The organism is Rhodococcus sp. IEGM 1370, from assembly GCF_033142325.1.
Taxonomy (GTDB): Bacteria; Actinomycetota; Actinomycetes; order Mycobacteriales; family Mycobacteriaceae; genus Rhodococcoides.
In genome coordinates this window covers 56,809-112,838 of record NZ_JAWLRY010000016.1, presented here as the reverse complement: position 1 = coordinate 112,838, position 56,030 = coordinate 56,809, and the positions used below count along the sequence as shown (strand labels likewise).

The 56,030-nt window shown below is 64.2% G+C and carries 57 protein-coding genes and 1 pseudogene (2 of these 58 only partly in view); 25 read left to right on the top strand and 33 right to left on the bottom strand.

The genetic code is table 11. The annotated features are described in order from the left end of the window. Together R4P47_RS18725 and R4P47_RS18720 are read left to right on the top strand one after the other, a co-directional pair. Positions 1-369 carry the final stretch of a serine hydrolase gene (locus R4P47_RS18725; RefSeq protein ID WP_317785422.1) on the top strand. 738 nt of this gene lie to the left of the window's left edge, so 369 of the gene's 1,107 nt are visible here — the last part of the coding sequence; its start codon lies off the left edge, out of view; it ends in the stop codon at positions 367-369. Further along, positions 366-839, top strand: coding sequence for a metalloregulator ArsR/SmtB family transcription factor (locus R4P47_RS18720; RefSeq protein WP_317785421.1), 474 nt, complete (start codon positions 366-368; stop codon positions 837-839). The genes R4P47_RS18725 and R4P47_RS18720 overlap by 4 nt, the downstream gene beginning before the upstream one ends. A 19-nt stretch (positions 840-858) precedes the next feature. Here the strand turns inward: R4P47_RS18720 and R4P47_RS18715 are convergent, their stop codons facing one another. Together R4P47_RS18715 and R4P47_RS18710 are read right to left on the bottom strand one after the other, a co-directional pair. Further along, positions 859-1,374 carry a hypothetical protein gene (locus tag R4P47_RS18715; protein ID WP_317785420.1) on the bottom strand — a complete coding sequence of 172 codons (516 nt, stop codon included), beginning with the start codon at positions 1,372-1,374 and terminating at the stop codon, positions 859-861. Between the two features lie 23 nt (positions 1,375-1,397). Beyond that, complete coding sequence (locus R4P47_RS18710; protein ID WP_317785419.1) at positions 1,398-1,922, bottom strand: hypothetical protein; 525 nt, start codon at positions 1,920-1,922, stop codon at positions 1,398-1,400. Positions 1,923-2,184: 262 nt separating this feature from the next. On the opposite strand from R4P47_RS18710, the gene R4P47_RS18705 reads away from it, so the two are divergent. Further along, positions 2,185-2,853, top strand: coding sequence for a hypothetical protein (locus R4P47_RS18705; RefSeq protein ID WP_317785418.1), 669 nt, complete (start codon positions 2,185-2,187; stop codon positions 2,851-2,853). A gap of 14 nt (positions 2,854-2,867) precedes the next feature. Beyond that, entirely contained in the window at positions 2,868-3,509 is a 642-nt protein-coding gene (locus R4P47_RS18700) for a hypothetical protein (protein WP_317785417.1), read from the top strand. 14 nt (positions 3,510-3,523) lie between these two features. Here the strand turns inward: R4P47_RS18700 and R4P47_RS18695 are convergent, their stop codons facing one another. The 5 genes from R4P47_RS18695 to R4P47_RS18675 are packed head-to-tail and all read right to left on the bottom strand — an operon-like array spanning position 3,524 to position 8,497. Beyond that, on the bottom strand, positions 3,524-4,408 hold the full coding sequence (locus tag R4P47_RS18695; RefSeq protein ID WP_317785416.1) for an NAD(P)-dependent oxidoreductase: 885 nt from the start codon (positions 4,406-4,408) through the stop codon (positions 3,524-3,526). Between the two features lie 52 nt (positions 4,409-4,460). Next, positions 4,461-5,534 (bottom strand): 2,3-butanediol dehydrogenase, encoded by a 1,074-nt coding sequence (locus tag R4P47_RS18690; RefSeq protein ID WP_317785415.1) that lies wholly within the window; start codon positions 5,532-5,534, stop codon positions 4,461-4,463. A 46-nt stretch (positions 5,535-5,580) separates the two neighbouring features. Further along, positions 5,581-6,354, bottom strand: a complete 774-nt coding sequence (locus R4P47_RS18685; protein WP_317785414.1) for an SDR family oxidoreductase — start codon at positions 6,352-6,354, stop codon at positions 5,581-5,583. After that, the gene (locus R4P47_RS18680; RefSeq protein WP_300517331.1) at positions 6,351-7,436 is read right to left on the bottom strand and encodes an SDR family oxidoreductase; all 1,086 of its coding nucleotides are present in this window, start codon (positions 7,434-7,436) and stop codon (positions 6,351-6,353) included. The genes R4P47_RS18685 and R4P47_RS18680 overlap by 4 nt, the downstream gene beginning before the upstream one ends. Beyond that, complete coding sequence (locus R4P47_RS18675; RefSeq protein WP_317785413.1) at positions 7,433-8,497, bottom strand: zinc-dependent alcohol dehydrogenase; 1,065 nt, start codon at positions 8,495-8,497, stop codon at positions 7,433-7,435. The genes R4P47_RS18680 and R4P47_RS18675 overlap by 4 nt, the downstream gene beginning before the upstream one ends. Before the next feature lie 229 nt (positions 8,498-8,726). Here R4P47_RS18675 and R4P47_RS18670 point away from each other — a divergent pair, with 229 nt between their 5' ends. Further along, on the top strand, positions 8,727-9,443 hold the full coding sequence (locus tag R4P47_RS18670) for an XRE family transcriptional regulator (RefSeq protein ID WP_317785412.1): 717 nt from the start codon (positions 8,727-8,729) through the stop codon (positions 9,441-9,443). Positions 9,444-9,450: 7 nt separating this feature from the next. On the opposite strand, the pseudogene R4P47_RS18665 reads toward R4P47_RS18670, so the two are convergent. From R4P47_RS18665 to R4P47_RS18645, 5 genes and pseudogenes are all read right to left on the bottom strand, one after another. Then, positions 9,451-10,221, bottom strand: a pseudogene (locus R4P47_RS18665) (SDR family NAD(P)-dependent oxidoreductase). 31 nt (positions 10,222-10,252) lie between these two features. Beyond that, positions 10,253-11,227 (bottom strand): zinc-dependent alcohol dehydrogenase, encoded by a 975-nt coding sequence (locus R4P47_RS18660; protein ID WP_300514965.1) that lies wholly within the window; start codon positions 11,225-11,227, stop codon positions 10,253-10,255. Between the two features lie 42 nt (positions 11,228-11,269). Further along, the gene (locus R4P47_RS18655) at positions 11,270-13,780 is read right to left on the bottom strand and encodes an ATP-binding cassette domain-containing protein (protein ID WP_317785411.1); all 2,511 of its coding nucleotides are present in this window, start codon (positions 13,778-13,780) and stop codon (positions 11,270-11,272) included. Positions 13,781-13,821: 41 nt separating this feature from the next. Next, positions 13,822-14,907, bottom strand: coding sequence for an ABC transporter substrate-binding protein (locus tag R4P47_RS18650; RefSeq protein WP_300514971.1), 1,086 nt, complete (start codon positions 14,905-14,907; stop codon positions 13,822-13,824). Between the two features lie 67 nt (positions 14,908-14,974). Continuing rightward, complete coding sequence (locus R4P47_RS18645) at positions 14,975-16,078, bottom strand: ABC transporter permease (RefSeq protein ID WP_300514974.1); 1,104 nt, start codon at positions 16,076-16,078, stop codon at positions 14,975-14,977. A 377-nt stretch (positions 16,079-16,455) separates the two neighbouring features. On the opposite strand from R4P47_RS18645, the gene R4P47_RS18640 reads away from it, so the two are divergent. From R4P47_RS18640 to R4P47_RS18630, 3 genes are read left to right on the top strand one after another with little or no spacing between them, the layout of a single operon-like run. Next, positions 16,456-16,857 (top strand): nuclear transport factor 2 family protein, encoded by a 402-nt coding sequence (locus R4P47_RS18640; protein WP_300514977.1) that lies wholly within the window; start codon positions 16,456-16,458, stop codon positions 16,855-16,857. Positions 16,858-16,916: 59 nt separating this feature from the next. Next, entirely contained in the window at positions 16,917-17,987 is a 1,071-nt protein-coding gene (locus R4P47_RS18635; RefSeq protein ID WP_300514980.1) for a maleylacetate reductase, read from the top strand. Position 17,988: 1 nt separating this feature from the next. Further along, the gene (locus R4P47_RS18630) at positions 17,989-18,903 is read left to right on the top strand and encodes a dioxygenase (protein ID WP_317785410.1); all 915 of its coding nucleotides are present in this window, start codon (positions 17,989-17,991) and stop codon (positions 18,901-18,903) included. A gap of 12 nt (positions 18,904-18,915) precedes the next feature. Here the strand turns inward: R4P47_RS18630 and R4P47_RS18625 are convergent, their stop codons facing one another. Both R4P47_RS18625 and R4P47_RS18620 read right to left on the bottom strand, forming a co-directional pair. After that, the gene (locus tag R4P47_RS18625) at positions 18,916-19,311 is read right to left on the bottom strand and encodes a RidA family protein (protein ID WP_149407842.1); all 396 of its coding nucleotides are present in this window, start codon (positions 19,309-19,311) and stop codon (positions 18,916-18,918) included. 129 nt (positions 19,312-19,440) lie between these two features. Then, positions 19,441-21,366: an NAD(P)/FAD-dependent oxidoreductase gene (locus tag R4P47_RS18620; protein ID WP_317785409.1), complete on the bottom strand. Its 1,926-nt coding sequence runs from the start codon at positions 21,364-21,366 to the stop codon at positions 19,441-19,443. Between the two features lie 183 nt (positions 21,367-21,549). On the opposite strand from R4P47_RS18620, the gene R4P47_RS18615 reads away from it, so the two are divergent. From R4P47_RS18615 to R4P47_RS18600, 4 genes are read left to right on the top strand one after another with little or no spacing between them, the layout of a single operon-like run. Then, entirely contained in the window at positions 21,550-22,212 is a 663-nt protein-coding gene (locus R4P47_RS18615) for a nitroreductase family protein (protein ID WP_032383742.1), read from the top strand. 26 nt (positions 22,213-22,238) lie between these two features. Further along, positions 22,239-23,801, top strand: coding sequence for a class I adenylate-forming enzyme family protein (locus R4P47_RS18610; RefSeq protein ID WP_317785408.1), 1,563 nt, complete (start codon positions 22,239-22,241; stop codon positions 23,799-23,801). Next, entirely contained in the window at positions 23,798-24,424 is a 627-nt protein-coding gene (locus R4P47_RS18605; RefSeq protein WP_317785407.1) for a TetR/AcrR family transcriptional regulator, read from the top strand. Before R4P47_RS18610 ends, R4P47_RS18605 begins: the two co-directional genes overlap by 4 nt. Beyond that, the gene (locus R4P47_RS18600; protein ID WP_317785406.1) at positions 24,414-25,547 is read left to right on the top strand and encodes a serine hydrolase domain-containing protein; all 1,134 of its coding nucleotides are present in this window, start codon (positions 24,414-24,416) and stop codon (positions 25,545-25,547) included. The genes R4P47_RS18605 and R4P47_RS18600 overlap by 11 nt, the downstream gene beginning before the upstream one ends. A 67-nt stretch (positions 25,548-25,614) precedes the next feature. Here R4P47_RS18600 and R4P47_RS18595 read toward each other — a convergent pair whose 3' ends face one another. The 5 genes from R4P47_RS18595 to R4P47_RS18575 all read right to left on the bottom strand — a co-directional run bounded on the left by R4P47_RS18595 (position 25,615) and on the right by R4P47_RS18575 (position 30,585). Then, a complete protein-coding gene (locus R4P47_RS18595; RefSeq protein ID WP_300515012.1) occupies positions 25,615-26,646 on the bottom strand; it encodes a zinc-binding dehydrogenase in 1,032 nt (343 codons plus the stop codon). 138 nt (positions 26,647-26,784) lie between these two features. After that, complete coding sequence (locus R4P47_RS18590; RefSeq protein ID WP_300515014.1) at positions 26,785-27,888, bottom strand: LLM class flavin-dependent oxidoreductase; 1,104 nt, start codon at positions 27,886-27,888, stop codon at positions 26,785-26,787. Between the two features lie 29 nt (positions 27,889-27,917). After that, positions 27,918-28,964: an ABC transporter substrate-binding protein gene (locus tag R4P47_RS18585; RefSeq protein ID WP_317785405.1), complete on the bottom strand. Its 1,047-nt coding sequence runs from the start codon at positions 28,962-28,964 to the stop codon at positions 27,918-27,920. Positions 28,965-29,001: 37 nt separating this feature from the next. Beyond that, complete coding sequence (locus tag R4P47_RS18580; protein WP_411567352.1) at positions 29,002-29,721, bottom strand: ABC transporter ATP-binding protein; 720 nt, start codon at positions 29,719-29,721, stop codon at positions 29,002-29,004. A 3-nt stretch (positions 29,722-29,724) separates the two neighbouring features. Next, positions 29,725-30,585 (bottom strand): ABC transporter permease, encoded by an 861-nt coding sequence (locus tag R4P47_RS18575; RefSeq protein ID WP_317785404.1) that lies wholly within the window; start codon positions 30,583-30,585, stop codon positions 29,725-29,727. A 115-nt stretch (positions 30,586-30,700) separates the two neighbouring features. On the opposite strand from R4P47_RS18575, the gene R4P47_RS18570 reads away from it, so the two are divergent. Continuing rightward, entirely contained in the window at positions 30,701-31,231 is a 531-nt protein-coding gene (locus R4P47_RS18570) for a GNAT family N-acetyltransferase (RefSeq protein ID WP_317785403.1), read from the top strand. 107 nt (positions 31,232-31,338) lie between these two features. Continuing rightward, on the top strand, positions 31,339-32,406 hold the full coding sequence (locus R4P47_RS18565) for a ParB/Srx family N-terminal domain-containing protein (protein WP_317785402.1): 1,068 nt from the start codon (positions 31,339-31,341) through the stop codon (positions 32,404-32,406). A gap of 9 nt (positions 32,407-32,415) precedes the next feature. On the opposite strand, the gene R4P47_RS18560 is transcribed toward R4P47_RS18565, so the two are convergent. From R4P47_RS18560 to R4P47_RS18540, 5 genes are all read right to left on the bottom strand, one after another. Next, positions 32,416-33,420, bottom strand: a complete 1,005-nt coding sequence (locus tag R4P47_RS18560) for an HNH endonuclease (RefSeq protein WP_317785401.1) — start codon at positions 33,418-33,420, stop codon at positions 32,416-32,418. 109 nt (positions 33,421-33,529) lie between these two features. Beyond that, the gene (locus R4P47_RS18555) at positions 33,530-34,186 is read right to left on the bottom strand and encodes a nitroreductase family protein (protein ID WP_317785400.1); all 657 of its coding nucleotides are present in this window, start codon (positions 34,184-34,186) and stop codon (positions 33,530-33,532) included. A 7-nt stretch (positions 34,187-34,193) separates the two neighbouring features. After that, entirely contained in the window at positions 34,194-35,180 is a 987-nt protein-coding gene (locus R4P47_RS18550; protein WP_317785399.1) for an alpha/beta fold hydrolase, read from the bottom strand. Between the two features lie 12 nt (positions 35,181-35,192). Next, positions 35,193-35,612, bottom strand: coding sequence for a hypothetical protein (locus tag R4P47_RS18545; protein WP_317785398.1), 420 nt, complete (start codon positions 35,610-35,612; stop codon positions 35,193-35,195). Between the two features lie 20 nt (positions 35,613-35,632). Then, positions 35,633-36,265, bottom strand: a complete 633-nt coding sequence (locus R4P47_RS18540; protein ID WP_317785397.1) for an isochorismatase family protein — start codon at positions 36,263-36,265, stop codon at positions 35,633-35,635. Positions 36,266-36,389: 124 nt separating this feature from the next. Here R4P47_RS18540 and R4P47_RS18535 point away from each other — a divergent pair, with 124 nt between their 5' ends. Together R4P47_RS18535 and R4P47_RS18530 are read left to right on the top strand one after the other, a co-directional pair. Next, positions 36,390-37,370, top strand: a complete 981-nt coding sequence (locus R4P47_RS18535; protein WP_317785396.1) for a GlxA family transcriptional regulator — start codon at positions 36,390-36,392, stop codon at positions 37,368-37,370. Then, a complete protein-coding gene (locus R4P47_RS18530; protein ID WP_317785395.1) occupies positions 37,367-38,200 on the top strand; it encodes an adenylate/guanylate cyclase domain-containing protein in 834 nt (277 codons plus the stop codon). The genes R4P47_RS18535 and R4P47_RS18530 overlap by 4 nt, the downstream gene beginning before the upstream one ends. Here the strand turns inward: R4P47_RS18530 and R4P47_RS18525 are convergent. The 3 genes from R4P47_RS18525 to R4P47_RS18515 are packed head-to-tail and all read right to left on the bottom strand — an operon-like array spanning position 38,197 to position 41,290. Continuing rightward, positions 38,197-38,511 (bottom strand): hypothetical protein, encoded by a 315-nt coding sequence (locus R4P47_RS18525; protein WP_317785394.1) that lies wholly within the window; start codon positions 38,509-38,511, stop codon positions 38,197-38,199. The genes R4P47_RS18530 and R4P47_RS18525 overlap by 4 nt on opposite strands. Continuing rightward, complete coding sequence (locus R4P47_RS18520) at positions 38,508-39,860, bottom strand: acyclic terpene utilization AtuA family protein (RefSeq protein ID WP_317785393.1); 1,353 nt, start codon at positions 39,858-39,860, stop codon at positions 38,508-38,510. Before R4P47_RS18520 ends, R4P47_RS18525 begins: the two co-directional genes overlap by 4 nt. Next, positions 39,857-41,290: a CitMHS family transporter gene (locus R4P47_RS18515; RefSeq protein ID WP_317785392.1), complete on the bottom strand. Its 1,434-nt coding sequence runs from the start codon at positions 41,288-41,290 to the stop codon at positions 39,857-39,859. Before R4P47_RS18515 ends, R4P47_RS18520 begins: the two co-directional genes overlap by 4 nt. Before the next feature lie 82 nt (positions 41,291-41,372). Between R4P47_RS18515 and R4P47_RS18510 the strand changes: the two genes are divergently transcribed. Next, positions 41,373-42,266 (top strand): LysR family transcriptional regulator, encoded by an 894-nt coding sequence (locus R4P47_RS18510; RefSeq protein ID WP_317785391.1) that lies wholly within the window; start codon positions 41,373-41,375, stop codon positions 42,264-42,266. A 162-nt stretch (positions 42,267-42,428) separates the two neighbouring features. Here the strand turns inward: R4P47_RS18510 and R4P47_RS18505 are convergent, their stop codons facing one another. Then, complete coding sequence (locus R4P47_RS18505) at positions 42,429-44,666, bottom strand: NADP-dependent isocitrate dehydrogenase (protein WP_300515060.1); 2,238 nt, start codon at positions 44,664-44,666, stop codon at positions 42,429-42,431. Between the two features lie 240 nt (positions 44,667-44,906). Here R4P47_RS18505 and R4P47_RS18500 point away from each other — a divergent pair, with 240 nt between their 5' ends. The 3 genes from R4P47_RS18500 (at position 44,907) to R4P47_RS18490 (ending at position 47,559) form a co-directional block, all read left to right on the top strand. Then, positions 44,907-46,283 carry an NAD-dependent succinate-semialdehyde dehydrogenase gene (locus R4P47_RS18500; protein WP_300515063.1) on the top strand — a complete coding sequence of 459 codons (1,377 nt, stop codon included), beginning with the start codon at positions 44,907-44,909 and terminating at the stop codon, positions 46,281-46,283. Positions 46,284-46,351: 68 nt separating this feature from the next. Then, complete coding sequence (locus R4P47_RS18495; RefSeq protein WP_317785390.1) at positions 46,352-46,648, top strand: antibiotic biosynthesis monooxygenase; 297 nt, start codon at positions 46,352-46,354, stop codon at positions 46,646-46,648. A 47-nt stretch (positions 46,649-46,695) separates the two neighbouring features. After that, positions 46,696-47,559, top strand: a complete 864-nt coding sequence (locus R4P47_RS18490; protein ID WP_317785389.1) for an alpha/beta hydrolase — start codon at positions 46,696-46,698, stop codon at positions 47,557-47,559. Positions 47,560-47,561: 2 nt separating this feature from the next. On the opposite strand, the gene R4P47_RS18485 is transcribed toward R4P47_RS18490, so the two are convergent. Beyond that, a complete protein-coding gene (locus R4P47_RS18485) occupies positions 47,562-48,914 on the bottom strand; it encodes a cytochrome P450 (RefSeq protein ID WP_269594920.1) in 1,353 nt (450 codons plus the stop codon). A gap of 85 nt (positions 48,915-48,999) precedes the next feature. On the opposite strand from R4P47_RS18485, the gene R4P47_RS18480 reads away from it, so the two are divergent. Then, the gene (locus tag R4P47_RS18480) at positions 49,000-49,614 is read left to right on the top strand and encodes a TetR/AcrR family transcriptional regulator (protein ID WP_317785388.1); all 615 of its coding nucleotides are present in this window, start codon (positions 49,000-49,002) and stop codon (positions 49,612-49,614) included. 73 nt (positions 49,615-49,687) lie between these two features. On the opposite strand, the gene R4P47_RS18475 is transcribed toward R4P47_RS18480, so the two are convergent. Next, positions 49,688-51,049: an acetamidase/formamidase family protein gene (locus R4P47_RS18475; protein ID WP_317785387.1), complete on the bottom strand. Its 1,362-nt coding sequence runs from the start codon at positions 51,047-51,049 to the stop codon at positions 49,688-49,690. A 277-nt stretch (positions 51,050-51,326) separates the two neighbouring features. Between R4P47_RS18475 and R4P47_RS18470 the strand changes: the two genes are divergently transcribed. Continuing rightward, positions 51,327-52,283 carry a hypothetical protein gene (locus tag R4P47_RS18470; RefSeq protein WP_317785386.1) on the top strand — a complete coding sequence of 319 codons (957 nt, stop codon included), beginning with the start codon at positions 51,327-51,329 and terminating at the stop codon, positions 52,281-52,283. Then, on the top strand, positions 52,280-52,942 hold the full coding sequence (locus tag R4P47_RS18465) for a hypothetical protein (protein ID WP_317785385.1): 663 nt from the start codon (positions 52,280-52,282) through the stop codon (positions 52,940-52,942). Before R4P47_RS18470 ends, R4P47_RS18465 begins: the two co-directional genes overlap by 4 nt. Here the strand turns inward: R4P47_RS18465 and R4P47_RS18460 are convergent. Further along, positions 52,875-54,143 carry a DUF4185 domain-containing protein gene (locus R4P47_RS18460; RefSeq protein ID WP_317785384.1) on the bottom strand — a complete coding sequence of 423 codons (1,269 nt, stop codon included), beginning with the start codon at positions 54,141-54,143 and terminating at the stop codon, positions 52,875-52,877. The two genes, R4P47_RS18465 and R4P47_RS18460, sit on opposite strands and share 68 nt — an antisense overlap. Before the next feature lie 142 nt (positions 54,144-54,285). After that, complete coding sequence (locus R4P47_RS18455; protein WP_068047047.1) at positions 54,286-54,699, bottom strand: DUF6992 family protein; 414 nt, start codon at positions 54,697-54,699, stop codon at positions 54,286-54,288. A gap of 107 nt (positions 54,700-54,806) precedes the next feature. Between R4P47_RS18455 and R4P47_RS18450 the strand changes: the two genes are divergently transcribed. Then, positions 54,807-55,139 (top strand): hypothetical protein, encoded by a 333-nt coding sequence (locus R4P47_RS18450; protein WP_068047049.1) that lies wholly within the window; start codon positions 54,807-54,809, stop codon positions 55,137-55,139. Beyond that, positions 55,100-55,579, top strand: coding sequence for a hypothetical protein (locus tag R4P47_RS18445; RefSeq protein WP_317785383.1), 480 nt, complete (start codon positions 55,100-55,102; stop codon positions 55,577-55,579). The genes R4P47_RS18450 and R4P47_RS18445 overlap by 40 nt, the downstream gene beginning before the upstream one ends. A 13-nt stretch (positions 55,580-55,592) precedes the next feature. Here R4P47_RS18445 and R4P47_RS18440 read toward each other — a convergent pair whose 3' ends face one another. Further along, positions 55,593-56,030, bottom strand: the 3' portion of a protein-coding gene (locus R4P47_RS18440; RefSeq protein WP_317785382.1) for a peptide deformylase. The gene runs 129 nt beyond the window's last position; the window shows 438 of its 567 coding nt (coding positions 130-567); the start codon falls outside the window, past its right edge — the gene reads right to left on this strand; the stop codon is at positions 55,593-55,595.

Sequence of the window (56,030 nt, the reverse complement as noted above, 5' to 3'; positions counted from 1 at the left end):
CAGGTCGCCAGGGTCGAGAGCAGTTTCCGCGGCGGTTCGGCCGAAGAACTGAACGGAATGTATCGCGCCTTCACAGACGGAACCTACGGCGATGCATCCGACACCATTGTGCGCCAATTGGAATGGCAGCCCGCAGGTGACGGCGTTCTCGGTGTCGGGTTCAAAGGTGGCAGCCTCCCCGGTGTACTGACCCAGGGATTCGAGCTGCGCCGCAACGACGGAACGGTCGCGACGGCCGTGTGGCTGATCGATGGGCTCCCCGCGGACAGATTCGATCAGGCCATGGCCCAATTCGGAGTACAGCAGCAACTCATCCTCGAGGCGATGCAATCGCCGGACGCACTCGACCGGATAGCCTGCGTGGTGTGAGCACAGAGTTCGAATCGAGACTGGCAGAGCTCGAAGCCCGCGTCGCCGAGCTGGAACGACGCGACACTCCCCAGCAGCTCGATGCCACCCCGTCGACCGGCGGCATGATCGCCTACCAAGGCGACGTACATCTGCACGGCACCGTCCGCTGGGACATCAGCTACTCCCCCGACGCCATCGTGGAACTACCGGTTCCCTCCGCATCGGAAGTGCTTGCGGCTCTGGGACATCCGGTGCGACTGCAGATCGTGCGAACACTGCTGAGAGGCCCCGCGAACGCTGCAGATCTCCTTGCAGCCGTGGGACTCGGCTCGTCCGGCCAGATCTATCACCACCTCAAGACGCTGAGTTCGGCGAACATCGTGGAGCAGCACGGCCGCGGAGACTATCGAATCGCCGCCAAACGAGTTGTGCCGCTCCTGGTTTCGATGCTCGCCGCCGCCGATATCGCAGGCGATCTGGGTACCTGACCGCCTACAACACCGCGTGTCAGGGTACGAACAACACACCCAAGCCGGGGATGAGAGCGTTCGACGCATCGGGATTCTCGCGGTCGTGGGTCACCGTCACGAATACCGGACCCGCGCCCGTCCGAGCCGTCACCTCGGTCGGCAGGCGGTAGGCCTGCGAACCACCCTGATTGGCCGGCTGAGTCCGATCGATCTCGTCGTTCCAGTGCCGCAAGCCAGCGGAGCCCGCCTCACCGGTGGATAGGTTGCGCCAGTTGACCGTCAGGTGCCGGTAAGCGAACTGGTAGTAGTACGGCCGGATGTCGGCGGCCGAGAAGCGCACCTCACCCGGCTTCTCGCCGACCACCGCGCGAATCGGAATGGTCTGAACAAGTCCGCCGGGAACGCCCGCAGGGACGAATTCCGGCCCGGTCACGACAGGCACCTGCAGTACCGACTCTTGCGGCGCAGCGGTTGCAGTACCGGCACCTACGCCGAAGGCCAAGGGGACGGTCAGCGCCAGGGCGACGACTCCGCATCGGATCTTTTTCCTCATCGAGTTGCCTTTCGTAGGTGCGATCACGGCACGTAGATCAAGCCTTTGCCCGGGATCAGCGTGTCGGCGTAGGGCTCGCCGTCGTAGTAATCGCGGAAGTGGGTCACGGTGATCTCGACCCAGCCACTTCCGGTGGGCAGAGCTACTTCGCGCGGGTACTGCTCACTGTGTAGCGGCGGCAGGTCGGTGGGCGGGCCCGGGTTGGGGTTGTCCTGCCAGTGCCGCAGTCCCGCGCTTCCACGGAAGCCGATGTCCCAGTTTCGCCAGTTCACACCGAGACTTCGATACGGATACTGGTCTGCATACGGCGCGATATTCGCCGCGGACAACAGCAGAACACCCGGCTCGGTACCGACCGTGGCCTTCATTGGAATGGTCTGGAACAGCCCACCGGGCACGGCACCGGGTGCGATCTGGAAACCGGTGACGACCGGAATCTGGAGCAGCGTGGTCTGCGGCGCTGCCACGGCCGTTCCCGTGCCGATACCCAGAATCAGGGGGATCGTCAGTGCGATCGATACGACCGCTCGCCGCAATGTTTTTGGCATACAGCAAGTCTTTCGCTCATGTCGCACAACGAGATACCGGATCGCACGTGACACCGGACCAAGAACCCCAGGTTGAACCTGAAACATCAAGTGGTTCTTGAGTCTTTACCCGACCCACCCTCGCAGCCACAGCGACAAAAGGACCGCTCGGATACCGATTCGTGACTGGGTCGTGACACGAACGACGTTAACAGACCGCTTGGCCCGTTCGATTCAATGATCAGAGGTGATGCACTCGGCAGCCACCGGTGAGGACCATCGAATGAGGCAAGTCCGCACAATCGTGGCCACATGCGCGCTGATCGCCGCTACTGCTTTCGCAGCCACGGCCTGCGGCTCCCGCGAGCCGGTGAGCAACCCACCCGCACCGGCCACCAGCGCAGCGGCTGCTCCGTCGGCAAACGGATACTCCGACTCCGACGGTGGTAGTGGCTCGGGCGGAATCGCACAGGCTCCCGACGCAGTCACCCCAGTACAAGCAATTCCCACCGCCGCGGGCACTTCAGCCGTAGCGCCCGCGCCCAACCGCGACGATGTCAACGTCGATGCACGCGACTTCGAGCAAACCGGAGGACAGTACTTCTTCCAGTCCCCCAGCGGGAACGTGTTCTGCGGATTCAGCTCCTCCAATGCGCCCGGGACCATCGTGGGCTGCCAGGTCCGCTACTCGGTGCCGGGCAACACCGGCCGCGAGTGCCTCAACACCGAGAACAACACCTACGGAGTGAAGATCAACCAAGACGGCACCGTCGAACAGATCTGCACCAATCAGGGCATCTTCGTCGGCGGACCTGAACGACCTCGAGTCTTGGAATACGGCCAGGTCATCGGAGTCACCGGCACCTTCTGTCGCTCCACCGAAGCCGGCATCACCTGCTACGACGGCGACCGAGGCTTCATGATCTCCCGCGACGTCAACCTCGCATTCTGATGAAGGAGTTCACGATGATCCGCAAATTCGCGCTCGCAGCAGTACTGGCGACGGCTGTACTGACGGCCTGCGGAAATCAGGATGCACCCGCCGCCGATCCGGCCCCGACGACCAGCGTCGCCGCGCAGATACCTGCTCCTCCCCAGGTGACCATCGCCGCGCCGACCGACTCCAACGATGGCGACGCGGAAGGTGTGACAGAAGCACCACAGGCGACCGAATCGAACCCGACCGCTGCCGATCCCGCGAACAACACCGCACCCATCACCCCCGTCGACCCCGCCCGATACAGCGCGTACGGCAATCAGGTGGGCTGGAAGTCGCCGTCGGGAAACATCTATTGCAAGATCGGCGACAGTGAATTCTCGTCCGGGTGCCAGGCAGCAGATGCTCCGATACCCGACGGCGCGAACTGCGTCACCCCGTCGTTCACCATCGACCAACTCGGCAAAGGCTTCTACATGACCCCGGGGAAGGTGACTCCGACCTGCTTCAACCAAGGCGAATTCGGGGTCGAGAACGCACAACCGTTGGAATACAACACATCCATCACGTTCAATGGATTCACGTGTTTCTCTCGCGTCGAAGCGATGATCTGCGACGCAGGCGGCGGACACGGGTTCGTGCTGTCGATGCAGCAGGCGACGTCCAACTGATCAGCGAGCCTCGGTCAGCCCTTCGAGTCTGATGGCGTCAGGAATTCGAGCACAGCTGCCATGTCCTTCGCCCCGAGTCCGGATTCCAACGCCCGGTCGAGTACATCGCCGACGGTCGTGGCCTGCGGCAGCTCGAGTGCATGGTCGCGAGCCAAGGCGAGTCCGAGGCCCACGTCCTTGTGCAACAGCGACAACGGAAATGCCACCCCCGCTGCGGCCGGATCGAGAAAATGTTCCTTCTTGTAACCCACGTACGGCGCAGCCACGGCACTCGACCCCAACACCTCGTACAGGGCAGACGGGGCCAGACCTGCGGACTCGCCCAGGATCAGCGCTTCGGCAACGGCCTGATTCAGCGCTGCCAGAACCGAATTGACCGCGAGCTTGGCCACCGAGGCGGTACCGGCCGGGCCCGTGTGGAACTGAGCGCGCGTCACAGCCTCCAGAATCGGCGTCAGATAGGCGAATTGCCTGTCGTCGCACCCGACCATGGTGGTGATCTGGCCGGTCTCGGCCAGGCTCACACTGCCCGACACGGGCGCATCCACCACCGTGGTGCCCGAACCTGTTGCCCGCTCGGCAAATTCGCGTACCGCGGTCGGCCCGACGGTCCCCATCACCACATTCAGGTGCTCCGTGGCCCCGGCTGTGGCGATACCGTGCGCACCGAACAGCACCTCCTCGGTTGCAGCCGCGTCGGGCAACATGCTGAAGGAGATCTCGGCTCCGGCCAGATCGGCGGGTGTCGTGGTGATCGTCATTCCGAGATCGACCAGTCCGGCAGGCGCTGTGTCCGCCGTCAGATAGAGGTCGTACGCGGTGACCGTGTGGCCGGCCTCCAGGAAGCGTCGAACCATGTGGGTACCCATGCGGCCGACTCCGGCAAATCCGATGTGCATTTCTTCTCCTAGCGTGGGGCGAAACCGTGCAGTGCGTGTAGTGCCGTGGCGATCAGGGGGTTGTCGTGCCGCCGACTCGCACCAGCAGCTTCTGTGCGTCACCGTGGGGATCGAGAAGCCTGTCGAACCCGTCGACGACGATGTTCTCGACGTCGATGATTTCCGAGACCACCTTTTCCACCGGGTACCGTCCCGAGGCGACCAGGGCGATGATCCGCGGCCAGTCGTACACCGGATAGCACCAGGTACCCACCAACGTCAGGTCCTTGTTCGCCATCGCCATCGGATCGATGGTCGCCGGCTTGACGTGCAGACCGACCTGCGCGACGGTTCCGCCGGAACGAACGCTCTCGAGCGCTGCCGTCAGGCCGAGCTGATGACCGGAGCATTCCGCAGCAGCGTCGACACCGATGCCACCGGTCAGCGCGCGGACGGCGGCCGGGATGTCCTGCTGCGTCGGATCCAGAACCTCCGCGATTCCGAAGGCCTCGATCAGCTTGCGTCGCTTTTCGTTCGGTTCCGAGACGATGATCCGTGATGCTCCCGACGCGTGTGCGTACAGAGCAGACAGAGCCCCGATCGGTCCCGCACCGGTGATGAGAATGGTGTCGCCTGCCCGCAATCCGGTGCAGTCGACGCCGTACGCCGCCACCGCCGCCGGCTCGATGAGCGCACCCTGCACATCACTGACGCTGTCCGGCAGCACCGACACCTGTTGTTCCTGCACGGCAACCAGTTCCGAGATTCCACCGCCACCCCAGCTCAAGCCAGTGCAGGCCATGACTACGCAGAGATGGTTCAGCCCACGACGGCAGTAGTAGCACTTGCCGCAGGTGATGAGCGGCATCACCGACACCCGGTCGCCCACCGAGACCGACGCGACATCCGAGCCGATCTCGACCACGCGAGCAGAGAACTCGTGTCCGAACACCTGCGGAGCCTTGGCTCCGGTGAGTGCGTGGGGTTCGGTCGGGATGACGATCGGGCCGAAGGCGTACTCGTGTAGATCCGTTCCGCAGATGCCGCAGAAGAACGGTCGAAGCAGAACCTCGCCCGGGCCGATCTTCGGGGCCGGAACATCTTCCACCCGTACGTCGTGTCGGTCGTGAAATACCGCGGCGCGCATAGCTTTCTCCTGAAGTTGATGACCTGTGTGAAGGGGGTGATCCTGCTCAGACCGCGGTGATTCCGCCGTCGATGGTGACCGCGGAACCGGTCTGATAGCCGACGTCCTCGCGCAGAAGGAAGAGCACCAGCTCGGCGATCTCCTCGGGGGATCCATAGCGTCGCAGCGGAGTGCCCTCGATGAACCGGTCTCGCTCGAAGTTCGGGTCGTCCGGGTTGACCAGACTCTCGGACCTCGACATCAACGGTGTGTCGACCGGTCCCGGGCAGATGCAGTTGACGCGGATGCCGTGGGCGGCGGATTCTGCTGCGGCGCTTCGGGTCAGACCGAGAACTGCATGTTTGGTCACCACGTAGTCGGAGCGATCCGGTGCGCCCTTGAGGCTGAGAATCGAACCGGTGTTGACCACGGCTCCCCCACCGGACCGACGCAGCAGCGGCAGTACGTTCTTGAGTCCGAAGAACATGCCGTTGAGGTTCACGTCGATCACTGATCGCCATTCGCTCTCGGTGGTGTCGACGATGGACTTGTGCACTCCCTCGACACCGGCGTTGTTGAAGAACAGTCGAGGTTCACCGATCAGCGACGTCGCGGCGTCGGCATACGCTTTCACCTGTTCGTGCACGGAGACGTCGGCGGCGAAGGGGTGGATCTCGCCCTCCGACTCCGACGCGGTGCGCTCTGCGGCGGCCATGTTCATGTCGACGGCGAGCACCCGGGCACCCGCGGCGGCCAGGCGATGCGCCACCGCCCGTCCGATACCGCTGCCGGCACCGGTGACGATTGCACCCTTGCCGCTGAATGAGGACTGTTCGCTCATCGGTCTCTCCTCGGTAGCACTCCGGCCGCGCGGTAGCTCTCGATCTTGTCCAGGAAGCTGTCGAACGTGGACCGGAATCCGAGGAAGCCGGCCTTGCGGCTCTTGGTCATATCGGTCAGGCATTCGATGTCGCGGCCCAGGTCGCCGTCCGTATGCCACCAGGACGCAAGGCGATCGACATCTGCTTCGACCAGATCGTGCTTCGCAGCGATCTCGGACCAGACCTTCGCGGCGTCACCCATGCGCTCGTCGAGCGGCTTTGGGGCATCGGCGAATCCGACGGGTTCGACACCGAACGCCTCAGCGATCTGTGGCCACATCCAGCGCCATCGGAACACGTCACCGTTCGCGATGTTGAAAGCTTCGTTCTCGCCCTCGACATGTGTTGCAGCCCAAATCATCTGCTCGGCCAATAGATCTGCATCGGTGATGTCGGTCAACCCGTTCCACTGGGTGTCCGAGCCGGGGAACACGAACGGCGCGCCGGTCTCGCGGCAGATCTCGGCGTACACGCCGAGGGTCAGCGCCATGTTCATCGCGTTCCCCACCGCGTAGCCGAAGACGGTGTGTGCTCGGTGCACACTCCAGGTAAACCCCTGCTCTTCCGACGCTGCGAACAGTTCGTCCTCTTGGGTGTAGTAGAAGTTCGGGTTCGGCAGCCTGGGTTCGCTCTCGTGGAACGGAGTTTCGGCCATGACACCGGTCGCGTAATCGTCGAACGGTCCGAGGTAGTGCTTGAGGCCGGTCATCAGCGCGACATGACGCAGCGCGGACTTGCCCTTCATGGCACCGAGGACGTTGCGGACGATGGCTCCGTTGACCTCGATGTTCTCGGCCTCCGAGTCCTGCTTCATCCAGGCCGTGATGAACACGATCTGCGGGTCGACGCCCTCGAGTGCGGCAGCCAACGACTCCGGATCGAGCAGATTCGCCGAAACCGGCACCACGCCCTCGACCGGATTGGTCGTGCCGCGGGCCAGACCGTAGGTGGTCCATCCTGCGTCGACGAGCTGACGCGAGATGGTCTGGCCGGCAATGCCGGTGGCCCCGATGACGAGCGCCGCCTTGCTGGGCGCGCTCATCGGATGGCCGGATCGATGAGGACTTTGCCCTCGACCTTGCCGGTCGAGAGCCGGTCCAGCGCCGCGGGCAGATCCGCCAGCCCTACCGGCGCTTCGGCCAGCTCCGAGCCGAGCGGACCGGTGTTCAGAATGTCCAGTGCAGCAGGCAGATCGGTGTCGCACACGTGCGCGAGGGTGGTTTCGAGAGTGATCTCTCGAAAGACGAGCGAATGCACATCCAACTCCGGTTTCTCTTTGGGAATTCCTACTGCGAGTACGCGGCCGCCATCGGCGACCATGGTCAGCGCCGACACCAATTGGCCGGGTGCTCCACTCGCTTCGATGACGACGTCGGGCTTCTTTCCACCCAGGGCCTCGATGACCTCGGCTGCGAGGTTCTCGGACGGTGTGCGTGTTCGGTGCGCGCCGAGGCGAGTCGCGCGATCGAGCCTCTTGCCCGCGAAGTCGACGACGGTGACGTCGACGTCCACCAGATGCTTCAGGCCGGCGAGGACGAACGAGCCGATGGCTCCGGCTCCGATGACCACGACGTTGTCACCGTCGCGGGCACCCGAACGCCGCGCCGCGTGAATGCCGACGGCCAACGGCTGGGCGAGGCCGGCGTGGTCGACGGACAATCCCTCCGGCAACCGTCGTAGTGTCTTCGACGGAACCCGCGCGTACTCGGCCATGCCGCCGTCGACGTTGAGTCCCAGGGTCGTGTAAGTCGCGCACTGGTTGGTGCGGCCTTCCTTGCAGCGTCGGCATGTGCCACACCAGATTCCGGCTCCGGTGGCGACCAGATCTCCGGCCGCGAACTCCGAATCGGGGTCCGCTTCCACGACCTCTCCGACGAATTCGTGACCGAGGATCAACGGCCCCTGGTGCCCACTGTTGGGGTGGCGGTGCAGAACCGGGAAGGTCTTGGGTCCCGCGACCCACTCCGAGGCGTCGGTACCGCAGATACCCGAGCGCAGGACGCGTACGAGCGCCTCGCCAGGCGCGCGTCGGGGAACCGGAACCTCCTCGACGCGAATGTCGTGCGCGCCGTAGTACACGGCGGCATGCATGGTGTCGGGCACGATTCCTCCTGGACGAAAATAGACTGTGATGTGCGCTACTAACCTGAGTGTAGAGTAACACTGCACATGTTCAGTGCATAGCGTTTCCGACACGAAAAGCTATGGAAGAGCACCGAACAGCGGAATGGCCGACCAATGAGACAATCGATGCACTACGGTCCGTCCAGTGGGTGCGTACACCCAGTGTCAGGGGGAGACGTTCGTTGCAGAGTGGGAGGCGACAGAGAAGATGACCGAAGAGAGCGTCGAGGTCGACACGACCGAGACAGCCGTTCAGATGAACGCACAGATGGGCCTGCGCCTACGGGGTGCGCGCGAGAAGGCGAACATGTCTCTGCGTGAGATGGCGCGTCGAGTTCACCTGTCCCCCAGCTTCATTTCTCAGGTCGAGCTGGGTCGCACGGCCCCCTCGGTCGGCACGCTGTACGCCATGGTCACCGAACTCGGGCTGTCGCTCGATTCGCTGATGGCCGAGGATGTTGCACCCCGCGACCTCGAATCCCCACCACCGCCGGTCCGGCCGAAGCTCGCCGACCGCACGGAAGTAGCGCACGCAGCCGGCAGCGGGCGACCGTCCTCGGTGCTGCCACTCCCCGAGGTGGGATCGCTTCCAGGACTTCAGCGCGCCGACGAACGCCCCGAGTTGTACCTCGGCGGCGTCCGCTGGGAACGACTGACTCCGGACGACGATCCCGAGGTGGAGTTCCTCCGCGTCACCTACCCCGCCGGAACCGAGTCCTGCCCCGCGGACAATCTGATGAACCACGGCGGCAAGGAATACATCCATATCCTCTCCGGCCGGCTCGAGATCCAGGTCGCCTTCGCGCGGCAGGTGCTCGGCCCCGGAGACAGCCTGCATTTCGACTCCTCCATCCCGCACCGGTTGAGCAATCCTCACGACGAGACCTGCATCGCCGTGTGGTTCGTGGTCGGGCGTCAGAAGTAACTCGGTCTCACACTGCGGTGTAACCGCCGTCGACCACCAGCGCGGCACCGTGAACGAAGCGGGCCTCGTCGCTGGCCAGGAACAGCACCGCGTTGGCCACGTCCTCCGGCTCACCGACATGACCGATCGGGTGCTTCGGTTCCATGATGTCGAGGTAGCCGCGGAGCCCACCCTCGCTCCGCTCGGCCAGTTCACGTACGAATGGAGTCAGGATGGTCCCGGGATGGACCTAATTGACCCGAATCCTGTCTCGTCCGTAGGTCGCAGCGTCCTTCTTCGTCATGATCGTCACCGCGCCCTTGGCCGCGTGATACGGGGCCATCTCGTGCGACCCGACGAGCCCGTAGATCGACGAGATGTTGACGATGCTGCCGCCGCCGTTGGCGCGCAGGTGTCCGATGACGTGTTTGGTGCAGAAGAAGACACCCTTGACATCGACCGCGAACACCGCGTCCCATTCCGCTTCGCTGACTTCATCGGTCGGCTTGTCCACTCCGGCGATACCGGCGTTGTTGACGAGAATGTCGATCTTCCCGAACGTCGCGGACACCTGCCCGAACACCGAGGACACCTCGGCTTCGTCGCTGACGTCCACATGCCAGAACGACGCTCGGCCGCCGGCTTCTTCGATCAGTCGAACGGTCTCGGCTCCGTCCTGCTCCGAGACGTCGGTGACTGCAACCGCAGCCCCGTTCGCTGCGAACAGCGTCGCCATCGCGCGGCCCATCCCGTTTCCGGATCCGGTGACGATGGCAACTTTGTCGGCCAGACGAGTCATGAAAAATCCTCGGTGTCGTAGGTGTAGAAGGTCAGAGCGTGGCATCGAAAGTGATGTGCACCTTGATGTTCTCGGCCGGCTTCTGTGCTTCGTCGAGAGCCGTGACGGCGTCGTCGGCGGCGATTTCACGTGTCACCAGTCGGCCGAGATCGAGTCCGCTCTTGGCGATGAACCGCAGCGTCGCCGGCCACACACCCGGTGAACCGATCGCGCCGCGGATGTCGAGTTCCTTGGATTGGATCAGACCGAGCTTGGCCGGTGCCGACCGTCCGACGTCGATGCCGATGTACACCACACGTGCGCGGTGCCCGGCGAGTTCGAGTGCGCTGGCCATCACTTCGGGACGACCCGTCGCCTCGACGACGACATCGGCACCGCGGCCGTTGCTTTCACGATGGAGTAGATCCTCGATCTCGTCCGGGGTCACCGCGTGCGCAGCCCCCAACGACAGGGCGGCTTCTCTGCGGCTCTCGGACGGTTCGACGACGATGGTCGTCGCCCCCATCGCGGCACCACCGGCGACCACGCCGAGCCCGATGGGTCCCGCTCCGAGTACGACGAGTACGTCGCTCGCGTTGACGTTCCCCGCACGCATCAGCCCGTAGTAGCCGCAACTGAACGGCTCGACGAGCGCACCGCTGGTGAACGAGACCTCGTCGGGAAGCTTGTGCAGCCATGCGGGTTTGACGACGAAGAACTCCGCCGCTGCCCCGCTGATGGAGAACCCGAAGTGGTCCTCGCCGATGACGCATTCTCCGACGACCCGGTCTCCCACCTCGAAACCGTCGACGTCGGTGCCGACTTTCGCCACCTCACCGGACCACTCGTGGCCGGGGATGATGGGGTACTCGAACGGGATGATGTAGCGGCCCTCGAGCAGTTCGATGTCGGAGTGACAGACGCCGACCGATCGTGCTGCGATCAGAACCTCGTCCGCCGCTATGGCGGGTATGTCCAGGTCTGCGACCTCGGCTCGGTTCTCTGCGACGAATCTGAGTGCTTTCACTCGTGTCTCCTCTATAGAACGTTGATGTGACGAGCGGCCGGGTCAGCGCTTGTGACCCGAATTGCGCTGTTGCAGAGCGATGTACAACACGGCCGCCACGATGACGATGGCTCCCTGCAGCCAGTACTGCCAGGCAGTGTCCAGGCGGAGGAAGTTGGCCAGGGCCAGGATCACCTGGAGGAGCAGCGCTCCGAGCAGTACTGCGATCGGTGAACCGCTTCCACCGCGCAGCAGGGTTCCGGCCACGACGACCGCGGTGATCGCCGAGAGGGTGAAGCCGATGCCCTGATTCGGGTCGCCGACACCGACCTGCCCGACCAGCATGATGCCGCCGAGCATCGTCATCAACGAGCAGCCGATGTAGGCCGCTGTGACGGTGAGTCCGGTGCGTACGCCCATCTTCTCGGCGATCGCCGTGTCGGATCCCGAGGCGCGCAGAGCAATTCCGGGACGAGAGAAGCGCAGGACGACGCCGAGCACGACGGCGGCGAGAACTGCGACGACGAAGGCGACGGGGATGGGACCGACGCTGTAGTTGATGACATCGAGGATCGCGAAGTCGACGTAGCCGTCGATCTCCGGGCGCAACAGCAGTGAGATTCCCTGAATACCGATATAGGTCACCAATGTCGCTGCGACCGCGGTGAATCCGAGACCTCGAATCAAGCCGCCGTTGATCGCACCGACGACCACTGCGGCGACCACCGCAACCGCGACACCGGCGAGCAAACTCCCCACCGACGCCCCGTCGAACCAGAAGAACGAGATGATGACCAGCACCAGCCCGGTGAGCGGGCCGACCGACAGGTCGATACCGCCGGTCATCACCACCAGCATCTGGCCGAGCGCGATGAACGCCAGCGCGGTGGTCGTGAGCAGAACCGACACGAGGTTGGCCTCACCGAGGAACCGAGCGTTCTGGGTGGTCGCGATCAAGGACAACACGATGATGGCGCCGAGCAAGGTGTACGCGGGCAACGACCGGACGAGTCGATTCGGCGGTGCGCTCACGTCCTCGGTACGCGTGGGCGCGCTGCTGCTTCGGTGCCCGGTGGCCGAGACCATGGCCTGCATCATGTTGTGTTCGGTCACCGCGTCACCGCTGAGCGACTCGACGACGGCACCGCGGGAGATGACGAGAACCCTGTCGCACAGACCTTCGAGTTCGACTGCGTCGGAGGACAGTACGACGATCGCCATCCCCGCCGCTGCCGCCGAACGCAGCTGCGCATAGATCTCGGCGCGGGCTCCGGCGTCGACGCCCTGCGTCGGCTCCTCGGCCAGCACGAGAGCAGGCTCGGACATCAGTGCGCGAGCCAGCACCACTTTCTGCTGATTACCTCCGGACAGATTCCCCACCGCTGTCTCGACGCTCGGTGCCTTGACGGTCAGTGCCGTCGCCATGGCCGTCGTGAGTCGGCTCTCGCGGCTCTTGTCGATGATCCCGTGCGAGACGAATCTCCCGAACGCGCCGAGTGCGGAGTTCTCCCTGATCGAGAAGTCCGGCAGCACGCCCTCACCGGCGCGATCGGCCGGCATGAACGCAATTCCGGCGCGGTGTGCGTCGGCAGAGGACGTCAGCGTCAACTGCTCACCGCCCAAGCGCACGGTCCCGGTGGATTCGGTCAGACCCGACAGTGCCCTGAGCAGAGCTACCTGCCCGTTGCCCGCGACACCGGCAAGTCCGACGATCTCGCCCGCACCGACCGTGAACGAGATGTTCTCGAAGTCCGGGCTCGACAGGTTCTCGACGACAAGGCCTTCCGCGGTCGGCCCGGCACCCTTCGGAGGAAACACCGCGTCGACGTCACGGCCTGCGATGAGCGTGATGATCTCGTCGTCGGTCAGCGTCTGCGGGTCGTAGGAACCACGGACCCGGCCGTCACGAAGAATCGTCATCGTGTCCGCCAGTTCCCGAACCTCGGGGATGCGGTGGGTGATGTAGACGACGGCAACTCCGGCGGCAGCGAACCGGCGCACACGCTCGAAGAGCAGGTCGACCTTGTCCTGGACCAGCGGTGCGGTCGGCTCGTCGAGAATCAGCACCTTGGTGTCGGTGGCGAGCGCCTTGGCGATCTCGATGAGTTGACGCTCGGCAATGGGAAGGTCGCCGCACTTGGTGTCCGGGTGCACCGTGCACCCCACCACGGCCAGCTTCTCGGTCACCCACGGGCCCATCTCGAACACCGAGGGCCGCATGCTCTGGGGGATGGCGAGCACGAGGTTCTCGGTGACCGTCAGGTCCGGCAACAGAGCCGGGGTCTGGTGGACGATCGAGATGCCCAGCGCCAGTGCGTCGGCCGGCGTCAGGTCGGTTCGCTCGACTCCGTCGACGACGACCGATCCCGACGTCGGGGTCTGGGTTCCGGAGATGATCGACATCAGCGTCGACTTGCCTGCGCCGTTCTCGCCCAGCAGTGCATGCACCTGACCGGGCCGGATGTCGATGTCGACCCCGGCCAGCGCGGTGACCGGGCCGAAGGTCATGCCGATACCGCGGACCTGGAGGTACGGCTCGGTGAGAGTGGCTGTGGACGTTGAAGTCTCGTTCATCGAAGCTCCTGACAGCACTGGCTGCGGTGTGATCGGACGTGTCATCGGAGCACCTCTCCGATGCGTTGTGGATCGAGTTCGCTCGACAGGAGCGCATCCTCGGGAAGAGCCGGATCGCAGATCGGGGTGCTCGGCGTACCGCTCAGCGAGTCCTCGAAGGCCACCGGCACGTCGACCTTCGAATCGGGCGCGGTGCCTCCGGTGGCCTCGGCGACCACGTGCTGGACTGCCAGCCGCACCATGTACGTCTGCGAGGTGACCGTGAACAGCTCGAACCCCGGGTTGGTGGCCTTCAACTGCTCGTACTGGCAGGACAATCCGTTGGAGTCCGCCGATGCGATCAGCGGCAACGGGCGGCCCGCCTGCTGGAATGCCGTCATGATGCTGGTCGCCGCGAAGTCCGTCATGACCGCATCGATCTGTGGGTAACGCGAGAGCATGGTCGACGTGGCCTGCTGGGTCTCGGCGGGAGTCCAGTTGGTGACCGTGAACGGCTGGTCACCGATCAACTTGATGCCGGGGTGGTCGACCAGAACTTCCTGCATGCCTTGGTATTCGGCGAGATCCTGGGAGTTCGCGGGCGGACCGCCGAGGAACAGGACGTTGCCTTCACCGTTCGGCAGTGACTTCACCAGCCACTCGGCATAGAGCCGGCCGATCGCTGCGAAATCGGCCGCGACGAACGTGGTGTATTCCGATCCCTCGTCCCCACCGGGAGATATTCGGTACGGGACAACGGCAACGCCTGCCTTGTACTCGTAGCGCAACGCGGGAAGAACGGCCTTTCCGGCCTCGGGGAACACGATCATCCCGTCGACGCCTTGTGCGCCGAGGCTCTTGATGTCGGCGATTGCCTTCTGAGTGTCTCCCTGGGCATCGGTGGTGATGAGGTCCGTCACCGACGAGCACTTGGCCAGCTCGTCGCTGAGCTCGGCGAAATTGGTTCTCTTCCAACTGTTTCCGCCGTTTCCGTCGGCGAATCCGATGACCGCCGGGGTGGGTCCGCACCAATCCGGACGCGGCTCGCTGCTGGACACGGTCTCGAAACCGCCCACCGAGCAGCCCGCCACCAGGGCGGCAACGGGCAGCAGGGTCAGCATCCGCAGGGTGTAGGTCGTGAGCTTCATCGATCGAGTCCTCGAGTCGCAGGGGAATGACGAATGTCGTGCCGGGGCAGGCGTCGGATGCGCGGGGTCATGGGACCTCGACCGACGCCCGCGGCTCCTCGGCGGCCGGCGCGTGGCGTTTCGGACCGGACCGAAGCCGCGCGCCCGGCCTGAACCCACTGTGGAATGCCACACCGAGACCGAGCGCGAGAGCCTGGATGAGAATCTGCCAGCCGTACGCAAGCCCCAGAGTCGAGGCCAGACGGTCCACCTGGGTGAAGAACACGGCGGCGATCAACGACGCGAGCACGCTGCCCTTACCGCCGAGCAACGACGTGCCGCCGAGGACCACGGCTGCGACGGACGGCAGAAGATAGGTGTTGCCCTCACTGATTCCCGGTGTGTTGACGATGCCCGTCAACATCACGCCGGCGACGGCATACAGCAGGGCGGCAACGGAATACGCGCTCAGGGTGTAGCGCAGCGGCGCGATACCTGCCGCGACCGCAACCCGCGGGTTGGCACCGACGGCTTCGAAGATGCGGCCGGAGGGGGTGAGGCGAACGACGACCCCGACGATTATCGTCAGGACGACCGCGACGACGACGGTGACCGGGACTCCGAGGATCGTCGAGCCGATGACGTCGGACAGTCCGGTCGGGGTGCGGCGCGCAGCGCCCTCGGACACCGCCCAGGTCGCACCGATGAGCAGCGCGTTCATACCCAGGGTCGCGACGATCGGAGCGACGTTCAACCGAGCGACGACGAAGCCCGAGACGGCTCCTGCCCCCGCGGAGATGGCCAGTGCAGCGAGGACCGCCGCGAGGATCGCACCGGGTGTGCCGCTGGCCCCGAGCTTGGTGACCACGACGACCGACAGCGAGAACACTCCCGGTACCGACAGATCGATGCCGCCCTGTTGTACGACCAGGGTCTGCCCGATCGCAACGACCGCCAGGATGGCCGCGAAGGGCAACATCGCGGAGATCGCGCCACCGCTGACGCTCTGGGGCGCGAGCACGGCACTGATCAGGAACAGCACGACAGTGGCGATTCCGATGGCGACGGCACCCCTGGCCCGTCCACTCAGAGCCGTGCGTAGGACGCCTGCCGTCGATCGTTCGTTCCCGGGAGTGGGCCCGACGCCCGTCGAGGGAGCGGGTCCCCCAACCGATTGACCGTGTGATGTCACGAGAGTTCTCCGTTGATCGGGCGATGAGGGTGATGGAGTCGGCGGAATGTTCTGTCGCGAAGAACTCGGCGGTGCCCGTCGCCGCAGGATTCAGAATGTCCACCATTGCTGCATGAATGTCCTGTCCTGATTGAACTGTGCAGTGGGTCACTTTGTCAAGCAGGTCATGGGGTACGCCACTATTGCGGTTGTAGGAGCGGCCCTCAGCTGCAGAAATGTAGCTTCGAGTGCGCTCGGTGTCAGAGTCGATCCACCGGAAACCGAGTTGACCGCCGTCATCGCAGGTGTTCTGTGACAGTTGACACTTGCTGATCGGCTGCCTACCGTCTCACCTACCGGCACACTCGTGGCCGCTCGACTTCCCCAGGAGAACCCCCATGACACAGGCACAGGAACTCGACATCGACGCCATCAAGGCCACGATCTCCGAGCTCGAGAACAAGCGCTACACCGCGATCGTCGACGGTGACCTGGACACCTTCACCAGCTGCTGCCACCCCGACCTCGTCTACACCCACTCCGACGGCAGTCGAGATTCGGTCAGCTCCTACCTGGAGAAGGTCACCTCCGGCTTCTACGTCTACCACCGCATCGATCACCCCACCGAGGACATCCTCGTCGTGGGAAACACCGCGGTCGTCGTCGGCGAGATGAACGCGAGCATCACTGCCAACGGCAAGGACAAAGAACTGGTGAACAACTCGATCGCAGTGTGGGTCAACGAGAACGACCAGTGGTTGCTCCTCGCCTACCAGCCGACTCCGAGGCCCTCGCGCTGACTCGTCCCGGTTCACACGCTCGCTCCACTCACACGATCGAAAAAACTGCGGAGGCACGGATGCTCGAATTCGAGCACGATTCACTCGCTCAACGCGTCTTGTTCGGCGCAGGCAGGTCGTCCTCGCACCTCGCTGCCGAGGTCGACCGATTGGGCGCAACGTCCGTCATGGTCATCGCAGGCCCTGCCGAAACGGATCTGGCGAAATCGGTCTGCCGTGAGATCGAGCCTCGACTGATGTATTCCGATGTGGTGCCGCATGTTCCGATCGAGACGGCGGAGAAGGCGCGCGCCGCCGCAAGCACGCACGAGGTGGACCTGCTGGTCAGCATCGGCGGCGGCTCCACCACCGGTCTCGCGAAAGCAGTCGCACTCACCACCGGCATTCCCATCGTCGCGATCCCCACCACGTACGCGGGATCCGAGGCCACGAACGTGTGGGGACTGACCGAGGCCTCACGCAAGACCACCGGCGTCGACGCGCGGGTGCTCCCCACCACGGTGATCTACGACGTCCTCTCGTTGCTGACCCTTCCGGTGGAACTGAGTGTGGCGTCCGGACTCAATGCCTTGGCGCATTCCGTCGACTCGATGTGGGCACCGCGGGCCGACCCGATCAACTCCACTCTTGCCGTCGAGGCCATCGGCGCGCTGTCACGGGGACTACGGGAAATCAAGCACGATTCGGCCAGTCAGTCCGGCCACGAGCAGACCCTGTACGGCGCTTACCTGTCCGCGGTGGCATTCGCGTCGGCCGGCTCCGGATTGCATCACAAGATCTGCCATGTGCTCGGTGGTACCTACAACATGCCTCACGCCCAAACCCATGCGGTCGTGCTGCAGCACGTACTCGAGTACAACGGTCCGTATACACCCGCGGCCGAGCAGCGTATGGCGAATGCGTTCGGCAGCACTGGTGCAGTAGAGGGACTGCGCTCGCTGCGCACCGAACTCGACGCACCCACCGCACTGCGGGACTACGGTCTGCAGGAGTCCGATCTCGACGAGGCCGTCGCACTCGTCCTCGACGCGGCTCCCGCATCCAATCCACGGCCGGTCACCACCGAATCGCTCACGATCCTGCTTCGCAACGCCTGGGCAGGAACGACTTCCGAGCAGGAGAGCCACTGACATGAGTATCGACGATCGCACCGAGGTCTCCTCCGAGCAGAGCAACCGGGAGCGTGAACTGACCGACAAGGTCGTCGCCAGCTTCGCGGGTGCCCCCGATCCTCGACTGCGGGAAGTGCTCACGGGATTGACCGAGCATCTGCACGCGTTCATCAGAGAAGTCCGGCTGACGCAGGACGAATGGGCCAGCGCCATCGACTTTCTCACCGCGGTCGGTCACATCACCGACGACCGGCGTCAGGAATTCATTCTCCTGTCCGACGTCTTCGGTGCCTCGATGCAGACCGTGACCGTTAACAACGAAGCGGTGGCCGGTGAAACGGAGTCGACGGTGTTCGGTCCGTTCTTCGTCGACGACGCCCCCGCCATCGAGTCTGGCGGTGATATCTCCCAGGGCGCACCGGGGCAGGCCTGCTGGGTCGAGGGCACGGTCACCGACATCGATGGGAATCCCGTTGCACATGCTCGCATCGAGGTGTGGGAGGCCGACGACGACGGGTTCTACGACGTCCAGTACTCCGACGGACGTGTTGCCGCTCGCGGCCATCTGTTCTCCGACGAGAACGGCAGGTTCGCATTCTGGGGTCTGACCCCCACCCCGTACCCCATTCCGTTCGACGGACCCGTCGGGCGCATGCTCGACGCCGTGGGACGCTCGCCGATGCGGGCATCTCACCTGCATTTCATGGTGACCGCCGAGGGGCAACGGACACTGATCACACACATCTTCGTCCGAGGCGACGAACTCCTCGATCGCGATTCGGTGTTCGGCGTCAAGGACACGCTCATCAAAGACTTCGTGGAGCAACCTGCGGGCACACCCACGCCCGACGGCCGCGATCTGGGCGAGAACACCTGGTCCAGAGTCGAATTCGACATCGTGCTCGCCCCGGAGTCAGCCCCGACAGGCGGATGAACGGCGGTCGATCTACCCGACCGCGGTGCCCTCGAGTTCGACCAGCAAACTGGGAATCGCGAGCCGGGTGACCCCGAGCAGGGTGCTGGTGGGCTTGACGCCCACCGCGCCCAGTCGCGCTGCCAAGTCGCCGTAGTGCGGCAGCAACGCGTCGACATCGGTGGTGTACACGTTGAGCCGGACGAGATTCGCCAAGGACATATTCGCCTCGGCAAGAACGGCTTCCATGTTGTCGAAACACAGAGACAACTGCGCGCCCATGTCGTCGGGGTGCTGAGGTGAGCCGTCATCAGCCGTCGCTGTTTGGCCGGAGAGATAGAGCGTCCGAGCCTGCCCCGAGACGATCTCCCCCTGGTTGAATCCCATGTCCACCGACCACCGCACCGGGTTGACTGCCGTTCGTTCCATCGCCGCGCACTCCATTCGATCGTTCGGGTATCTGTGCACCGTCGAGCCTTGCATGGAATCCGGACATCTTCGGCGGTATGGGTCCAAACGGTCACGGGTACCAACAGCTTTCAGGGGACATCCCGCTGATCAGCGAGCGTCCTCCCGCCTGTCCTCGGTCACGAAGTCGTTCAGATCGGCCCGACGCGTCATCTCCCAGTAGTCGACGATGCGCCATGGCAAAGTCGAAACCACGCGTCCGGCGTCGTTGCGGTACCAGTTGTCCATGCCGCCGTGCGACCAGATCATCTTCGCGTGAGCTTCATCGTGTTTGCGGACATACTCCGCCTCCACGTCGGCCTTGCATTCGATGGCTCCGATTCGCTTGTCCACCATGTCGATCAGCACATCGACGATGTAGCGCACCTGGCATTCGGCAATGGTGATGTAGCTACCCCCATGGCCCAACACCGTGCCTGGACCGCAGGTGATGAAGAAGTTCGGGAAGTCGGGAACAGTGATACCGAGATACGCGTGCGCATCCTCGGGGCCCCAGATATCGCGAATGGACTCCCCCGATCGTCCGCGCACATCGATCGGCGTCAGCAGCTTGTGGGTCTCGAACCCCGTCGCGAGGATCACCACGTCGACCTCGGTCTCGGAACCATTATGCACAACAACCGAGTTGGCGGTGATGGACGAGACTGCGTCGGCGATGAGAGTGACGTTGTCGCGCTTGAGCGCGGCGTACCAGCCGTTGTCGAGCAGCATGCGTTTACCGAAGGGCGGGTAATCGGGAAGCGATTTCTCGATCAGGTCCGGCCTGCCGTCGAGTTCGGCTTCGATGTAGCGGGTGAACACCCGTCGATGGGCGTCGTTCATCGGGTTGATCGAACGCTGCGGGTGCTCCCACTCGGGATCGACCTGCAGCGAGCTGTGCACACGATCGTTGAAGTTCCAGGCCAGCCTGGTCCGGTACCAGAGCCGGTACAGCGGAACGACATCCATGAGGTAGTTGGCGTCGTCGCCCATCTCGGTGAAATACACATCGCTCGACGACACCCATTGCGGCGAACGCTGGAAGACCGTCGCATGCCCCACCGTCGACGCGATGGCCGGCAGCACCTGCATGGCACTGGCCCCGGTTCCGACGATGGCGACGCGCTTGCCGGTCAGATCCAGATCGGCCGGCCAGTTCGCCGTGTGGAAGATCGGGCCGTCGAACGACTCGAGCCCGGGAATGTGAGGCACCTTCGGCCGATTGAGTTGACCGGTCGCGGTGATCACCACGTCGGCGGTCAGCGTCTCGCCGTCGACCGTCGTGACGGTCCAGCCCTGTCGCTGCGCGTCGTACTCCGCGGTCGCCACCTCGGTGTCGAAGCGAATGCGTCGCCGCAGATCGTGTTCGGAGGCGACATCGCTGAGATACTCCCACACCTCGTCGCGCTTGCCGAAGTGTGTGCTCCACGCCCGTGGCGCAAAGGAGTAGGAGTACAGGTGACTGGGGGTGTCGACGCCGGCACCGGGGTAGGTGTTCTCGAACCAGCCGCCGCCCACGTCGGAGTTCTTCTCGAGCACAACGTGACTGATGCCCGCCTCGTGCAGCTTGATGGCGGCGAGCATGCCGGAGACACCGGCACCGATCACGATGACCGACAGATCGTTCGGAGCCGCCACCGGAGTGTCCGATGCGGTGAAGCCCATGTCCTCGGCGACCATGACGCCGAACTCGGGAGGAACCTGCTCACCGACAGCCACGCTGATCATCTCGACGAGATGCTCCGGATCGGGCGAGGGCACCGCCATGGGTGCGCCGTCGTGGAACGCGCAGATCGCGTCGAGTGCTGCGGCGCGGATGCGGTCGGCAACGGGTTCGTCGAATCCGCCCGTGTCGTTGTTGTCCATCCCCCGACTACGCGTAGGGCGATACGGATCGGCGAGCCACATGGGATCGCCGGTCAACTGATAGAGCACCGCCACCAGCGTGGGCAGGTTGGCCGCGGTGAGAGCCCGCGAGAGTCGGTCTCGATCGACTCCACCCACGGTCTCCGCTGCCGTTGCTGCGTCTGTGGACACCGGTACCTCCTGTTGCGCGCTGCTCCATCCGACTCCGACAGCTCAACTAACCATGGTTAGGCAATCTCGCGCAAGGGATTCGCGGTCTCGAAATTCGCAGCACCTGAACCCTTGACAATGTGGCCCACGCCACATGATGCTTCATGGCACTACCTAACAGCGGACAGGCGAAGGGAAACACCCATGGAACTCACCGAGGCGATGCGCACCACCGGCACCTGCAGGCGGTACCTCAGCGATCCTGTTCCCGACGAGGTGTTCAAGGCCGCGTTCGACGTCGCCCGCTTCGGCCCGCAGGGCGGAAACCGTCAGCCCGTGCGGTGGATCGTCGTGCGCGACGCCGCCCGTAAGCAGGCTCTCGCCGATCTCTACCTCCCGATGTGGGACGCCTACTTCGCCGGCATCACCGGCGGAACCGTCGCCGTCGGCGCACTGCCCAAGACCGTCCAGGACGCCGACTACTTCGCCCGCCACCTCGCTGAGGTGCCCGCCATCGTGGTGGTCTGTGCAGCATTGGACGGACTGCACCCCACCGACCACGAACTCGGCCGACTCTCCGTCGTCGGCGGCGCATCCATCTACCCGACCGTGCAGAACCTGTGCCTGAGCCTGCGCGATCAGGGCGTCGCCACCGCGGTGACGACATTGCTGTGCCACGAGGAACCCGCCATCCGCGAACTGCTCGGCATCCCGGACGACTACATCACCGCCGCACACATCGCGGTCGGGTATCCGGAGAAGTCGTTCCCGCGCAAGCTCACCCGTGATCCGGTGGAGCAGATCGTTGCGGCAGAGACGTTCTCGCAGCCGATGTTCGACTCCGCTGCCCTCTCGCCTGCACTTTGAAATCACAGCATCTGAAGGAGTCCGCCGTGCCCGGTACCGCCATCCACCATCGCTCCCCCATCGGCCGCGCCACCATCGGCGATCAACTTCGTCGCCATGCGCGGACGCAGCCGAACAAGGTCGCGTTCATCAGCTACGCAGCGGACGGCACCCGCGAGGTCACCACGTACGGCGAACTCGACTCGCGCGCAAACCAGTTCGCCAACCTGCTGGTCGATCTCGGAGTGACCGCGGGCGACCGCGTCGCATCGATGGCACGCAACAGCGTCGACGTGGTGGTGGCGTACTACGGCACGCTCAAAGCGGGAGCGGCCTTCACCGGCATCAACGTGATGTATCGCGCGGCCGAGGTGAAGCACCAACTCGAACACGCGGAACCGACTGTGGTGGTGGCCGATCCGGCCTACGCCGAGATCATCTCCTCGGTGAAGCCGGACACCACCACCCTGGTGATGTTCGGCCCCGAATACGCCGCGCTGACGGCGAACACCCCGTCCACCGAGCCCGACGTCGAGATGGACGAGAACGACGTCGCGATGGTTATCTACACCTCCGGAACCGAAGCGGCTCCCAAGGGCGTCATGATTCCGCACCGCAACTTCCTGATCTCCACCGCGCCCGCGTGGAGCTGGGGCCTGCGAACCGGTCCGGAGGACACCTGGCTGTTCGTCATGCCCTTCCACACCATCGCCGGACTCGGCTCGATGACCACCCTCACGCTGATGGGTGCCACCCTCGTCCTGCCCGCGACAGTCGACCCGGCTCTATCACTGCGCATCATCGCCGCCGAGAAGATCTCCGTCATTGCGCAGACGCCGACGTTCTATCTGGCCTTGGCCCGTGATGCGCAGTTCGGCCCCGAGGCCGTGAGCCAGGTTCGACGCTGCCTCACCTACGGTGGCCAGGTGTCACCGCACACGATCAGCGCCTGGGCCGCCGCGGCACCCGAGGCCATCTGGGGCACCTACTGGGGACAGTCGGAACTCTCGCAGCTGGGCTCGGTCGGCTGGTTCTCGACACTCGACGACATTCCCGACGGCGACGCGTCGTGGATCGGCAAGCCCGTCACCCACCTGGAGATCAAGGTGGTCGACCCTGCGGGCAACGAGAGCGAGATCGGTGAATTGCTCTGCCGCACTCCGTCGGTGATGCTCGGCTACTTCAAGGACCCCGAACGCACCGCCGAGGTGTTCCGAGACGGATGGGTGCACACCGGCGACATGGTGCGCATCGACGCCAACGGCAACCTGTTCTTCTACGATCGGATGAAGGACATGATCAAGTCGGGAGGAATGAACGTGTCGTCGCAGGAAGTGGAACGCACCATCCACACGCACCCGGACGTGCTGCGCGCCGCCGTCGTCGGAGTTCCCGACCCGTACTGGTCCGAGGCCGTGACCGCCTTCGTCATCGCGCGCGACGGGGTGACCGCCGACCCGGCCGCCATCATCGAGTTCTGCCGCACCGAGTTGGCGTCGTACAAGGCACCGAAGTCGGTGCACATCGTGGCCGAACTACCCGTCGACCCGCAGGGCAAGATCCTCAAGCGTGAACTGCGGATGCTGGCGGCGGTCGAGGAGACCGTATGACGCAGCCGGCTGATGTGAGTCCACTGCCTCGCCAGATCCGTACGCGCCAACGGCGAGACGACATCGTGGCCAACGCCGCGAATATCTTTGCGCGTGAGGGCTACTCGAACGTGGGGATGCGCGATATCGCCGACGCCGTCGGCATCAAGGGTGCCAGCCTCTACCACCACTTCCCGTCCAAGGAAGACATCCTGTTCGCGATCTGTCTGACGGTCACCCAGGAACCGGCCGAGGAAAATCTGCCACTGCTCGACGCGGCCGGAACCCCCACCGAGCGCCTGTCGTCTCTGGTGCGGGCGCACCTGGTGCATCTGAATCGGCGACGGGTGGAGTACATCGTCGGCCTGCACGAACTCGCCTCCCTTACACCCGAGCATCGCACTGTCATCGAGGATTACCGCCGCCAGTACCAACGACGCGTCCGCGACGTGATCACCGCCGGAATGCGCAGTGGTGAATTCACCGTCCCGGATGCGCGTCTCGCGTCGTTTGCTCTGACCGACATGCTCAACGGCATCAGCAATTGGTTCCACGACGGCGGCGAACTGAGCATCGAGGACGTCGCCGACGGTTACGTCGAGCTGGCGGTCCACCGAATTCTCGGTGCATCACATGGCAATTGACGGTCACTGCGACCCCCGCTTCGTGGGGGTGCGCGACGCATTGGCCGCCAACGTCGACAGCGGGGCAGAACTCGGCGCGTCCATCGTGGTCGACATCGACGGCCATACCGCGGTCGATCTGTGGGGTGGCTACCGAGATACCGAGCGCCGCCTGCCGTGGGAGGCGGACACGATCACCAACGTGTGGTCGACGACGAAGATGGTGACGTGTCTGGCGGCGCTGATGCTCATCGACCGTGGACAGCTCGATCCGGATGCGCCGGTCGCGACCTACTGGCCCGAGTTCGCAGCCGCCGGCAAGCAGGACATCGCGGTTCGGCACCTGTTGTCGCACACCTCCGGCGTCTCCGGCTGGGATCGACCGTTCAGCGAACAGGACCTCTACGACTGGGAGCTGTCGACCTCGCGTCTGGCTGCACAGGCTCCGTGGTGGGACTCACGCACCACGTCGGGGTATCACGCGGCCAGCCAAGGCCACCTGATCGGAGAAGTCGTCCGTCGTGTCACCGGAAAGTCGCTGCGGCAGTTCGTCGCCGACGAGGTTGCCGGTCCGCTCGGAGCCGACTTCCAGATCGGTGCCGCCGAGTCCGACCGGTCCCGGATCGCCGACGTCGTTCCACCGCCCCCGCCGACCGATGATGCCGCGCCCGATCCGACGATGGTGCGTCGCAAGACGTTCCTCGGCCCATTGGTGCAGGCCTCCTCCGCGAATACGCCGGCATGGCGTGCCGCGGACATGGGCGCGTTGAACGGGCACGGCAATGCACGATCGGTCGCGAGAATCCTGTCGGTCATTTCCCGAGGCGGCACCGTCGACGGCGTACACCTGCTGAGCCCCGGCGCGATCGATTCGATCTTCGAGGAGCAGTCCAACGGAGTCGATCTCGCCCTGGGCATCCCGTTGCGCTTCGGCCTGGGTTTCGCTTTGCCACAACAGGAATCGGTGCCCTACATCCCTGACGGGAAGATCTGCTTCTGGGGCGGATGGGGTGGATCCCTGACCGTAATGCACCCGGAGTCGAAGCTGACCATCTCCTACGTCATGAACCGAATGGGGCCGGGAATCATCGGTTCCGACCGGGCGGAGCAGTACGTGCGCGCGGTGTACGAGGCGATCGGCTGACTGCACTCAGCGGGTCCAGGGCGTGCCTGCTGAAGGTGAGACGGCATCGCGTCCACCAACGCTCTCCTCAATCGATGTCGAGGATGATCTTCCCGTAGGCGGTACGCGCAGCCAGCTCCTCGTGCGCTTCCCCGGCGCGATCCAGGGCATAACGCGAGTTGATACGCGGGCGCAACACCCCCTTGCCGACGAGATCGAGCACAGTACGCATCTCGTCGCGCGTCTGGGTATGCGAAGAGATGTAGGAGATCTGGCGGCGGAAGAACTCGATGATGTCGAACTCGACGACTTCTCCCGCGTGAGCACCGATCGACACCAGACGGCCGTACGGGCGCAGCATGAACATCGACTCGGTGAAGGCCGTCCCTCCTACGCCGTCGAAGACCAGCTCGACCCCTCGGCCCCCGGTGATCTCGTCGACGGCGTTGCGCACATTGGTTGTCGTGTAATTGATGACGTGATCGGCACCGTCAGCGGTCGCCTGAGACAACTTGTCGTCTCGGCTGGCCGTACCGATCACGGTCGCGCCGGCAGCCTTGCAGATCTGAAGTGCAGCCGATGCGACGCCACCCCCGATCGAATGGATCAGCACGGTCTCTCCCAACTTCACCTCGGCGCGGATCATGAGCGCGTGCCAGGCGGTGCCGAACGCACTGAGTGAGGCCGCCGCCTCACCGAAGTCGACGGTATCGGGAAGTGTCAGGCAATGGTCGGCGGGTGTCAGGATCTTCTGCGCGTACGTGCCCGGTATGTGCTCGCCGAGCAGTTTGCGGTTGACGCAGATGTTCTCCATGCCCCGTTGACACCACTCGCAGTGGCCGCAGGTGCGGATGTACGAGACCGCTACGCGCTCGCCGATCCGAGCGGGATCCACACCGTCGCCGACCAAGGAGATAACGCCGGCACCCTCCAGGCCCAAGGTGTGAGGCATCGCGAAGTCGAAGCGCGAGACGCCCTCGCGCACATCGATGTCGACGTGGTTGAGCGCGGTCGCCTTCAGATCGACCACCACTTCACCGAATCCCGGATTCGGATCCGGAAGCTCCTCGATCTTGAGGACTTCGGGGCCGCCGTACTCGCGGAATACCAGTGCTTTCATGCCATCTCGTCTCTCGTAGTGCGCATGTTCAGAGTACGGGACGGCCACCGCCGTAATCGGGGCAGCGGTGGTCGTCGGTCTCCGAAGTCGCACTGTCGATCCAGCAGGCGATGTCGAAACCGGCGACGGCGCGCGAATCTATCTGGCGGGAACGGTGATTCCTCGCGCGTCGAGGATGGGTCGAACACCTTCAGCGAAGTGATACGCCTCCTCCAGATGCGGGTAGCCCGAGAGAATGAACTCGTCGAACCCGGCATCGTGGTATTCCCCGATGAGGTTCGCGACCTCCTCGTGCGAACCGACCAACGCCGTCCCGGCACCGCCGCGAACCAGGCCGACACCGGCCCACAGATTCGGGTAAATCTCGAGCGAGTCCTTGCTGCCGCCGTGCAGTGCAGCCATTCGGCGCTGTCCCTCGGACTGCGACGACGAGTGCAGCGCGTGCGCCGCAGACACCTGTTCCTCGGGAAGCTCGTCGAGGAGCTTCTGCGCGACGGCCCAGGCTTCCTCGGAGGTGTCGCGACTGATGGTGTGCAGGCGGATGCCGTAGGTCAGCTTGCGGCCCTCGGCATCTGCCAACGCCTGTACTTTCTCGATCTTCGCGCGGGCGTCGGCCGGCGGCTCACCCCACGTCAGGTACGTCTGTACATGCTTCGCGGCGACGGCCAGCGCGGGATCGGAGGAGCCACCGAACCAGAACTCGGGCAACGGATCCGGTGCCTCGGAGACTCTCGCATCGGCAACCTTGAAGAACTCGCCTTCGTGATCGACCGAGGTCTCGGTCCAGATTCGGCGGACGAGTCCGAGAAACTCGTCCGTGCGCGCGTAGCGCCGATCGTGGTCGGCCCAGTCCCCGAAACGACGCTGTTCGACGTCGTCGCCGCCTGTGACGATATTGAACAGCACTCGCCCCTCCGAGAACCGCTGCAACGTCGCGGCCTGCTGCGCCGCCAACGTGGGCGGCGTGAGGCCGGGACGGAAGGCAACGAGGAACTTCAGCCGACGGGTGCTCTGCAACAACGCGGCTGTGGTCAACCAGGCGTCCTCGCACCACGTTCCCGTCGGAGTCAGCACGCCCTCGAAATCGAGTCGGTCCGCGGCCTGGGCCACCTCGGTGAGATAGCGAAGCGACGGGCGACGAAAGCCGGCGGGTTCGCGGAGATTGCCGGATGCGTGGGACGCGCCGACGATGGAGCGTCCGTCGCCTGCGGTGGGAAGAAACCAGAAGATGCGTGCGGTCACGAGTGGAACTCCTAGAACGTGGTGGGTGATCAGTTGGTGGCGTCGGATGCGTCTGCGATGGCGTCGTTGTAACGCGTGTCGACGAAGTCCGCGAACGTGTTGCCACCGGGGATGCTTCCGCTCTCGACGAATGCATCGAAGAGCGCCTGCTCGGACTCGATCACAGTGTCGTCCAGAGCAATTGCGGGTCGTTGGCTTCGTCCCTGCGCCAATTCGCCTGCGGCGGGGTCGATGCCGACGGCGGCGGAGTACGCCGACGCCCACTCGGCCGGATTCTTCTCAGCCCAGGCCGAGGCTTTGGCCAGACGAACCACGAAGTCCTGCAACGCCGTGTTCTTCGCCGGATCGTCCAGAGCCTGCTGTGAGGCGATGCCGAATCCGTAACCGTTGGCAACGCCCTCGGCGGTGGTCAGTGTCTTCGAGCCGTTCTGGACCTGCGCGATCGCGGTGAACGGATCCCAGATCGCCCACGCATCGACCTCACCCGAGGTGAATGCCGTCAGCGCATCCGCAGGCTGGAGGAACACCAACTGGACGTCGTCGGTGGTCAAGCCGGCTTTCTGCAACTGCAGCAGCACATGGCCGTGTGCCGAACTTCCTTTGCCCACTGCGATCTTCTTGCCCCGCAGGTCTGCGAACGATGCGAGAGTCGAATCGGCAGGCACGAGAATCTGATCGCCACTCGCATCGTTGGTGTAGGCGGAGACGACCTTGATGCGCGCGTTGGCTGCGACTCCGAACACCGGAGGCGTGTTGCCCGTGACCGCGAAGTCGATCTGCCCTGCCGTTGCGGCCTCCACCTGAGGCGGACCGGAAGTGAAGGTGGAGAACGCGACATCGTAGGGAGCCGAGTCGAGCTCACCCGATGCGCGAAGCAGTGCCTCGGTGCCGCCCTTCTGGTCGCCGACGTCGAGGGTGACCGTGGCGAGTTGGTCGTTGGAGACGAGTTCGGGCGCTGCGGTGGCTGTGGTGTCGCTGCCACGGGAGACACAACCGGTGAGTCCAACGACCGTCAGAGACAGGGCAGCGAGTATCCCGACGGCGCGCAGTGATCGGGAACGAGCGTGTGACGACATACGTGAAAGATCCTTCTTATCAGTGAAATTGATGGCGTCAGTGGACGCCGAGGGCACCGAGCAAGTGAGTGCGAATGCGAGAGAATCCGGCTGTTCCCCGGTCGCGGGAACGAGGCAGGTCGACGTGGACGGTCTCGGCCACGGCACCCCCGTCGAGCACCACCACCCTGTCCCCCAACGCGATTGCCTCGTCGACGTCGTGGGTGACCAGCAGGATGCCGAAGCCGTGCCGCCCCCACAGGTCGAGGAGAAGAGACTGCATGGTCAGTCGCGTGAGTGCGTCGAGCGCCCCGAACGGTTCGTCGAGAAGCAGCAGTTCCGGCTCCCCCACCAACGCCCGCGCCAGCGCAGCGCGCTGAGCTTGCCCACCGGACAACGTCATCGGCCATGCGTCTCGCTTGTCCGCGAGCCCGACCTCGTCGAGGGTCGCATCCGCCGCGGTCAGCGCGTCGTTGCCAGTGACGCCTGCGGTGTTGAGACCGTAGGACACATTCTGGCGAACCGACCGCCACGGAAACAGCCGTGGTTCCTGGAACGCCACCGCGGGATTGCCGGCGACGTGCCGCTCCCCTGTGTGATCCGTCGAGAGCCCTGCCAGGACACGCAGGATGGTCGACTTGCCGGAGCCGGATCGTCCGACCAGCGAGACGATCTCGCCGCGTTCGATGGACAGGTCGATGCCCTGCAACACGTGGCTGGAGCCGTAGAACTTGTCGATTCCACGCAGGGAGGCGACGGACGTGGTTGTCGTAGTCATGAATCAGGCATCCAATCGGTAACGGAGGGCTCGTTTTTCGAGGATTCGCACGATGCCGTCGGTGGCGATTCCCATCAGCGCGTAGACGACGAGCCCGAAGATGATGGTGTCCACACGCAGGAAATCCCGCGCATTGTTGATGATGTAGCCGAGCCCGGATTCGGCATTGATCTGCTCGGCCACGATCAGCGACAACCACGCAATGGCCAGCGACTGCCTCAGTCCCACCAGCAGTTGCGGGGCGATGCTGGGCAGGATGATGGTGGTGAACCGCTGACGCCACGAGAAACCGAGTACGACGGCCGTGTCGAGGAAGTCGCGATCGATCTGACGGATTGCCGAGAACGTGTTGAGGTACAGCGGAAACGCGACTCCCAGAGCGACGAGCAGGATCTTGGGAGTCTCGCCGATCCCGAACCACAGAATGAACAGCGGGATGAGGCCGAGGTGCGGCAGCGCGCGCAGCATCTGCAGCGGTGGATCGACAGTTGCTTCGGCGAGCTTCGACAATCCGACGAGCGCACCGAGCGCCACCCCGATCACACCGCCGAGCAGGAGTCCCTGGACAACGCGCGTTCCGGAAATGGCCAGGGCGTCGGCCAATTCACCGTTGCGCAGCAATTCCAGACCGGCGTCGAAGATCAATGACGGTGCTGGCAGTACTCGTTCGGAGAGAACTCCGGCAGCACTGGCAATCTGCCACAGGACGAGGAGGGCGACGGGTGAGAGAACGCGCACGACGGTCCATCGGTACCGCTGCCACACCGACTGTTTCGGCGTAACATATGCGGGTCCGCCATTGGGAACGTCGCTGACACGCGTGTCCACGGGTGCCGCGGGAACGGCGTACGACGTCACGACCATGGGTACAGGCCTTCCGGTTGAGTGCGAGCAGGTTCGACTACTCACCTTCGGTCAGACCGGGGCCTACGACCAGGGTTCGAATCAGCGTGAATTTAGGTCGGGCAGAATTGCTCTCATGAACGTCGAGCCCATCCATACCGAGCGCCTGACGCTACGCCTGTACGAGCCCACCGACGTGGACGGGATTCTCGCGTACTACAGCGATCCCGAAGTCTGCCGCTACCTACTGCACGAAGCATGGTCGCACGCCGATGCCGTTGCTGCGGTGGGCAAGCGGATGAAGCGAACAGGACTGCACACCCAGGCGCTCGCGATGGTCGTCGAGCACGAGGGAACGGTGGTGGGCAACGTCGAGGCGTGGCTGATCGACGGATCCCCGGCGCTCGTCGAACTCGGGTGGACGTTCTCCCCCACCGTGGGCGGCCGCGGCTACGCCACTGAGGCGGTCAACGCATTGATCGAGCACGTGTTCTCGCTACCTCAGATACACCGCGTCAGCGCGCAGTTGGACGGACGGAACGACGCCTCTGCCCGCCTGGCCGCGCGGGTCGGGATGCGCCAGGAAGCGCACTTCCGCCAGAACTGGTGGTGCAAGGGCGAATGGACCGACACCCTCGTCTACGCGATGTTGCGCGAGGATCGCTGACGTCCATCATGCGACGTTCACCTCTGATTCGGTTCCGCGACATCGGCCGGTGACCGGAGTGCGACAGTCTCCGGGGAACTTCACTCGAACTCATAGGAGTTTCACGAATGGCCCTGCGTCGTAGCGCTGCCCTACTGGGCACACTCGCACTGATTTCTTTCGCGTCCACGTCGCTGGGCGCTGTCGCCACTGCCGCGCCGGCCCGGACAGCGTCGCCGCTGTGCCAGGTCGCAGACCTCATCCCCACCGGATCGTCGTCAGGCCTCGGTTACCAATGTGCCGAAGCGGGTGAGCTTCTCGATCTGCCGATCGGTGAGGTGCGCGCGACACAACCGTCGCTCGGTTACGACGAGGTGTACTACAAGCTCGGTCGATACACGCTCGGCAAGGACGAGATCAACAAGAAGTTCGACGACTGGTGCGAGGCCAACGGCCAGGAAAAGGCCGCGTCCGCGTTGCCCGATGCTCGACTGGACAATCCGTCGTCGTTCACCTGCACTGTGCCCGTAGGCCAGGAAACACCCGACACCATCGCACCCATGAAGACCGTCGTCATCGGCGCGGGCGGCGTGCCGTACCTGACCGACGGACACCACACGCTCACCTCGTTCTACGAAACGGCCGACGGTGGACCGAATCTGCATCTCCGACTGCGGGTGGTCGCGAATCTCAGCGATCTGAGCGCCGCTGATTTCTGGGCACGGATGAAAGCCGAGAAGTGGGTGTGGAACTACGACGTCGACGGCAACGGGGTTCCGGTGGAGCAACTCCCGTCGGGAGTGGGACTCGCCAAGTTCCAGAACGACAGGTACCGCAGCCTGACCTACTTCGCCCGCGACATCGGCTTCACCCCCGGAACCATCCCGTTCCAGGAATTCTATTGGGGTGCATGGGTTCGCGACTCCGGCGCAGTCGACATCAGCGGCTGGGACAGCAACAACCTCGCGAACTACCTGAGCACCGTCGAATCGGTCTCGCGCGCCCAGGTCGCCGCACCGAAAGACGCGGTGATCGACAGTGGCCGCACCGCAGCGGAACTCGGTGCACTGAGCGCCTGGAACGACGGTAAGGCAGCCACCAAGGGTGAATTCGGGAAGCTGTCGGCCCCGTACTCGGACGACAAGCCGGGCAAAGTGGCCTACGCCTTGCAGTACAAAATGGGGCTGCCCAGGTAGTTCCCTCCGCTAAAGCGAGACGAAGACGTTCTCCCGATGCCAGGTCAGGTACGACACCTCAGGAGCTACCGACTCTCTACCGAGAATGAGCTTCTCGTGCAGAGGGGGCTTTCCCAGCGCATGACGCAAGGGCTGTGACACCTTCACGTCGTTCTCGATCCCAGGCGCATAACTGACACTGAGATCCTTGTTCACCGTGATGAGTCCGGTGTCGAAGGCGACGTCATGGGTTGGGCACGCGGTGAGACCGTTGCGTCTATCGAGACGTTCTTTGTTCGTGCTGTCTCGCCACGGCTTGATATGGCTCGCCGCCAGCAACCGCGGCCGACGCTTTCCGCCGATCACACCGCTCATGCCGCAGAACACGCAGCGGTGCTGATGATTTCGCAACACCGACTGCGCGAAGCGGTGCTGCCCCACGCGTACCGCCGAAATCAGCATTCTCTCCGTCGTTGCGATCGGCACGTCAGCGCGCTCGCGAGCCCATTTTTCCAATGCATCGACGAGCGAGGACTCGACATCGCTGGAATCCAGCTCGTACTGCCCTTCGAGCTCGAACTGCTCACCGTCCTCGAGCCCGAGGAAGTCCGGCAACTGATCGCGGTCGATACCAAGGCTGCGCGCAGCATCGAGAATTCGGAGGTAGATTCCCTGCAGAAGTTCGACATCGCCCAGCCGCGCAGCGACTTCGAGTTCATGCTTGCCGCCATTGCTCCGGGTTCCGTCGAGATTGGCCATCTTCGCAATGATCGATGTCGGGGGTCGTCTGAACAGTCGAGACAGGTGTTGCACCGGAAATTCGGCCTTGTGTGCAGTCGAGCTGCCGTATTTGCTGTGATCCATCAGCAGCGAAGCACAGTGGCACAGAACCACCTCGCAAGGAACGAAATTCACCTGCCGCACGCCCTGTGGAACCGCCTTGCGGGCTAGCACCGACAGCCACTGATCCCGCAGCATGTCGGCACTCGGATCGATGAATGCGGCTACCCCGGCACCCATCGGATCGATCGTCATACGCTCCTCAGCAGCATCGCAACCACGCTACACAGATTCGGTACCTCGCGACCGTCGGCCCGTGCCCGGGCCCAGGCCTTCGCCGTGTCCCGCCCGTGTCGGCTACGAACTACCAGCGATCGACGTGCAGCACTGTCTCGATCGGATCCCGCGGAGCGACCTTGAACGTCTCCCCCGTGTAGTACGCCGTGGGAATCAACGCACCCTGATGGAAGTCCTCGGGAACGCCGAGCAGTTCGGAGATTTCGGCTTCCTTCGCGAGATGGATTGTGGTCCACGCTGTTCCGAGACCGCGCGCCCGTGCAGCCAGGGCGTAGTTCCACACCGCGGGCAGGAGAGAGCCCCATAGACCGGCTTGATTACCGGCCGGGAGCGTCTTGCCGGCCTGGATACACGGAATCAGCAGCACCGGAACCTCGCCCATGTGCTCGCCGAGCCAGCCGGCACTGTCGCCGACGCGCTTCTGCACCGAGGCACGTTCCGGGTCGTCGGCGAACAGCGCCGACGCGGAATGCTTCGACGCCTGGTACGCGGCGAACAACTCACCGTAGATCGCACCGATGCGGGCACGAAGATCAGGATCGGTGACGACGATCCACTGCCACCCCTGCTTGTTCGAGCCGGACGGTGCCTGCAGAGCGATCTCGAGACATTCCTTGATCAGCTCCATCGGAACCGGCCGCGTCAGGTCGAGGCGCTTGCGGACGGTACGCGTCGTGGTCAACAGCTCGTCGGGAGTCAGGTCGATGATCGGGAAGGAAGTCACTCCTCGATCATGCACCATTCGGCAACTTCGAGGCCCGGTCGACCAGTTCTTCGTTCGCTGCGTCCCACCGCGCGGCCATGGACCTGCCACCGTGCCCTTCACCCTCGTCGACGAGAAGTGTCGATCCGGGCCACTCCCGGTGCAGACGCCACGCGGTGACGGCGGGCCCGGACACGTCGCGTCTGCCATGGATCAGGACGCCCGGGATATCGCGCAGACCTGCGGCGCGGTCGAGCAGAGGCGGATCGCAAAACCCGTCGTGTGACCAGTAATGCGTGGTCAGTCGAACGAAAGCAAGGCGGAACCGGTCATCGTCCCACCTGGGATCGCGCCTGATACCTCCGGTACCGATCGAGATGTGAACAGCTTCCCACAATGCCCATTCACGGGATGCGCTGTCCCGCAACACAAGATCGTTCGAGTTCAGTAGTTGGGCGTAAGCATCGACTATTCGTCCGTGACCGCGGCGATAGCCGACGCCGGCCTGCTCGGCGAAGGCAGCGAAACGATCCCAGGCTTCCGGGAAGACCGCACCGACGCCCTCGGTGATCCAATCGACCTCCTCACGACCGGTCGTGGTGACGGCGGCCAGGACGACGCCGAGGACGCGCGTCGGGTGCGCAAGGGCGTAGGCGACGGCGAGAGTCGATCCCCAGGATGCCCCGTTGACGATCCACGCCTCGACGCCGAGGTGCTCTCGCAAGGCTTCGATGTCGGCAATCAGATGGGCAGTGGTGTTGGTGGACAACGACGTCGTGGGATCGGACGCGTGCGGGGTGGACCGTCCGCACCCGCGCTGCTCGAATCCGACTGCGCAAACTTTCGAGAGGTCGAAGTGACGACGAAACTGGCTGGCGTTCAGGGTCCCACCCGGACCGCCGTGCAGGTACACCGCCGGGACTCCGCCGGAGGGGCCCCATTGCTCCCAGTAAATGCGTTGCCCGTCCCCCACGTCCAACATTCCGTGCAGTGTTGGCTCGTCCTCCGGTGTCATACCGCCATCACATCATTCGGGAGGCAGCATCTGCCGGATCACTGCCCACGCGGACACGTCGACCCAGGACGGATTCGATTGCTGCGGCGATCGGAACACCTCGAGCGTCGACAGTTCCGCGATGCACTGAATGTCCGAGGCAAGAATCGGCTCGTCGAACAGCGTGATGTCCGTCGAGATTTTCCACTGGGGACCCGGTACTGAGGTGCCGGTCAAGGTGCCGGCGCCCCAGATTCCGCGTCGCGGATGGCTACTGACCCAGAACAGAACTGGCTGCCCGGGTGCCATCAGACGCGTTCGATAGTTGTCGGCAACGCACCACTGCTCGTGCGCACGTCCGGCGTCGACCATCGGCGCGAGATCGGTCTTGTGCGGATTGCACTTGATCACCCACGCACCGAATGTCTCATCGGTGATTGCCCGTGCCGTCACCGCAGCCAGCCTACCGAGCGTCAGGCCACCGCGTCGTTGCCCTGGGCTGCCGAGACCACCAGATTGTTTGCGGTCAGATCGTTTCCGTTCTTGACGGCGTCGATCCACTGATCTGTCGACGCGACCGCTGCGAAGTTCGACTGCAGCAGCACCATCAACGCCTTGTGCAGTTGCTCCGCCGAGACGGTGCCTGCCTCGTTCGAGAGATTGATCGCGCCGGTGGCGTCGGACAGAATTTCGACGGTCAGATCCAGCACCTCGGCGTCGGCGCTGGATGCGAGGTCGCAGTTGTTGGTCATGTATCCGACGATCGTGACGGTATCGATATTGTTGCCCTGCAACCACTTCGCGACACCGGTTCCGGCGAACACGCTGCTGTACTTCTTCTCGACCCGCTCGAACGAGGGTTGCACCAGTGCCTGAATATCGGGGTGCAACTCGTACGTCGCGGTGCCCTTCACGAACGCCGGAGCGCCGTCGGGCATCTCGTGCTGCACGATCGCAACGGGAAGATCCTGCGCCACAGCGGCTTCGATCGCCCGGACGATGTTGGCCAACGACTGGTCACGAGGCGGGTACTGAATCTTCAGCACGCCCTCGAAGTACTCCTGCTGGACGTCGATGACGATCAATGCTCTGCGTGGTGCGGTCATGGTGTTCTCCTTCGACTGGCGATCTCGGTCGCTTCTCATCCTGCGGTGGCGGCCTTGCTTCCACGAGTGGCACGGATGCATACTTTCGATTGATTCGGGCCAACGGTGGAGATCGGAGACAGCCATGCGAATCGCGCTCTATGCGTTCGACGGCATCACGATGTTCCACCTCGCCGCGCCGTTGATGGTGTTCGGCGAGGTGACTCGACTCGGACTCGCACCGGACTGGGAGACGCGAGTGTGGTCCGACCGAGCCGGGTCGATCCGCACCGAGGAGGGCTTCCCGGTCGGCGAGATCGCCGGCCCCGATACCGTCGACTGGGCCGACATCGTCATCGTCACGTCGTGGCCGGAATCGTTGCCGCACATCGGGAAAGACTTGTCGGCGGCGCTCAGCGACGCCCATTCGCGTGGAGCGGAAATCGCAGGATTGTGCCTCGGTTCGTTCGCCGTCGCAGATACCGGATTGCTAGCCGGCCGCCCGGCCGTCACTCATTGGACCAAGATGACCGAACTGCGGGAGCGAAATTCACACGCCGGCGTCGACGAGTCGGTGCTCTACATCGATCACGGCGACGTGATGACGTCTGCGGGCACCGCGTCGTCGATCGATTCCTGCCTGCACATCGTGCGCAAACATCTCGGTTCGGCGGCGGCGACCCGGGTGGCGCGCAGTCTGGTGGTCGCACCCCATCGCGACGGTGGCCAGGCCCAGTACATCGAGCGTCCGGTCACGGAGGCATCCGGAGTTACCGCGATTGCCGACGTGCTGAGCTGGGCCTTCGAAAGACTGGACGAGCCCTTGCCGATCGAGCGACTGGCCGAACATGCACGCATGAGCCGACGCAGCTTCATCCGCCAGTTCCACCTCGAGACAGGGTCCACCCCCGCCCGTTGGGTATTGGAGAAGCGACTGAACGAGGCCAAGAGCCTGCTCGAGACCACCGATCGCAGCGTCGAGAACATCGCATCGCTGTGCGGATTCGGCAGCGCCGTCACTTTGCGTCAGAACTTCCGCTCAGCCTTCGCGGTGACACCGACGGCCTACCGACGGCAGTTCGCGGTCGGTTGTGCAACCACGAGCATCGTCGACAGGCAAAGATGAGCGACGTGATCCTGTGGATAGTTGCCGGAGTAGAGCTCGCTGCCATCATCGCGCTCGGTGTGGTCTTGATCGTCTCGCGTCGAAAGCTGAAGCACACACGTCGTGCACTGGACCGCGCTCTCGAATCGCAGCAACGCCGTAAGCGACGCGGCATCGTGCCCTTCGCGATCAGAACCGCCTTCCACACCACGGACTTACTCATCAACAAGGGCTTCGGCGCAACGGTCCGCAACTCCGTCGAGGACCTCGCCGGCTGGGCGAAGGTGGAACGCCCCGACCTCGCGCGCATGACCGCCGACGGGGACATCGTCGTGATGTTCTCCGACATCGAGGGATCCACCGCCCGCAACGAGGAACTAGGCGACCGCAGCTGGGTGAAGCTGCTCGAGAAGCACAACAAGTTGATCCGCAAACACGTCGACGACCACGGCGGTCACGTGGTGAAAAGCCAGGGCGACGGCTACATGATCGCCTTCTCCGACCCGGCCCAGGCAGTGCGCTGCGGGGTGAAGGTGCAGGAAGCGCTGCTGAAGAACCCGGATCGCTGGGACCGCATTCGCGTCCGTATGGGCGTGCACGTCGGCAGCTCGGTGCGTCGAGGTGACGACCTGTTCGGACTCAACGTAGCCATGGCGGCACGAGTGGCGAACCAAGCCGACGGCGGCGAAATCCTGGTCAGCGAACCGGTGCGCAACGCCATCGACAGGGCGCATGACCTGAGCCTCGGGACACCGCGTGACGTCGAACTCAAGGGAATGAGCGGAACTTTTCAGTTGTACCCGGTGACATTGCCGGTGCTGCCGGATGCTGAAGTCAAGCAACTCGACTAGATCTGCTCGGGCACAGTCATACTCAGCAGGTGGTAGCTCAGGCATTTGCCGTGTCCGTCGAGCACCGGGCTACCCGTCACTCCCCCACCGAGTACGCCGGGTAGCTCGAACACCAGTCCGGAGACCAGGGGCATGTCGGTTCGGCGTACCTCTCCCGTGACCAGCGGCGCAAAATGCGCAGCGACGGCCTCGACAGTCATAGTGCGAGTCAGCACATCGTAGCTTTCGTCGGTCCGCGGGAAGACAGCAAGAATGAGAGTGTCGCCCTTGTCCCCGGTTCGCACGTCGGCGAGATCGTCGACAGTCCTCATACCGTCACCTCCGTGATGTGCACGGCGGTCGTCACCTGTGCACGTGGAATCAGACACGATCTGATGGCGAGCACCTCGGTGCTGCTGCTCCGTGCGCCACCGCCGCCCGCAGGGCCGTTGGTGTAAAGACTCTCGACTTCCCAGCCGACGAGAGCCGCAGTTTCGGCGTCGGGCACCTTTGCGGTCACGCGCAGTCGTACTTCAGGGACATCGGTGGGGGCGACGAGTCCGCGGAATGCAGCGCCCGCACCGATGTACTCGATGCCCACGTTCTCGGCGGATATACCGTGCACCTCCCACAGTCGTTGCTGCACAATCTCTCCGGCGAGCTCGGCGCGTTGCAGCGAGCGCGGACCCGCGTAGCTGATCTGCCCCTCACCGAGCCAACCGCCCCGGAATCCGAGGGTCACTTTCAGCTCCTCTGGCCGCGTGCGGCCCGTCGCCCCGGACACCGCCACCCGATCGGGTCCGACGGTCTCGAACGAGACTCCGGTGAAATCGGCGGTCACGTCCGGCGTCAGATATCTGGCGGGATCGCCGACCTCGTACAGCAATTGCTCGGCGCACGTTCGACGCGTCAGCTCCCCGCCGGTACCGTCGACCTTGCCGAATTCGGCTGTGCCGTCGGCACGTACGTCCCCGAACGGAAAGCCCAGATTCGCCAGACCCTGCACCGGCTTGGTGACCGGATCTGCGAAATAGCCACCGGTCAGTTGGCCCGCGCATTCGAGAAGATGTCCGACGGCGGTCCCTGCACCGAGCGTCTCCCAATCCTGCCCGGCCCAACCGAACTCGTGCATCAGAGGTGCGAGATACAGCGCCGGATCGGCGAGACGGCCGGTGACGACCACGTCGGCACCGACGTCGAGGGCAGGCAGTACCGCATCGGCACCGATGTAGGCGTTGGCCGATACGAGTTCCTCGGAATGCTCCGACAGCGGTCGACCGGTCTCCCACACCACCGGGTCGATCCGGCGCACCGCGTCCAGTACGTCGTCGCCGGTGACGGCAGCGATACGTACTGAATGTGAGCAGACCTGCTCGGCCACACGCGCGACAACGGACGCTGCCGCAACAGGATTCGCTGCCCCTGAGTTCGTGACGACGGTGATGGCCTGCTCGGTCGTCGCCCCGAGAACTGCGCGCATCCGCGCTGCCGACAGTGGGTCGTAGCCCGCCGTGGGATCGAGCAATTTCCGGGCCTGCCCTGTCGCCACCGTCCGCTCTCCGAGGCACTCGAAGATCAGATAGTCGAGCTCGCCCCGCTCGGCCAAGATCTGCGCCGGGTCGATGCGATCGCCGGCAAAACCTGCGCCGGCACCCAACCGGACGGTTCCGCGGGCGCTCATGACGACCACAGCGGGATCGCGCCGGTGGCCATTGCAACGCCGAGCATGCCGAGACTGATCAGCCACGCCCACCCCAACGTGTGCCGAATGTGCTTGCCGATGTCGACTTTCGCGAGACCCACCAGAAGGTAGAACGCGCCGGTCATCGGGCTGATCGGGAATCCGACCGTTTCCTCACCGATGATCGAGGCCTGCGCCAGATCGATTGCGCTGACGCCGAATTGGTCACCTACCTCGATGAGGACCGGCAGCACGCCGAAGTAGTAGGCGTCCGGCCCGAAGATCAGGCTCATCGGGACGGCGAACACGCCGACGATAAGTGGCAAGGCGGGGGCCATAGCGTCCGGAATGGCATTCGCTGCGCTGACCGCCATGGACTCGATCATGCCGCTGCCGTCGAGCACACCGAGAAGTACCCCTGCAGCCAACAACGTGCCGACCATCAGCATCGCGCCGACAGCGTGGGCCTCGATGCGGGCGGACTGGGCCTTCATTCCGCGATAGTTGACGAGAAGCGCCACGATAGTGGCGATGATGAAGCACGTCTCCGGAGGGGCGATGGCGGCGATCAACGCAGCCAACGTCGCGATTACCAAGAAGGCGTTGACCCAGAACAACTTCGGTCGCAGCAGTGCTCGGTCACTCGACGCGGTTGCCGGACCGTCCGCATCGTCGCCACCGGTCGACGGGCTGCCGGGCTCCTCGTTCGCGTCACCGACTGCGGATCCGGTATCCCCTGATCCAACGGACATGCGTTCGGCGACTCGCGCCGTCGACTCCTCCACGACGGCCGACGCATCGCCCGCGGCGACCTTGGCCAGGCGGGTCCGCTCACGCCGACCCAGGTAGTAGGCGACGCCCAGTGCGAAGACGACTCCGGCGATCTGCGCAGGAATCAACGGGACCCACAGTTCGTTGGCGTCGATACCCAACGTTGCTGCAGCGCGAGCCGTCGGACCACCCCAGGGGACCATGTTCATCACTCCGGCACCGAGACCGACGCAGGTGGCCAGGACGAGCCGGCTCATACCGAGGCGTTCGTAGATCGGGAGCATGGCGGGGACGGCGATGAGGAACGTGGTCGCGCCGGCGCCGTCGAGGTGAGCCACCACGGCGAGGGCAGTGGTCGCGACTGCCACGGTCGGCGGGGCACTACCTGCCCAGCGCACGATGCGGGCGATGATGGGATCGAACAGTCCAGCGTCGCGCATGATCCCGAAGAACACGATCGCGAAGAGGAACATCGCCGCGACGCCCACCACGCCACCGAGTCCGTCCTTGACGAACCCGGCCACCTCGGATGGCGAGTTGCCGGCCAGGAACGCCGCAGCCAGCGGGACACCTGCAAGCGCGACGATCGCCGCAACGCGTTGGGTGAACAACAGCAGCAGGATGATGGCAATCGTCCCGAAGCCGAGTAGTGACAGCATGTGATCTCCTTCATCGAATACGACGAGTGTTGTGCAGATCACTTACGCGGTCCAACATCAGTTGGGTATACATTCATTCGCTGTGAGCATCAATATCGGTATTGCGCACCTACGGGCCATCGTGGCGCTGGCCGATCTCGCGAGCTTCACCTCGGCAGCGGCGTCCCTGGGGGTATCCCAGCCGAACCTGAGCCGCACCGTTGCCGAGGCCGAACGCCGCCTGGGCGTGCGACTGTTCGTCCGCACCACCCGCAGCGTCGACCTCACCGGCGATGGACACGAGGTGACGGCTTATGCCCGTCGGGTATTGCTCGAGTTCGATGATGGCCTGGAGCAGATCGGACGATTCGTCTCGGGCGACCGCGGAACCGTCACCATCGCGTGCCTGCCCTCGATCGCGGCTACGTTCCTCCCGCCGTACATCGTGGACTTTCGCAGTAGTCATCCCGAAGTCTCGGTGCACATCAAGGACGGTCTGCGCGACGACGTGGTGGCCTCCGTCCGCGACGGTTCCGTGGATTTCGCAGTGGTGGCGGCCTCGGGTCGAGCGAACGACCTGATGCGTACGACGGTCAGCGCCGACGCGTTCGTATGCGCGCTACCACCGAGTCACGTTCTGGCGCAGCGCAAGAGCTTGAGGTGGACCGACCTCGCCGACGAGCCGTTCATCGCCTTCGGCCCCGAATCCAGCATCGCCTCGCATGTGCGACTGGCGCTGGAAAACGCGGGAGTCGATGTCGGACCGTCGGTTCAGGCGCACAATGTGGCCGCTGTGGCCGGCCTGACCGCCGCGGGACTCGGCATCACCGTCATCCCGGAGTTGGTGGTGCCGATGATGTCGTTCGCGAACCTGATCTACCTGCCTATCGAGCCGACCATCCACCGGACCATCTCCGTCGTCCAGCTGCCGGGGCGTCGCCAAAGTGCGAGCTGTACGGCGTTTCTCGATATTTTGGTGCCCGCCTTGAACGAATGAATGGTCCATTCACGACGTCTGAGCGCGTGAAAGTCACATTGATTCAGACCAGGGTGGATGGTGGACCGAATTCTGTTGCACCCCAGAACGAATGAATGGTCCATTCAACACGTCTGAGCGCGTGAATGGACCATTCATTCGATGAGGGTGGAGCAGAGAAAACTACTTCTTCGCCGACTCCAGAGCCTCGTTGAAGGTCTTGGACGGACGCATCACTGCAGCGGTGGCTTCGGGGTCGGGGTAGTAGTAGCCGCCGATGTCGACTGCCGTGCCCTGGACCTCGTTGAGCTCGGAGACGATTTTCTCCTCGTTCTCCGCAAGCGTCTTCGCCAGTGCGGCGAAGTGCTTGGCCAGTTCGGCGTCCTCGGTCTGCTCGGCGAGTTCCTGCGCCCAGTAGAGGGCGAGGTAGAACTGGCTGCCACGGTTGTCGAGTTCACCGGTCGAGCGCGACGGGCCCTTGCTGTTCTCGAGCAGCTTGCCGGTGGCGGAGTCGAGTGCCTTGGCGAGGATGGTCGCCTTGACGTCGCCGGTCTTGGTGCCGAGGTCTTCGAGGCTCACGGCCAGAGCCAGGAATTCGCCGAGCGAATCCCACCGCAGGTGGTTCTCCTCGATGAGCTGCTTGACGTGCTTGGGAGCCGAGCCGCCTGCACCCGTCTCGTACAGTCCGCCGCCTGCCATCAGCGGAACGATGGAGAGCATCTTGGCGCTGGTGCCGAGTTCGAGGATCGGGAACAGGTCGGTGAGGTAGTCGCGCAGGATGTTGCCCGTCGCGGAGATGGTGTCGAGTCCGCGGACCAGACGCTCCATCGTGTACCGGATCGCACGCACCTGCGACATGATCTGGATGTCGAGGCCCTCGGTGTCGTGATCCTTCAGGTACTTGCGCACCTTGCCGATGAGCTCGTTCTCGTGCGGGCGGTACGGGTCGAGCCAGAAGACGACCGGCATTCCGGATTCACGCGCACGCGTGACGGCGAGCTTTACCCAGTCCTGGATCGGGGCATCCTTGACGATGCACAGACGCCAGATGTCGCCCTCTTCGACGGTCTGCGTCAGCAGTACCTCGCCGGTGGCCTTGTCGGTGATGTTCGCGACGCCTGCCTTCGGCACCTCGAAGGTCTTGTCGTGCGAGCCGTACTCCTCGGCCTTCTGCGCCATCAAACCGACGTTGGGAACGGTGCCCATCGTCGTCGGGTCGAACTGGCCGTTGGTCTTGCAGAAGTTCACCATCTCCTGGTAGATCCGGGAGAACGTCGACTCGGGGTTGACGGCCTTGGTGTCCTTGGGACGTCCGTCCGCTCCCCACATCTTGCCGCCGGCGCGAATCATCGCGGGCATGGATGCGTCGACGATGACGTCGCTTGGCGAGTGGAAGTTCGAGATGCCGCGGGCGGAGTCGACCATCGCGAGCTCCGGACGGGTCTCGTGACACTTGTGCAGGTCTTCGATGATCTCGTCGCGCTTGGACGCCGGGAGCGTCTCGATCTTGGTGTACAGGTCCGAGAGGCCGTTGTTGACGTTGACGCCCAGCTCTTCGAAGAGCTCGTTGTGCTTGGCGAACGCGTCCTTGTAGAACACGCGCACAGCGTGGCCGAACACGATGGGGTGCGAGACCCGCATCATGGTCGCCTTGACGTGCAGGGAGAACATGACGCCGGTGTCGTAGGCGTCCTGCATCTCGTGCTCGTAGAAGTCGAGGAGTGCCTTCTTGCTCATGAACATCGAGTCGATGACGTCACCGTCGGTGAGCGAGACCGTCTCCTTGAGCACGATCGGCTCGCCGTCGGCGGGCAGCAGCTCCATCTTGATCTCACGGTCACCGTCGACGACCGTCGACTTCTCGCCGTGGTAGAAATCGCCCTCGCGCATGTGCGCGACGTGGGTGCGCGACGCCATCGACCACTCGGTCATACTGTGCGGGTGCTTGCGGGCGAATTCCTTGACGGCCTTCGGCGCGCGGCGATCCGAGTTGCCTTCACGCAGAACAGGATTGACCGCGCTACCGAGGCACTTGGTGTAACGCTCGCGGATCTCGCGCTCTTCGTCCGTCTTCGGATTGCCGGGGAAGTCGGGGATCGCGTAGCCCTTGTCCTGCAGTTCCTTGATGGCAGCGAGCAGCTGCGGAACCGACGCGCTGATGTTGGGCAGCTTGATGATGTTGGTCTCGGGCAGCTGCGTCAGCTTGCCCAGCTCGGCGAGGTTGTCGGTCACTCGCTGGTCTTCGTTGAGGTAGTCGGGGAACTCGGCGAGGATGCGGTTGGCAACGGAGATGTCACTCGACTCGACGTTGATCTCGGCCGCGCTGGCGAAAGAACGTATGACCGGCAGAAACGCGTGAGTCGCCAGCATGGGCGCCTCGTCGGTCAGGGTATAGATGATGGTCGGCTTCTTCGCAGTCATGTTTCGCCTTTGCCTCAGTTTCAACGTCGTCTTTTGGATGCGTCCACCGTCGACTTTAATCTTTGAACCCGCCGCTGTGCGTGCCAGTGGGGTATCACTCCATCGGCGGTTCCAAGTTACCGACCGGTAGGGCGCTCAAAGGTTTTCGCCGCCTACCCCTGCCCCGCCTCTGACCACCGTCGGAGCATCCGATTTGCCCGGATCGGAACAACGGACCCCTCCCCGACCGTTGAACCGAATATGACGACCTACAAAACTGTCAATCCTGCCGACGGCACAACTGTCAAGGAATTCGAAACTCTCGATGCGGCCGGCGTCGAGCGCGCACTGGCCGACGCACACGCCGGATTCCAGACGTGGCGCAAGACCTCACCGAAGCACCGCGCCGAAATTCTGCACAAGGTCGCCGATCTCTACACCGAACGTTCGGACGAACTGGCGCGGGCCATCTCGCTCGAAATGGGCAAGCCGCTCACCGAATCCCAGGGTGAGGTGGAGCTGTCGTCGAACATCTACCACTACTATGCCGACAACGGTCCTGTGCTGCTCGAGGACGAGAAGCTGGACGTCCCCGGCGCGGAAGACACTGTGCTGCAGCGCAAGCCGGTGGGCGCGCTCGTCGGCGTCATGCCGTGGAACTTCCCGTACTACCAGGTGGCCCGCTTCGCCGGCCCGAACCTGATGGTGGGCAACACGATTCTGCTCAAGCACGCACCGAACTGCCCGCAGTCGGCTCTGCTGATGGAGGAGATCTTCCAACAGGCCGGACTCCCCCAGGACGCGTACATCAACATCTTCGCGACCAACGATCAGATCGCCGAGATGATCGCCGACCCACGCGTGCAGGGTGTCTCGCTCACCGGTAGCGAGCGGGCCGGAACCTCGGTTGCCGAAACCGCCGGACGCAACCTCAAGAAGGTCGTGCTCGAACTCGGCGGCTCGGACGTGTTCATCATGCTCGACTCCGACGACATGGATGCCACCGTCGAGTCCGCAACCCGGGCACGATTGTCCAACGCAGGCCAGGCGTGCAACGCCGCCAAGCGCATCCTCGTCGCCGAGGAGTTCTACGACGACTTCGTCACCAAGCTCACCGCATCGTTCGAGGCAGTGCAGACGGGCGATCCGTTGGACGCGAACACCACTCTCGGCCCGCTGTCGTCGCAGACCGCAGCCGACACGTTGATCGAACAGATCGACGACGCCGTCGCCAAGGGCGCAACCTTGCTGACCGGCGGCAAGAAGATCGACGGACCGGGTGCATTTGTACAGCCGACGTTGCTGACCGACGTCACCCCGGACATGCGTGCGTACAGCGAGGAGCTGTTCGGACCGGCAGCGGTGATCTACAAGGTCGAAAGCCCGCAGCAGGCAATCGAATTGGCGAACTCCTCGGCCTACGGCCTGAGCGGCTCGGTGTGGAGCGCCGACCTGGACAAGGCCCGTGACGTCGCCGAGCAGCTCGAAGTGGGCATGGCCTTCGTCAACGAACACGGCACCACGCTGCCCGGCCTGCCGTTCGGCGGAGTCAAGCGCTCCGGCGTCGGCCGTGAGCTGGGACCGTGGGGCATGGACGAGTTCGTGAACAAGAAGCTCGTGCGCGTCTCCGCGAAGTAGATCCTGTTGGCAAGGCTCCCCGGGCAGTTGCCCGGGGAGCTTCGTCATGCCGCGGTCATACTGTCCCGATGATCGTCGAACATGCTCTGCTGCACGTCGTCCCCGATCGAACCGACGACTTCGAGGCCGCGTTCGCCGACGCGAAATCGATCATCTCCTCGATGCCGGGGTTCGTGAATCTGACACTGTCGCGGGGCGTCGAGCAGCCGAATACGTATCTACTGCTGGTCGAATGGGAATGCCTCGAAGACCACACCGAGGGCTTCAGGAAGTCCGACGAGTACCAGAAGTGGAAGACGCTGCTGCATCATTTCTACGAACCCTTCCCCGTCGTCGAGCATTTCGCTCCGAGGCTCAGGGCGTAGGAGATAAGTTCGATTCTCGTCCCCATCGCCGTTTCGAGGAGTCACCAGTGGCCAATGCTTCGTCGTTCGTATCCAAGCAGGACGACACCGAGATCAGTACCTACGTCTGGGCGACGTCCGCAGACCCGGCTCGCGGCGTCGTACAGATCGCGCACGGACTCGCCGAGCACGGCAGCCGCTACGCCCGCTTCGCCGCAGCGTTGAACGACGCCGGCTTCCACGTCGTGGCGTCCGATCATCGCGGACACGGAGAGTCGATCGTCGACACCCCCGGCGATTTCGGTGCAGCAGCGTTCGCGGGTTTGTGGGCCGACATCGAGCAGTTGGGCGAGTCGCTGCTGAACGAATATCCCGACCTACCACTGTTCCTGTTCGCGCATTCCATGGGATCGTTTGCCGCGCAGCATGTTCTGATCGAACGATCCGATCTGTACGAGGGTGTGGTGCTGTCGGGCTCGACCACGCTGAACATCCTCGCCGCCGGAATGGCCGACGCCCCAGCCGGTGACCTGAGCGTGTTCAACGCCGCCTTCGAGCACCGCACCGGGTACGAGTGGCTCAGCCGCGACGAGGCCGAAGTGGACGCCTACGTAGCCGACCCGCTGTGCGGCTTCGACCTCCCGGAATCGACGGTCCCCGCGTTGTTCGGTGAGGCCGACAAGCTCGCCGACCCGCACAACCTCGAGCAGATCCGTTCCGATCTCCCGCTGCTCATCACCTCGGGAACCGACGACCCGCTCGCCGGGGGCGGACAGTTGATCGAGACCCTCGCTGCCCGATACCGCGAGGCCGGAATGAGCGACGTCACCGTCACCCTCTACCCCGGTGCCCGCCACGAAATCCTCAACGAGACCAACCGGGACGAGGTCACCGCGAACATCATCGGCTGGCTCACCGACCGCGCCGGATAGACCTACCGCTTTCGCAACTGCACGGGCTGCCCGTCCTCCGGGAAGGGCAGCGACGTGAAGTTCAGCGGCGCAACGTAATCGGGGTCGACCGACCAGTCGAACCGCAGCAGCAGATGATGCATGATCGTCTTGATCTCCGCTCCGGCGAAGAACATGCCGATGCACTTGTGCACGCCTCCGCCGAACGGCTCCCACGCGTAGCGGTGCACCTTGTCCTCCCGGCGGTCGTCGGCGAACCGGCCGGGATCGAATTTCTCCGGGTTCGGCCAGTACTCGGCCATGTGATGCGTGAAGTGCGGGGCGACCGACGCATACGTCCCCGCGGGGACGAACTTGCCCTGCACCTCGGTGTCCTTGACCGCGCGGCGCGCCACCACAGGCGTGGGCGAGACCAACCGCAAGCATTCCTTCATCACCAGATCGACGCTGTGCAGTTCGTCGAGTTGCGCGAGCGTCGGCGCATCGGTACCGAGCGCCTCGGACTCGGCACGGCACTTGTCCTGCCACTGCGGATGCTGACCGAGGTACTGCATCATCGTCGACAGCGTGATCGTCGACGTGTCGTGCGCGGCCATCAGCAGGAAGATCATGTGGTCGATCACTTCGTCGTCGGAGAAGCGTTCGCCGTCGTTCCCCTCGATGTGACACAGAACCGAGAACAGGTCGTCGGTCTCGGTGGCACGCCGGGACGGCAGGTACCGCCGGAAGAACTCCTCGAGCATGGCGCGGCCGTCGAGACCGCGCTTCCACCGAGTTCCGGGAACACGAAAGCGCACAATGGATGTCGCCGCCTGAACGCATGCCACGAAACTCGAGTTGAGCTCGGCAATCTCGGCATCGGTGCTGCCCTCTGCGCCGCCCATGAAGATGCTCGTTGCCACCTCCAGGGTCAACGCCTTGAGCGCCGGGTAGACCTGGACGTCGCGCCCGCCTTGCCATGCGTCCAAACCTGTTGCGGTGACGGGATTCAACGCCTCCACGGATTTGGTGAGCCGGTCCCTCGTGAAGGCCTGCTGCATGATCCGTCGGTGCTTCAGATGCTCCTCGGAGTCGAGCAACATCAATCCGCCGTGAAAGAACGGGCCGATCAGCAGGGACCAGCCGTCACCGTTCGCGAACGCCTTGTCGGCGTTCTGCAACACCTCTTGGCATGCATCCGGACCCAGAACGGTGATCCACTTCTGACCGGCCATCGTCAGCCACGACACCTCGCCGTACTTCTCCCACCGACTCCCGAGCAGTTTCAGGGGATCTCGGATGTACTCGAGCGTGTGCCCGACGACGGGCATACCGCCGTCGCCGTAGACCGGTTGGAGCGTTGAATCAGCAGGTGGAGCAGCGAGAGCACGTGCCATTGTCGACCTCCGTCAATCTGACAGAGCGTCCTGTCAGATAGGATGTAGTCTGCGTCACACCTGCTCCCTCTGTCAAGATCTACTCATGGCTTCCACGCGCCGCTACAACGGCATGAGCGCAGACGATCGCACCGCCGACCGTCGCGCACGGTTGCTCGAAGCCGGACTCGAAGTGTTCTCGACGGCCGGTGCCCAGAACACGACCATGACCGCGATCTGCGCGGAGGCGAAGCTGACCGAGCGCTACTTCTACCAAAACTTCTCCAGCAAAGAGGATGTGCTCGAGAAAGTAGTGGAGTCGGTATCCGACGAGATCCGGGCCGCTGCCCTGGACGCTCTGCACTCCCCCGCCCCCACCGTCGAGGACCAGGTACACAACGCCATCGCCGCGTTCGTCGGCGTTCTCACCGACGACCGACGCAAGGGCCGCGTCGCGATGATCGAGTCGCTGGCCGTCGACTCACTGCGCGACTATCGACGACAGTCCATGCGCGCGTTCGCCCATCTGGTCGCCGAGCAGTCACGCGAGCTGTTCGGCGAACAGGCCTGGCCGCAGCCACAATCCGAGATCAACGGCCTGCTGTTCATCGGCGGACTCGCGGAACTGGTCATCGCGTGGTTGAACGACGAGATAGCCGTCACCCCAGCGGATATGGTCGACGCCGCCACCCGCCACTTCGTCGCGACGGCTCACCGCTGAGGTGCCTTCGGCAGTGGCGCGGTTATGTGCCCGCTGAGGCACTTACCCGCACCACTGCGCCGGAGGCGCACTCCTACCGGTCGAAGTGCGCCTTGGAGATCTGACCGTGCACGCCGACCGTCTTGTCGACGACCTGCGACACGGTGAAGTTCGCGGCCGCGGAGAGGTACGCGTAGGCCGTCGCCCGGTCCATACCGAGGTCGGTCTCGAGGAAGTCGAGCGCGTTGACCACGGCGCGACGCATGGCGGCGTTCAGGTCCGAACTCTGGCCGCCGACGGCACCGTCCGGGTCGGACAGACCGATCGGAATCCACGAGTCCTCGTTCTCGGCAAAGGGATACGAGTACGCGACGGACGGGGCGTCTCCACTGCCCGCCTTGCAGACAGTGAGCCGGAAGGTGCCACGCAGAGAACCTTCCATCGCGGTCAGCGCCACCTCCCCGTCGCCCATCGCCATGTGCGGATCGCCGACGTAGAACAACGCACCCTCCGCGAACACCGGGAGGTAGAACGTCGATCCGACACCGAGCAAACCGACGTCGATGTTGCCGCCGCCGAGCGTCGGCGGAATCGAGTTCGCGTTGGGTGACGTCAGACCCGGGTCGCTGGCGAACGCCACGCCCATCATGCCCATGAACGGGCGCAGCGGAAAGCGCACGGCGGCATCGCCGTAATGCATCACACCTTGCCCGTCCTCGACGGCGGTGAACGTGGAGACGTTGCCGTACTGCGTCGGATCACCCGACGGCCTGCCATCGCTGCCGATCGGAGGCATCACCTCGTCCAGGCTGATACCTGCGGGTGCCTCACCGGACGCGGTCACCGCCAGGGAACCCTTGCCGTGCCGACTCGACACCACGCCGTACGGCACGCGGGGAATCGCCTCGAGCGTCTCGATCTTGAGCACATCACCACGCTGCGCACCTTCGACGAACACCGGCCCCGTCACCACGTGCGGTCCGTCGACGTCGAAGTTGCGGACCGTCCGGTCGTACCCGCCGGCGATGTCGATGGCGTCCTGCAGCACATCGGATTCGGATACGCCTTTGCCACCGAAGAACTCGACGGGATCGCGGCCCTGGTCTTCGAGAATTCCCTCGTGGCTGAGCGCATCGATGGTCACCGTCTCACCGGACTTCATCTGCAGCACCGATTCGGACTCGACCGTCGGGACGTACCCCCACAGAACCTTGTCGACTTCGGAACTCAGGTAGTGATCGCCGGAGATGTCACCTGCGCCGGGCTGAAGAATGCCGACCGGTGCCGGGGCCGACGAACTCGCGGCGGCGGTGCTCGTCGACGACGACGTCGAACAGGCTGCGGTTCCGGCGATCCCGACGCCCGCGCCCAGCGCGGCCACCGCCTGAATGAATCCGCGACGTCCGATCCCCTTGGTGATCGTCTCCGCTGCCTGCTCCGCCATCGACCGCGCCATGATGCCTCCTGAATTGTCCGAAACTCGAACGTAGACCGGAGGTGTTTCTCGGCAGTTACGATCACGCGTCGCGGCAATTGCTCAGCAGCTCAACTCGGATCGCTGCCGCCGATCGCGGACCACCAGACAGCGGTGACGGCGGCGAGGTCGTCGAGCAAGATTCGACGCGCCACTTCGGAAGGGTTCACCTGATACGTCTGCGCGAGGAACGGATAGTCGATAAAGCGACGTAGGTGGAAAATAGGTGCTCTCCACTCGAATCGGTAGATTCACGACCATGACCGCAGCTGCCACACCCGACGGATTCGACTACGAACGATTCGACGTCACCGACGCCGGGTCCATCGCCACGGTCTTCGCGGCCAAGGAATACCGAGCCGGGCTCTACGTTCTGCACTTCACCGACGGCTCGGCCTACGTGGGCTACGCAGATTCGGTCGCCGCGCGGTTCGCCGCGGACCTCGACGTGTGGGCCGACATCGAGGCACTCGACTTCGCGGCCGGAACTCCAGATCAGCTGGGGCAGCTGCAGGAGCTCGTGTCGCGCCTGACCCGCCTCCGCGAACGCCCTTCCGATCCTGGCGCGATCGGCGAAGCACCGAGCGCGAAATCCGCACTGCCGAAAGAAGGAGCCAAGCGGGCGACGTTGCTCGACTCGACAGTCGGCAAGGCACGCAGGCAGTTCTGGGAACTGTCCGACCACATCGCGTACCCCGCCATCCGCAGCATCGTGGCCGACTACATCAATTCCTCGATCCCCGACCCGGCGAACACCGAGAAGTATCTGTGGCAGATCGCTGCCCTGTCCGACGAAATCGCCGAGACCGGTCCGCGACGCTTGGTGACGCTGACGTGCGGCGGTTTCGAGACGCTCCGCGTCGACGAGATCGTGCACGACGACGACACGATCGAACTCGACCTGCGCATCAACACCAACGTTCCGCGCGACCGCACCGACGAGCAACTCGAGGTCTCCAACGAGACGGTCAGCGCAGGACGCGGTCCGCACCGGGACGAACGTGTGTGGTCGTGGTCGATCGACCTCGGCGCACTGCTGGAAGAAGACGTGGACGTCGACCTCGGCATCGACGACGACACGTTCGACGACCTCGCCTACGGCCTCAACGCCCGGCTGATGCGATCCGGAAACTCAACGGGCGCAGCATCACACAACCACGATCTCGCGGCGGACCTGCTCGCCGAGGCATACCGGCAGCTGTTCGAGACCGAGTGACCGATCGGCTGTGGTACGTCTCGTACGGGTCCAACTTGCTGCGCGAGAGGTTCCATACCTACCTGACCGGGTCCGACGAGCGCTCCGAATTCGGTGCGCACCCACCGGCACCCACTGCGTCACCACCCACCGCAGAACGATGGCTGTGGATCGATCATGCGCTGTATTTCGCGGGAGTCTCCCGGCGCTGGACCGGAGCGTCCGCATTCGTCTCCACGACGGTCGATCCGGCGAATCGCTCTGTAGGGCGCGGATATCTGATCGAGCGAGCCCAGTTCGCTCATCTGGCCTCGGTCGAGAACGTCGTCGCAGCCGTCGATATCGGGGCGACGGAGACGCTCGCCATCGGACAGTGGTCGCAGCTGACAGTGGACCGCGAGGGCGAGAGCTTCCGCGGGAAATACGATGCACTGCTACGGCTTCCGGACATCGACGGAAGGTCCGCCTTCACGCTGACCAGTTCGACCGTGCGCGAGCCCGGCGAACCGTCGAGCAGGTATCTTTCGACCATTCGCCGCGGACTGCTGGGCGCAGACCTCGATCTGGACGTCGACGCGTACCTCTACGCGGCCATCGAACGATCGATGCAGATCACTTCAGCGCATCGAGGTTCGTCTTCAACAGCAGCACGTTGTAGTCCGACCACCGAGAAGCAGTGAAGTACAGGTCTTTTCCGCTCGACATCGGGTGAATGAACGGCGCGTAGATGCCACCGGCCGTCTGATTGGCGTCGAGGATGGTCCTCGGCGCACTCCACGGACCCTCGGGGTTGTCTGCAGTACGAGCGACCAGAGTGCGAGAGTTCTCGTCCCCGTAAATCATCACGTAGCGGCCGAGGTAGTCGTTCCACGCAACCGACATCTCACTGACCGGGCCCTTGACGATGGCGACCGTATCGCCGATGTTCTTCGACCACTGCTTCGTCGGGTCCGGATCCTGCGTCGAGTACTCGTACGCGTCGAGATCCTCGATGTCCGCTGGCGCGACCCGCGAGACGAAGGCGTCGCCGAATCGTCCGTTGGGAGTACCGAACTGGTACAGGTACTCGCCGTCGCGGCCCAGGACGTATGCACTCTGTTGGAACTTGCCCTGGCTTTCGTGGACGTTGGTGAAGCCCGGGATGGTGACACCCTTGTTGACGCGGATGGTCCTGGGATCCGTCGTCCAATTCTGGCCGTTGTCAGTGGATTTCGCAGTCGCGGAGTAATTCGTGACCCAGCGACCGGGTGTGCCCCAGCTCTGCACCGACATGTAGTTGATGTACTGGGTGTTGCCGATCGCGATGGCCGCCGTGGGGATCGTCGTGTCCTCGACGCTGGGTAGCTTTGCGCTCGAGATGATCTCGGCCGCATAGCGTGGGTTGTCTGCACGCACGACGGCACCGGAGGTGCTGTCCGCGGGATCGGCTGGACCGATCTCGATGCCCTGCGCCAAGTTCGTCGACGCCTTGTCCGAGCGGAACAGCGCGTTGCTGCGCCACTGGGCATTGCCGGAGGAGCAGTCGCCGAACGTGTCACCGAACGCGATCAGGATCTGGCCGGCACCGTTGTCCCAGCTGATCCCGAGGTCGGTACCGGACATCGCAAGGTCGTTGTAGGTGTTGTTCACACTCTGCGGACCGGTGACCCAAGCGATGCTCTGCGTGTTGCCGGTGATCCGAGGAAGCGGCCCCTGCGGACCCTGCGGGTTCTTACCCGACATGCCCGCGCTGCCCGACGACCCGAACAGCGGAGACGAGCCCGGCCCGCCGAGCCCACCACACGGTTCGGCCGACACGGTGGGCGCAGTCAAAGCGCTGAGTCCGCTCACTGCCAGCGCCAGGACAGCCCCGACAGCGATCTGCCGACTACGTACACGCATAGACGAACCCACCGTTTCCCGTGTGACCCACGATACTGATGTGACTGATGGGACGAGTGTTACGCAAATCTACTGATCGCGCAACAAATCGGGCATGTCGGTACTTGACAAAACACCTACGGAGAGAATGACACTCGTGTGATTAGCCGGCAATCATGCGGGCGTGAGTCGTGTCCAGCGCGAGCAGTGCAGCGCCCTGCACGACGACGGCAGTGCCGTGACCCACGGCCTGGTCAGCAGTGATCCGGCCGCCGAACCGAGGCTTCCTGACGGCGATGTGCGCACCGGTCGCGATGTAGAGAACGTCGAGACCGGCATTGATCCACAGCAGCCGACTCAAACTCGCGGCCGTCGGGGGCTTCGAGCTCAGCGCGCCTGCACCCGCGATCGCCAGATCGATCGCGCCCCACCCCGCCGTCTGCAACCCGAACGCCCGCCGGGCAGGCGAGGACCCGCGCAACGCCAACATCGTTCCGGCGAGCACACTCCCACCGCCCCACACCGCGAGGCGACGGCCGAGCTGCTGGGCAACGATGGGCGCTTCGAGTGCTGTCATGCACTCCAGTGTGCCGCCTCGGGGGAGATGCCGGTTCGTAACGCGCGGTCGGTTGCAGCCGATTCCATGAGCACTGAGCATTCGCGCTCGAAACGAACGGAGCCACCATGCTGAAGAAGGTCCTCGCCGGAGTCGCGCTGGCGATCGGCGGCGCAGTGCTCGTCGCGTCGACAGCGTCCGCAGCACCCGACGACAACCCGTTCGGACCCAAGGACTCGACCGCGAACTTCGTGAGCGCCCTCGACCCTGCGGCATACGGTGCAGCGAGCGCCAAATCGTTGATCGTCAGCCCGTTCGGCACGAGCCAGCAGATCGACTGCTCGTCGTTCCACGGCCAGAGCTGGTGCACCCAGAACGGGCGAGTCCTCACTCAGATTCGAATCCCGGCCGGATCGTCGGAATGGGACTACCGGACGCTCTACGTCTACAACCCGTTCTGATGATCGCCGGCCGCGTCCTGTGCGGACTGGCTCTCATCACCCTCACCGGTTGCGCTGCAACGCAACCCGAGCCGACCATCGAGGCGGCGGTGAACGTTGCGCCGTCGCCGTTCCCGGCACCTCCTCCCTCCGTTGCACCCTCCGCCATCCCGACCCCGGACGAGGCGACCGCCATCTTCCGCACCGTCTTCGACTGGACCGCCGAGCGGTCCGACCGCGCCGACGCGCTCGAGGGATCTGCCGAGGAGAATGCCGCGGTCTTCGACAGCGGTGGGATCATGTCGGAGGCGTCGTTCGACCGCATCGACGTCGTCGCACCCGGCCGGGTCGAGGCGAGCGGAACGTCCGTCGGGCAAGTGTCCTCGATCGGCTTCGTTGTCTCCGAGGGCCGTTGGAAGCTGGAACGCGTAGCGGCGTGCGGAATCACCGGGGCATGTTGACCGACGGTTCAGGTCACCATCCGAACGGGTCCGAGTCGGATCCGGGCAGCCAACTGTTGCCGGGTCCGACCCACCCTCGGGCCTTGATCATCTTCTTCGCTGCGCGCTGATTGCGGCCGATCAGACGGTCGAGGTACAGGTGACCGGCCAGATGGTCGGACTCGTGCTGCAGACACCGCGCCAGGTAGCCGTGCCCCTCGACGGATACGGGATTGTTCTCCACATCGACACCGGTCACGCGGGCCCAGTCCGCACGGCCGGTCGGGTACCGCTCCCCCGGGACCGACAGACACCCCTCACCGTCCTCGGGGTCCGGCATCGTCTCCGGGATCGCCGACGTGTCAAGCACTGGATTGACCACGTGCCCGCGATGACGGACTCCGCCGTCCTGCAGGTCGTAGACGAACACCGCACGCGGATCACCGACCTGGTTGGCGGCAAGACCGGCGCC

What these genes read in the sequence shown, in the direction of transcription:
- R4P47_RS18485 (WP_269594920.1), bottom strand. Translation starts at nt 48,914, where the DNA reads ATGGCACGTGCTCTCGCTGCTCCACCTGCTGATTCAACGCTCCAACCG.
- R4P47_RS18515 (WP_317785392.1), bottom strand. Translation starts at nt 41,290, where the DNA reads ATGCTGTCACTACTCGGCTTCGGGACGATTGCCATCATCCTGCTGCTG.
- R4P47_RS18600 (WP_317785406.1), top strand. Translation starts at nt 24,414, where the DNA reads ATGGCAATTGACGGTCACTGCGACCCCCGCTTCGTGGGGGTGCGCGAC.
- R4P47_RS18525 (WP_317785394.1), bottom strand. Translation starts at nt 38,511, where the DNA reads ATGAGGACTGTCGACGATCTCGCCGACGTGCGAACCGGGGACAAGGGC.
- R4P47_RS18595 (WP_300515012.1), bottom strand. Translation starts at nt 26,646, where the DNA reads ATGAAAGCACTGGTATTCCGCGAGTACGGCGGCCCCGAAGTCCTCAAG.
- R4P47_RS18705 (WP_317785418.1), top strand. Translation starts at nt 2,185, where the DNA reads ATGAGGCAAGTCCGCACAATCGTGGCCACATGCGCGCTGATCGCCGCT.
- R4P47_RS18535 (WP_317785396.1), top strand. Translation starts at nt 36,390, where the DNA reads ATGCGAATCGCGCTCTATGCGTTCGACGGCATCACGATGTTCCACCTC.
- R4P47_RS18640 (WP_300514977.1), top strand. Translation starts at nt 16,456, where the DNA reads ATGACACAGGCACAGGAACTCGACATCGACGCCATCAAGGCCACGATC.
- R4P47_RS18690 (WP_317785415.1), bottom strand. Translation starts at nt 5,534, where the DNA reads ATGCGCGCCGCGGTATTTCACGACCGACACGACGTACGGGTGGAAGAT.
- R4P47_RS18580 (WP_411567352.1), bottom strand. Translation starts at nt 29,721, where the DNA reads ATGACTACGACAACCACGTCCGTCGCCTCCCTGCGTGGAATCGACAAG.
- R4P47_RS18605 (WP_317785407.1), top strand. Translation starts at nt 23,798, where the DNA reads ATGACGCAGCCGGCTGATGTGAGTCCACTGCCTCGCCAGATCCGTACG.
- R4P47_RS18715 (WP_317785420.1), bottom strand. Translation starts at nt 1,374, where the DNA reads ATGAGGAAAAAGATCCGATGCGGAGTCGTCGCCCTGGCGCTGACCGTC.
- R4P47_RS18570 (WP_317785403.1), top strand. Translation starts at nt 30,701, where the DNA reads ATGAACGTCGAGCCCATCCATACCGAGCGCCTGACGCTACGCCTGTAC.
- R4P47_RS18695 (WP_317785416.1), bottom strand. Translation starts at nt 4,408, where the DNA reads ATGCACATCGGATTTGCCGGAGTCGGCCGCATGGGTACCCACATGGTT.
- R4P47_RS18630 (WP_317785410.1), top strand. Translation starts at nt 17,989, where the DNA reads ATGAGTATCGACGATCGCACCGAGGTCTCCTCCGAGCAGAGCAACCGG.
- R4P47_RS18575 (WP_317785404.1), bottom strand. Translation starts at nt 30,585, where the DNA reads ATGGTCGTGACGTCGTACGCCGTTCCCGCGGCACCCGTGGACACGCGT.
- R4P47_RS18615 (WP_032383742.1), top strand. Translation starts at nt 21,550, where the DNA reads ATGGAACTCACCGAGGCGATGCGCACCACCGGCACCTGCAGGCGGTAC.
- R4P47_RS18635 (WP_300514980.1), top strand. Translation starts at nt 16,917, where the DNA reads ATGCTCGAATTCGAGCACGATTCACTCGCTCAACGCGTCTTGTTCGGC.
- R4P47_RS18460 (WP_317785384.1), bottom strand. Translation starts at nt 54,143, where the DNA reads ATGCGTGTACGTAGTCGGCAGATCGCTGTCGGGGCTGTCCTGGCGCTG.
- R4P47_RS18625 (WP_149407842.1), bottom strand. Translation starts at nt 19,311, where the DNA reads ATGGAACGAACGGCAGTCAACCCGGTGCGGTGGTCGGTGGACATGGGA.
- R4P47_RS18655 (WP_317785411.1), bottom strand. Translation starts at nt 13,780, where the DNA reads ATGAACGAGACTTCAACGTCCACAGCCACTCTCACCGAGCCGTACCTC.
- R4P47_RS18560 (WP_317785401.1), bottom strand. Translation starts at nt 33,420, where the DNA reads ATGACGATCGATCCGATGGGTGCCGGGGTAGCCGCATTCATCGATCCG.
- R4P47_RS18475 (WP_317785387.1), bottom strand. Translation starts at nt 51,049, where the DNA reads ATGGCGCGGTCGATGGCGGAGCAGGCAGCGGAGACGATCACCAAGGGG.
- R4P47_RS18445 (WP_317785383.1), top strand. Translation starts at nt 55,100, where the DNA reads ATGGGACTACCGGACGCTCTACGTCTACAACCCGTTCTGATGATCGCC.
- R4P47_RS18540 (WP_317785397.1), bottom strand. Translation starts at nt 36,265, where the DNA reads ATGACCGCACCACGCAGAGCATTGATCGTCATCGACGTCCAGCAGGAG.
- R4P47_RS18650 (WP_300514971.1), bottom strand. Translation starts at nt 14,907, where the DNA reads ATGAAGCTCACGACCTACACCCTGCGGATGCTGACCCTGCTGCCCGTT.
- R4P47_RS18470 (WP_317785386.1), top strand. Translation starts at nt 51,327, where the DNA reads ATGACCGCAGCTGCCACACCCGACGGATTCGACTACGAACGATTCGAC.
- R4P47_RS18585 (WP_317785405.1), bottom strand. Translation starts at nt 28,964, where the DNA reads ATGTCGTCACACGCTCGTTCCCGATCACTGCGCGCCGTCGGGATACTC.
- R4P47_RS18670 (WP_317785412.1), top strand. Translation starts at nt 8,727, where the DNA reads ATGACCGAAGAGAGCGTCGAGGTCGACACGACCGAGACAGCCGTTCAG.
- R4P47_RS18710 (WP_317785419.1), bottom strand. Translation starts at nt 1,922, where the DNA reads ATGCCAAAAACATTGCGGCGAGCGGTCGTATCGATCGCACTGACGATC.
- R4P47_RS18680 (WP_300517331.1), bottom strand. Translation starts at nt 7,436, where the DNA reads ATGAGCGCGCCCAGCAAGGCGGCGCTCGTCATCGGGGCCACCGGCATT.
- R4P47_RS18550 (WP_317785399.1), bottom strand. Translation starts at nt 35,180, where the DNA reads ATGACACCGGAGGACGAGCCAACACTGCACGGAATGTTGGACGTGGGG.
- R4P47_RS18480 (WP_317785388.1), top strand. Translation starts at nt 49,000, where the DNA reads ATGGCTTCCACGCGCCGCTACAACGGCATGAGCGCAGACGATCGCACC.
- R4P47_RS18495 (WP_317785390.1), top strand. Translation starts at nt 46,352, where the DNA reads ATGATCGTCGAACATGCTCTGCTGCACGTCGTCCCCGATCGAACCGAC.
- R4P47_RS18530 (WP_317785395.1), top strand. Translation starts at nt 37,367, where the DNA reads ATGAGCGACGTGATCCTGTGGATAGTTGCCGGAGTAGAGCTCGCTGCC.
- R4P47_RS18455 (WP_068047047.1), bottom strand. Translation starts at nt 54,699, where the DNA reads ATGACAGCACTCGAAGCGCCCATCGTTGCCCAGCAGCTCGGCCGTCGC.
- R4P47_RS18700 (WP_317785417.1), top strand. Translation starts at nt 2,868, where the DNA reads ATGATCCGCAAATTCGCGCTCGCAGCAGTACTGGCGACGGCTGTACTG.
- R4P47_RS18685 (WP_317785414.1), bottom strand. Translation starts at nt 6,354, where the DNA reads ATGAGCGAACAGTCCTCATTCAGCGGCAAGGGTGCAATCGTCACCGGT.
- R4P47_RS18500 (WP_300515063.1), top strand. Translation starts at nt 44,907, where the DNA reads ATGACGACCTACAAAACTGTCAATCCTGCCGACGGCACAACTGTCAAG.
- R4P47_RS18450 (WP_068047049.1), top strand. Translation starts at nt 54,807, where the DNA reads ATGCTGAAGAAGGTCCTCGCCGGAGTCGCGCTGGCGATCGGCGGCGCA.
- R4P47_RS18520 (WP_317785393.1), bottom strand. Translation starts at nt 39,860, where the DNA reads ATGAGCGCCCGCGGAACCGTCCGGTTGGGTGCCGGCGCAGGTTTTGCC.
- R4P47_RS18565 (WP_317785402.1), top strand. Translation starts at nt 31,339, where the DNA reads ATGGCCCTGCGTCGTAGCGCTGCCCTACTGGGCACACTCGCACTGATT.
- R4P47_RS18505 (WP_300515060.1), bottom strand. Translation starts at nt 44,666, where the DNA reads ATGACTGCGAAGAAGCCGACCATCATCTATACCCTGACCGACGAGGCG.